51 protein-coding genes, 1 other RNA gene and 1 pseudogene (1 of these 53 cut by a window edge) are annotated in these 48922 nt (G+C 58.5%); 26 read left to right on the forward strand and 27 right to left on the reverse strand.

Features of this window, described 5'->3' with window-relative positions; translation table 11 throughout:
* Positions 1–94 carry the final stretch of a gamma-glutamylcyclotransferase gene (locus tag B3I26_RS22355; protein ID WP_296260876.1) on the forward strand. Its footprint begins 581 nt before the window's first position, so only the last 94 of its 675 coding nucleotides appear in the window; its start codon lies off the left edge, out of view; its stop codon occupies positions 92–94.
* Between the two features lie 214 nt (positions 95–308).
* Here B3I26_RS22355 and glpT read toward each other — a convergent pair whose 3' ends face one another.
* Positions 309–1646, reverse strand: a complete 1338-nt coding sequence (glpT, locus tag B3I26_RS22360; RefSeq protein ID WP_296260877.1) for a glycerol-3-phosphate transporter — start codon at positions 1644–1646, stop codon at positions 309–311.
* A gap of 326 nt (positions 1647–1972) precedes the next feature.
* Here glpT and B3I26_RS22365 point away from each other — a divergent pair, with 326 nt between their 5' ends.
* The 3 genes from B3I26_RS22365 to B3I26_RS22375 all read left to right on the forward strand — a co-directional run bounded on the left by B3I26_RS22365 (position 1973) and on the right by B3I26_RS22375 (position 3835).
* Entirely contained in the window at positions 1973–2401 is a 429-nt protein-coding gene (locus B3I26_RS22365) for an energy transducer TonB (protein WP_296260879.1), read from the forward strand.
* Positions 2402–2472: 71 nt separating this feature from the next.
* Positions 2473–3231, forward strand: a complete 759-nt coding sequence (locus tag B3I26_RS22370; RefSeq protein WP_296260882.1) for an energy transducer TonB — start codon at positions 2473–2475, stop codon at positions 3229–3231.
* Between the two features lie 67 nt (positions 3232–3298).
* Complete coding sequence (locus B3I26_RS22375) at positions 3299–3835, forward strand: CbrC family protein (RefSeq protein WP_296260883.1); 537 nt, start codon at positions 3299–3301, stop codon at positions 3833–3835.
* A 96-nt stretch (positions 3836–3931) separates the two neighbouring features.
* On the opposite strand, the gene B3I26_RS22380 is transcribed toward B3I26_RS22375, so the two are convergent.
* The 5 genes from B3I26_RS22380 to B3I26_RS22400 all read right to left on the reverse strand — a co-directional run bounded on the left by B3I26_RS22380 (position 3932) and on the right by B3I26_RS22400 (position 8178).
* Positions 3932–4735: a hypothetical protein gene (locus B3I26_RS22380; protein ID WP_296260885.1), complete on the reverse strand. Its 804-nt coding sequence runs from the start codon at positions 4733–4735 to the stop codon at positions 3932–3934.
* A gap of 45 nt (positions 4736–4780) precedes the next feature.
* Positions 4781–5044, reverse strand: a complete 264-nt coding sequence (locus tag B3I26_RS22385; protein ID WP_296260887.1) for a bacteriocin immunity protein — start codon at positions 5042–5044, stop codon at positions 4781–4783.
* Complete coding sequence (locus B3I26_RS22390) at positions 5041–5970, reverse strand: S-type pyocin domain-containing protein (protein ID WP_296260888.1); 930 nt, start codon at positions 5968–5970, stop codon at positions 5041–5043. Before B3I26_RS22390 ends, B3I26_RS22385 begins: the two co-directional genes overlap by 4 nt.
* The gene (locus B3I26_RS22395; protein ID WP_296260889.1) at positions 5943–7034 is read right to left on the reverse strand and encodes a hypothetical protein; all 1092 of its coding nucleotides are present in this window, start codon (positions 7032–7034) and stop codon (positions 5943–5945) included. Before B3I26_RS22395 ends, B3I26_RS22390 begins: the two co-directional genes overlap by 28 nt.
* A 166-nt stretch (positions 7035–7200) precedes the next feature.
* On the reverse strand, positions 7201–8178 hold the full coding sequence (locus B3I26_RS22400) for an NADPH:quinone oxidoreductase family protein (protein ID WP_296260890.1): 978 nt from the start codon (positions 8176–8178) through the stop codon (positions 7201–7203).
* Positions 8179–8311: 133 nt separating this feature from the next.
* Here B3I26_RS22400 and B3I26_RS22405 point away from each other — a divergent pair, with 133 nt between their 5' ends.
* On the forward strand, positions 8312–8722 hold the full coding sequence (locus B3I26_RS22405; protein ID WP_296260891.1) for a flagellar basal body-associated protein FliL: 411 nt from the start codon (positions 8312–8314) through the stop codon (positions 8720–8722).
* A 117-nt stretch (positions 8723–8839) separates the two neighbouring features.
* Here the strand turns inward: B3I26_RS22405 and B3I26_RS22410 are convergent, their stop codons facing one another.
* Entirely contained in the window at positions 8840–9289 is a 450-nt protein-coding gene (locus B3I26_RS22410) for an EVE domain-containing protein (protein ID WP_296260892.1), read from the reverse strand.
* A gap of 193 nt (positions 9290–9482) precedes the next feature.
* Here B3I26_RS22410 and B3I26_RS22415 point away from each other — a divergent pair, with 193 nt between their 5' ends.
* Positions 9483–9632 carry a hypothetical protein gene (locus tag B3I26_RS22415; RefSeq protein WP_296260893.1) on the forward strand — a complete coding sequence of 50 codons (150 nt, stop codon included), beginning with the start codon at positions 9483–9485 and terminating at the stop codon, positions 9630–9632.
* A 64-nt stretch (positions 9633–9696) separates the two neighbouring features.
* Here B3I26_RS22415 and B3I26_RS22420 read toward each other — a convergent pair whose 3' ends face one another.
* The 4 genes from B3I26_RS22420 to B3I26_RS22435 all read right to left on the reverse strand — a co-directional run bounded on the left by B3I26_RS22420 (position 9697) and on the right by B3I26_RS22435 (position 11155).
* Positions 9697–10323 carry a 5-formyltetrahydrofolate cyclo-ligase gene (locus B3I26_RS22420; protein WP_296260894.1) on the reverse strand — a complete coding sequence of 209 codons (627 nt, stop codon included), beginning with the start codon at positions 10321–10323 and terminating at the stop codon, positions 9697–9699.
* Positions 10324–10421: 98 nt separating this feature from the next.
* Positions 10422–10600: non-coding RNA, 6S RNA (gene ssrS / locus B3I26_RS22425), on the reverse strand.
* Between the two features lie 31 nt (positions 10601–10631).
* The gene (locus B3I26_RS22430; RefSeq protein ID WP_296260895.1) at positions 10632–10949 is read right to left on the reverse strand and encodes a cell division protein ZapA; all 318 of its coding nucleotides are present in this window, start codon (positions 10947–10949) and stop codon (positions 10632–10634) included.
* The gene (locus B3I26_RS22435) at positions 10946–11155 is read right to left on the reverse strand and encodes a TIGR02449 family protein (protein ID WP_296260963.1); all 210 of its coding nucleotides are present in this window, start codon (positions 11153–11155) and stop codon (positions 10946–10948) included. Before B3I26_RS22435 ends, B3I26_RS22430 begins: the two co-directional genes overlap by 4 nt.
* A 151-nt stretch (positions 11156–11306) precedes the next feature.
* On the opposite strand from B3I26_RS22435, the gene B3I26_RS22440 reads away from it, so the two are divergent.
* The 8 genes from B3I26_RS22440 to gcvH all read left to right on the forward strand — a co-directional run bounded on the left by B3I26_RS22440 (position 11307) and on the right by gcvH (position 20413).
* Positions 11307–11858: a YecA family protein gene (locus B3I26_RS22440; protein ID WP_296260897.1), complete on the forward strand. Its 552-nt coding sequence runs from the start codon at positions 11307–11309 to the stop codon at positions 11856–11858.
* An 80-nt stretch (positions 11859–11938) separates the two neighbouring features.
* On the forward strand, positions 11939–13273 hold the full coding sequence (gene pepP / locus B3I26_RS22445; protein WP_296260965.1) for a Xaa-Pro aminopeptidase: 1335 nt from the start codon (positions 11939–11941) through the stop codon (positions 13271–13273).
* A complete protein-coding gene (gene ubiH / locus B3I26_RS22450) occupies positions 13270–14457 on the forward strand; it encodes a 2-octaprenyl-6-methoxyphenyl hydroxylase (RefSeq protein ID WP_296260899.1) in 1188 nt (395 codons plus the stop codon). The genes pepP and ubiH overlap by 4 nt, the downstream gene beginning before the upstream one ends.
* Positions 14458–14506: 49 nt before the next feature.
* Positions 14507–15727 (forward strand): 2-octaprenyl-3-methyl-6-methoxy-1,4-benzoquinol hydroxylase, encoded by a 1221-nt coding sequence (locus B3I26_RS22455; RefSeq protein WP_296260902.1) that lies wholly within the window; start codon positions 14507–14509, stop codon positions 15725–15727.
* A 236-nt stretch (positions 15728–15963) separates the two neighbouring features.
* A complete protein-coding gene (locus B3I26_RS22460) occupies positions 15964–16965 on the forward strand; it encodes an extracellular solute-binding protein (protein ID WP_296260903.1) in 1002 nt (333 codons plus the stop codon).
* A gap of 141 nt (positions 16966–17106) precedes the next feature.
* On the forward strand, positions 17107–18723 hold the full coding sequence (locus tag B3I26_RS22465) for an ABC transporter permease (RefSeq protein ID WP_296260905.1): 1617 nt from the start codon (positions 17107–17109) through the stop codon (positions 18721–18723).
* A gap of 155 nt (positions 18724–18878) precedes the next feature.
* Entirely contained in the window at positions 18879–19961 is a 1083-nt protein-coding gene (gcvT, locus tag B3I26_RS22470) for a glycine cleavage system aminomethyltransferase GcvT (protein WP_296260906.1), read from the forward strand.
* 68 nt (positions 19962–20029) lie between these two features.
* On the forward strand, positions 20030–20413 hold the full coding sequence (gcvH, locus tag B3I26_RS22475) for a glycine cleavage system protein GcvH (protein WP_296260907.1): 384 nt from the start codon (positions 20030–20032) through the stop codon (positions 20411–20413).
* Between the two features lie 107 nt (positions 20414–20520).
* Here the strand turns inward: gcvH and B3I26_RS22480 are convergent, their stop codons facing one another.
* The 4 genes from B3I26_RS22480 to B3I26_RS22495 all read right to left on the reverse strand — a co-directional run bounded on the left by B3I26_RS22480 (position 20521) and on the right by B3I26_RS22495 (position 23451).
* Complete coding sequence (locus B3I26_RS22480) at positions 20521–20838, reverse strand: DUF2388 domain-containing protein (protein WP_296260908.1); 318 nt, start codon at positions 20836–20838, stop codon at positions 20521–20523.
* 148 nt (positions 20839–20986) lie between these two features.
* Entirely contained in the window at positions 20987–21436 is a 450-nt protein-coding gene (locus tag B3I26_RS22485; protein ID WP_296260909.1) for an NfeD family protein, read from the reverse strand.
* A gap of 3 nt (positions 21437–21439) precedes the next feature.
* The gene (locus tag B3I26_RS22490; RefSeq protein WP_296260910.1) at positions 21440–22393 is read right to left on the reverse strand and encodes an SPFH domain-containing protein; all 954 of its coding nucleotides are present in this window, start codon (positions 22391–22393) and stop codon (positions 21440–21442) included.
* A 149-nt stretch (positions 22394–22542) separates the two neighbouring features.
* Positions 22543–23451, reverse strand: coding sequence for a LysR family transcriptional regulator (locus tag B3I26_RS22495; protein ID WP_296260911.1), 909 nt, complete (start codon positions 23449–23451; stop codon positions 22543–22545).
* 159 nt (positions 23452–23610) lie between these two features.
* Here B3I26_RS22495 and B3I26_RS22500 point away from each other — a divergent pair, with 159 nt between their 5' ends.
* Positions 23611–24381, forward strand: coding sequence for a glucose 1-dehydrogenase (locus B3I26_RS22500; RefSeq protein ID WP_296260912.1), 771 nt, complete (start codon positions 23611–23613; stop codon positions 24379–24381).
* Between the two features lie 13 nt (positions 24382–24394).
* A complete protein-coding gene (locus tag B3I26_RS22505; RefSeq protein WP_296260913.1) occupies positions 24395–25441 on the forward strand; it encodes an L-idonate 5-dehydrogenase in 1047 nt (348 codons plus the stop codon).
* Between the two features lie 109 nt (positions 25442–25550).
* Here the strand turns inward: B3I26_RS22505 and B3I26_RS22510 are convergent, their stop codons facing one another.
* Complete coding sequence (locus B3I26_RS22510; RefSeq protein WP_296260915.1) at positions 25551–27335, reverse strand: GspE/PulE family protein; 1785 nt, start codon at positions 27333–27335, stop codon at positions 25551–25553.
* A 111-nt stretch (positions 27336–27446) separates the two neighbouring features.
* Positions 27447–27794 (reverse strand): hypothetical protein, encoded by a 348-nt coding sequence (locus B3I26_RS22515; protein ID WP_296260967.1) that lies wholly within the window; start codon positions 27792–27794, stop codon positions 27447–27449.
* Positions 27795–27956: 162 nt separating this feature from the next.
* Here B3I26_RS22515 and B3I26_RS22520 point away from each other — a divergent pair, with 162 nt between their 5' ends.
* A complete protein-coding gene (locus B3I26_RS22520; protein ID WP_296260916.1) occupies positions 27957–28427 on the forward strand; it encodes an Lrp/AsnC family transcriptional regulator in 471 nt (156 codons plus the stop codon).
* A 145-nt stretch (positions 28428–28572) separates the two neighbouring features.
* On the opposite strand, the gene B3I26_RS22525 is transcribed toward B3I26_RS22520, so the two are convergent.
* A complete protein-coding gene (locus B3I26_RS22525) occupies positions 28573–29940 on the reverse strand; it encodes a CYTH domain-containing protein (RefSeq protein ID WP_296260917.1) in 1368 nt (455 codons plus the stop codon).
* 159 nt (positions 29941–30099) lie between these two features.
* Here B3I26_RS22525 and argE point away from each other — a divergent pair, with 159 nt between their 5' ends.
* Both argE and argA read left to right on the forward strand, forming a co-directional pair.
* A complete protein-coding gene (argE, locus tag B3I26_RS22530; RefSeq protein ID WP_296260918.1) occupies positions 30100–31248 on the forward strand; it encodes an acetylornithine deacetylase in 1149 nt (382 codons plus the stop codon).
* Between the two features lie 123 nt (positions 31249–31371).
* On the forward strand, positions 31372–32670 hold the full coding sequence (argA, locus tag B3I26_RS22535) for an amino-acid N-acetyltransferase (RefSeq protein ID WP_296260919.1): 1299 nt from the start codon (positions 31372–31374) through the stop codon (positions 32668–32670).
* Between the two features lie 166 nt (positions 32671–32836).
* Here argA and gshA read toward each other — a convergent pair whose 3' ends face one another.
* The 3 genes from gshA to B3I26_RS22550 all read right to left on the reverse strand — a co-directional run bounded on the left by gshA (position 32837) and on the right by B3I26_RS22550 (position 37345).
* Entirely contained in the window at positions 32837–34423 is a 1587-nt protein-coding gene (gene gshA, locus B3I26_RS22540) for a glutamate--cysteine ligase (protein WP_296260920.1), read from the reverse strand.
* Positions 34424–34634: 211 nt separating this feature from the next.
* Complete coding sequence (locus tag B3I26_RS22545) at positions 34635–35021, reverse strand: PaaI family thioesterase (RefSeq protein ID WP_296260922.1); 387 nt, start codon at positions 35019–35021, stop codon at positions 34635–34637.
* On the reverse strand, positions 35021–37345 hold the full coding sequence (locus B3I26_RS22550; protein ID WP_296260924.1) for a Tex family protein: 2325 nt from the start codon (positions 37343–37345) through the stop codon (positions 35021–35023). Before B3I26_RS22550 ends, B3I26_RS22545 begins: the two co-directional genes overlap by 1 nt.
* A gap of 281 nt (positions 37346–37626) precedes the next feature.
* Between B3I26_RS22550 and ompR the strand changes: the two genes are divergently transcribed.
* Both ompR and B3I26_RS22560 read left to right on the forward strand, forming a co-directional pair.
* On the forward strand, positions 37627–38367 hold the full coding sequence (gene ompR / locus B3I26_RS22555; RefSeq protein ID WP_296260926.1) for a two-component system response regulator OmpR: 741 nt from the start codon (positions 37627–37629) through the stop codon (positions 38365–38367).
* A 168-nt stretch (positions 38368–38535) separates the two neighbouring features.
* Positions 38536–39849, forward strand: coding sequence for an ATP-binding protein (locus B3I26_RS22560; protein WP_296260927.1), 1314 nt, complete (start codon positions 38536–38538; stop codon positions 39847–39849).
* Between the two features lie 182 nt (positions 39850–40031).
* On the opposite strand, the gene rimK is transcribed toward B3I26_RS22560, so the two are convergent.
* The 3 genes from rimK to B3I26_RS22575 are packed head-to-tail and all read right to left on the reverse strand — an operon-like array spanning position 40032 to position 42205.
* Positions 40032–40937: a 30S ribosomal protein S6--L-glutamate ligase gene (gene rimK, locus B3I26_RS22565; protein WP_093465889.1), complete on the reverse strand. Its 906-nt coding sequence runs from the start codon at positions 40935–40937 to the stop codon at positions 40032–40034.
* Positions 40934–41416, reverse strand: coding sequence for an ATP-dependent zinc protease (locus B3I26_RS22570; protein ID WP_296260969.1), 483 nt, complete (start codon positions 41414–41416; stop codon positions 40934–40936). Before B3I26_RS22570 ends, rimK begins: the two co-directional genes overlap by 4 nt.
* A 15-nt stretch (positions 41417–41431) precedes the next feature.
* A complete protein-coding gene (locus tag B3I26_RS22575; RefSeq protein WP_296260928.1) occupies positions 41432–42205 on the reverse strand; it encodes an EAL domain-containing protein in 774 nt (257 codons plus the stop codon).
* 118 nt (positions 42206–42323) lie between these two features.
* Here B3I26_RS22575 and B3I26_RS22580 point away from each other — a divergent pair, with 118 nt between their 5' ends.
* On the forward strand, positions 42324–42725 hold the full coding sequence (locus B3I26_RS22580; RefSeq protein WP_296260929.1) for an RNA-binding S4 domain-containing protein: 402 nt from the start codon (positions 42324–42326) through the stop codon (positions 42723–42725).
* 91 nt (positions 42726–42816) lie between these two features.
* Here the strand turns inward: B3I26_RS22580 and B3I26_RS22585 are convergent, their stop codons facing one another.
* Positions 42817–43626, reverse strand: a complete 810-nt coding sequence (locus B3I26_RS22585; RefSeq protein ID WP_296260930.1) for a phosphatase PAP2 family protein — start codon at positions 43624–43626, stop codon at positions 42817–42819.
* Between the two features lie 96 nt (positions 43627–43722).
* Here B3I26_RS22585 and hslO point away from each other — a divergent pair, with 96 nt between their 5' ends.
* Entirely contained in the window at positions 43723–44625 is a 903-nt protein-coding gene (gene hslO, locus B3I26_RS22590) for an Hsp33 family molecular chaperone HslO (protein ID WP_296260931.1), read from the forward strand.
* Positions 44626–44817: 192 nt separating this feature from the next.
* Complete coding sequence (locus tag B3I26_RS22595) at positions 44818–46359, forward strand: phosphoenolpyruvate carboxykinase (protein WP_296260933.1); 1542 nt, start codon at positions 44818–44820, stop codon at positions 46357–46359.
* Positions 46360–46414: 55 nt separating this feature from the next.
* Here the strand turns inward: B3I26_RS22595 and B3I26_RS22600 are convergent, their stop codons facing one another.
* Positions 46415–47104, reverse strand: coding sequence for a hypothetical protein (locus B3I26_RS22600; protein WP_296260934.1), 690 nt, complete (start codon positions 47102–47104; stop codon positions 46415–46417).
* Positions 47105–47287: 183 nt separating this feature from the next.
* Here B3I26_RS22600 and B3I26_RS28975 point away from each other — a divergent pair.
* A pseudogene (locus B3I26_RS28975) lies at positions 47288–47478 on the forward strand (hypothetical protein); the annotation flags it as partial.
* Between the two features lie 142 nt (positions 47479–47620).
* Positions 47621–48049, forward strand: a complete 429-nt coding sequence (locus B3I26_RS22605) for an acyl-CoA thioesterase (RefSeq protein WP_296260936.1) — start codon at positions 47621–47623, stop codon at positions 48047–48049.
* A 60-nt stretch (positions 48050–48109) separates the two neighbouring features.
* Here the strand turns inward: B3I26_RS22605 and B3I26_RS22610 are convergent, their stop codons facing one another.
* On the reverse strand, positions 48110–48580 hold the full coding sequence (locus B3I26_RS22610) for a glycine zipper domain-containing protein (RefSeq protein ID WP_296260937.1): 471 nt from the start codon (positions 48578–48580) through the stop codon (positions 48110–48112).
* Between the last annotated feature and the right edge of the window lie 342 nt (positions 48581–48922).

Raw genomic sequence — 48922 nt, forward strand, 5'->3', positions numbered from 1 at the left:
ACAGACAATTCATGCACTGCGTAACCATGCAATGCCGGATGTAAGTCTGGAGGAGCGGTTCAAGCGCTGTAAGCCAATCTTATTGGCGGTTTGACGCCACCATGAGACCGTAGCACCGGAGAGTGTCGATCACAGGTTTTGATGACGAGACTCTTGTAGAAGACGCCGGAGGTTACGGCGGCAGCGAAAGCGGTGGGTCAAGCGCACTGATTCACCTGAATCACCGTTTCGCCAATAAGTCGGCCCCTACAGACATCGGAGTCTAGTCCTGCAGGAGCCGGCATGTTGCGCTCGCGCGCTGCTAGGTGCTACCGAGACTGACTCGCCACGCGCGTATGCCGCAGCGTCGGCGCCAGGAACACGATCGACAGCACGCACGCTGCGACCAGAATCACAAAGCCGCCATCCCAGCCGAAATGATCGACGGTGTAGCCCATCAGCGCGCTCGCTGCGACCGAGCCACCCAGATAGCCGAACAGCCCCGTGAAACCCGCAGCCGTACCCGCTGCCTTCTTGGGCGCCAGCTCAAGCGCTTGCAAACCGACCAGCATCACCGGGCCATAAATCAGGAAGCCAATTGAGATCAGCGCGATCATGTCGATCGTCGGGTTACCCGGTGGATTGAGCCAGTACACCAGCGTCGCCACGGTCACCAGCAGCATGAACACAATGCCGGTCAGACCACGGTTGCCGCGGAAAATCTTGTCCGACATCCAGCCGCACAGCAACGTGCCTGGAATGCCTGCCCACTCATAGAAGAAATAGGCCCACGACGTGGTATCAACATTGAAGTGCTTGGCTTCCTTCAAATAGGTCGGTGCCCAATCCAGCACGCCATAACGCAGCAGGTAAACGAAGACGTTCGCCAGCGCGATGTACCAGAGCATCTTGTTGCGCAGCACATATTTGACGAAGATTTCCTTAGCGCTGAATTCTTCTTCATGGCTCGCATCGTAGCCTTCCGGATAATCGTTCTTGTACTCCTCCACCGGCGGCAGCCCCACCGATTGCGGGGTATCGCGCATGGTGATGAACGCAAACAGGGCGACGAACAGCGCGACCGCCGCAGGCACGTAAAACGCGGCGTGCCAGTCGTTGGTCCAGCCCAGGCCCAACAGGAACAGCGGGCCTATCAGGCCACCGCCGACGTTATGCGCCACGTTCCACACCGACACCACGCCGCCACGCTCCTTCTGCGACCACCAATGCACCATCGTCCGCCCGCTCGGCGGCCAACCCATGCCCTGAGCCCAGCCGTTGATGAACAGCAGGATAAACATGATGGTCACGCTCGACGTCGCCCAAGGCGCGAAACCGAACACGAACATCGTCGCGGCCGAGACCAACAGACCGAACGGTAGGAAATAACGTGGATTGGAGCGATCCGACACCAGCCCCATCAGAAATTTCGAGAGACCGTACGCAATGGCAATCGCCGAAATCGCCACGCCCAACTCACCCCGTGTATAGCCCTGATCAATCAGGTACGGCATGGCCAGCGAGAAGTTCTTGCGCAGCAGGTAGTAGCCGGCATAACCGAAGAAAATACCGGCGAAAATCTGCCAGCGCAGGCGGCGGTAAGTGCTATCGACACGCTCGGCAGGCAACGGTGCCTGATGCGCGGCAGGTTTGAAAAAGGCAAACATCGAGACACTCCAGATTTTTATATTGTTATGCGAATCCGAATATTACATTTTCGTTACAGAAAATAGGAAGGGTTCTCGTCGCTCAAAATGCCAGATTCAGGCGATTTTGCGTGTTGGATTACGAACATGGCGTGAATGTGTATTTGCTAGTTGCTCGATTCAGAAGCGTCCTATATGAGAGTAAGAATTGATCACGTTACCGCTGCGTGATCCAGGCCATACCATCGCCGCCATCGATACGTCGGCTTAGGGGGTTCAGGTTGGAAATCTTCGCGTTCATCTGGTCGCTGCTTTTTCCTTCCCAAATGCAGCCTGAAGGTTGGCCGGTGCCTGTCACTTCGCCTGCTCCTGCTTACCCCGGACACCTACTGCGTGCTGAGTACCCGGGCAAGGTGCGCGTTTACCTTACAGTTGACAGCTACGGCGCCATTCTCGGCATCCGGCCTGTGGAACGCTCTCATCCCGACCTTGCGCGGTCTGTCAGGCAGGTCAATGAGCGATGGCGATTCAAGCCTTGGGAGCCCTCCGAGACGCAGCCCCCGAAAACCGAAGTGATGCTGCTTGTGCGGTTTGGCAGCCAGGGCCGCGAGGCGTTTTCCCCTGACATCGCCGTGGGGCTGGAGAACGCCCCCTGTGCCTATCTCAATCAGGAAGTGGCCTTCAGTCGGCAGGATTATCCGAAAGCGCCCCTCAGGGACGTCGATCTGTTCGCTTACACCTTCGAATCTCTGAACAGCCATTTTGTGAGGGTTTAGGTACCGACTCCTGCCACTCGCAAAGACTTGTTTCGGCAAATGAATGACGCGATCCCAGCAGTTGTTGCGCAATGCCAGATTTATCCACAGCAGTGATTTGCCGAGTTTCTGCCCAGGGATGTTCGAAGCGCGCTGAGCTGGACCCAAGTCAGCCCGCCTTAAAGGACTGCTCAAGAAATGAACGGAGTGATTTGGTGAAGACGTTTTTATTAAGCCTTCTATTGCTGTTGATAGGCCCTTCAGAGGCTGTATCGAACGAACTGGACTACGAGCTGCAATCAGCCCCTCGCTATCCGCGCTCGCTGTATGAAAACGGGGTCTCGGGCGTGGCAATCATTGAGTTCAGTGCCCACAGCGATGGCCCAATCACTAACGTCAAAGTCGTCGACAGCTCGCACCTTAAATTCGCCCAGTCAGCCGTGCGAGCGGTTACGCACTGGCGTGTGAAACCCTGGCAGCTGGCGCCGGGCATGCCTGATGTCGGGGGAGTTAGGCAAGAACTCTATTTCACTCACACCGAAGAAGGAAATGAACCCCATCGCTGGATTCGCCAGCGGGTGCGATGGGTTTCCTGTTCAATGTTCAACAACGCGCTGGCCGACTTCCAGGCTCATTCACCTGATCGGGTGTGGGTCGACATGCATTACTTCGCCTACACCTTCAAGGTGCTGGCGAGATCGGCGACCCGGCTGAAGATGACTGACGAGCAAAGAGAGGAGACGGGGCATGCGTTGGTCGCCGCTGTCCCGGAGATTGTCGCGGCGTGCAGGGCGCAGCCGGATAGGCGTTATCGGGATGTGCTGTCGGAAAGGCTTCGAGGGATGCTCTGATCTGGCGATCAGGGGGTTGAAGTACTGAGATTTGCGAACGTATTTATTGAGATGGGTGAAGAAGTTCATGCAAGACAGTTTTCCGATATTCCGCTATCACCGTGATCCAATTTTAACAGGCGCCATTCAGGCAAGTGACGAGGTCTGCGACTGCTGTAAGCGCGCCAGGGGATACGTTTATCGAGGTGGTGTTTATGCTGAACATGACGACGAGATTCTTCTATGTCCATGGTGCATCGCAGATGGTAATGCCGCCGCAAAATTTCATGGTTCGTTTAATCAGGTGGATTCATTGATCGAACATGGCGTGCCTGCGTCAGTGGTGAGGGAGTTGAGTGAGCGAACGCCAGGTTACAGCTCTTGGCAAGAAGTGGTATGGCTGCATCACTGCTCCGACGCATGCGAGTTTCATGGCGATGCGACTGCTGAGGACGTTCGGAATGCGAGTGCTGATACGTTCGAAGCATTTATGAAGGGCCAGGAAGAATACCGAGCGCATTGGATTTCGGTATTTCGTGACTATGAGCCGAATGAGGATCTTGTCTTCTACCGCTATGTCTGCAGGCATTGCCAAGCGGTCCGACTAATGTACGAGTACAGCTGACGCTTTGCCTGGAACCGCCAACAGCAATAACCGATTACGTATGGAAGGCAGATCGTTGATCTGCCTTTTTGGAATGGATTTCCTGCCAGCGTAGCGTTAGCGGGCCGTCGTGGCAGATGTCTCGGTTGTGTTCAAATACGGAGCGATCGTCGAGGCGTAGAGAGTTACTGCCGAATCGATGCTTTGTTTGAGAACCAATGTCGCACGGTCGATTTCTCCCGTCGCTGCGGGGCCGGGAATGAACACAACTTTACGTGCTGGCCCGGTTTCCGAGAGAGTGTCACTCAGCGAGTGTTCGGTGCTGAGTGCCGTTTCAAGCGGTCGAGGCGTCACTACAGGAGCCAACTCCAGCGCGAGTCGCGCTGCCTGGATTGCAGCTGCTTGTGCCTTTTGTTCCGCCAAGGCTTGCGCCGCTGCATAAGCCTGTTGCTCGGCAAGCTGACGGGCTGCTAACTGCGCTGCCTCTTCGGCTTGACGTTGTGCCAGTTGGCGAGCAGCTTCTTCTGCTTGGCGTTGGGCCTGCTGGTGCGCGGCCTCTATCGCGAGCTGATGCGCCTCTTGCTCAAGTCTGGTTTGAACGGAGACAAGGTTTCTTATAAATACCTGCAAATGGTTGACTATCTCGTGGGTGACCCAACGTGGAAATGGTTGGTGAGTCGGTCCGCTGACAAAGCTAAGATCACTGCCCTGTAGCATGTCGAGAATCAGGCTGGCCATCTCACCGTGCGGCGCAAGAGGTTCATACCGAGAGCGCTTCTGGACGATTAGATTTTGAGCAACCGCCCGGTGATGGGCAACCAGCTGGAGAGGCCCCATCCCGGCGGTATGTCCAACTTGGGCAATCAATTCGGAGCGAATAGCATTGGGTAGTTGATTGAGCTGATGAATGACTTCGAGCATGAGTGAGACTTCCTTGTTTATGAGCGTAAGCAGGATGCGTTCAGGTTAATTATCTTCAGGCTTGAACCCAGATTTGCCGTTTGCTGCACGCCATTCTTTGATTGTTTTGACGATACCTTCTGGTGAATTGTCTGAAGAAGGTTTCGGGTAATAAATAAGATCTGACCCATCAGGATGCTCGCTCAGCCTCTCGAATTCTAAAATCGCTCTGGTATGTTGCCGCTCAGTCATATGCTCGGCGGAGCAAATTTCTTTCACCAGTTCCAGAAAACTTTCCTCTGTCATTTGTTGGATAACTGAGTCATTCATTGGTTATCTCCCATTTGACGTAGATCTTTGTGGGTATTGTCATGATTTGCTGGCGTGCTGAACACCATATTATCTATTCCGTAGACCGCACCTCCTTTGGAGATCGGGGCTTTGTGATGAATTTCATACCTAATACGATTACCTTTGCGCTCCTTTTTTGGAACGATCGGAGATTTGCCGCTCTGGATAAGGGCAATGTTTTTTTCATTCATATGTTGAGTAATCTCCGGAAGCTTTGACATTTCTCTCCAGACCGCTTTTCTCAAGCTTTGGAATTGAGAATAATTTTTACCTCGAAGCGCATCTGCCACCGCCGACGGTATCGGCGAACCTAGGCCCTTAGACGCAGCGTTTTCCCAGTTTGAGTCGATAGGACCACCGAAACCACTCACTACCCCAGGCAAATATCTGGGGCTTTTGAACATTACATAAACTGGATCAAGCCCCGATTCATCCGGGAATACCAGCACGTAATCTTCAACTTCCTCAATGTCGTAAGTTGGATAATTCCCCAGAGTTTCCAACGCAGGCGTTAACGGGGTTCCGGAAAATTGATTTACGCCCGGATTTTCGCTCGGAAGAGAGGTAGAGCTATTCCCTGGCGTGACGCTTGGCGTCCAGATCAGAGTCGGTTTCGTATCGCCGTCACGAGTGAACTCATACCCGCTCGTGCCGGGGTTATATACAAACGACCGAACAGGAACTTTCGCTCCTACAGAAACGCCATCAGTTAAGGCCCAAGCAGTGGTTAGCGCTCCCTCCTTTTCCTCAACGCTCATGCGATGCGTGACGTCGATGGTCCCATTGCGGCTCGCGATAAAACCGAGATCTACATTCTTCGCCACGCCCAGCCCAGATGCCGCTGTCGCGAGGATCGAAGGCCCCATCTCGCCGTCAGCTACCTCAGTCGGATACAGCAAAGCCAAATGAGGCAACGCTCGACCCAATAACTTGGAGGCTTGCTGGGTGAATAGCTTTTCTGCGAGAGCTTTCGCTTTTTGCCCAATAGAAGGCAGTTCGTGACCAGGTGCAGTAGGTCCGGCAACGACCGACCAAAACGATTGGCTTCAGCTAGATGCTTGAGTGCCGCGCGCTCAGACTCACGGTCTAACGAGTTGGACTGCTCTGCATATCGATTTGTGAGCGTGTCTGACAAGTGACCAAGATGTTCCGAGGCACGGATGTGCAGATTTGCCTCAAGGGCATCTTTGTAGGCCTGTGTCCAGGCTCGATGTACTTGATGCGCTTGTTCTGCGTTTACACTCCGCGACCCCAAGATCGCTTTATATTGTTCGCCAGTGATCTCTAGTGGATCTTGATTTGCAAAGGCGTACGCTGTTTGACGTTTTTGATTTGAAAGGTCTGAGCGTTGGGAAATCAGGTAATTGATATGAGCTTTTTCATGAATAATCGCGTCTAGCAGCGGCTTGCCCGATAACCCATTCAAGTCTGTCGCAAATTGTGCGTCCGTCGCCAATGCCGTAGGTAGCGTTGCCACCGCATCAATATGTTTCTGATCCAGTTCTGCCTTCGTTGCGGTCTGTGAATGAGAAAGCGTTTCTAATGCATGCTGGTGAGCCGCGATCATACGCTCCCGTTCTGCTTTGGCTTGAGCTTGAGCTTGAGCTTCAACTGCAGCGGCCTGGGCCCGCGCATGCGCCTCCGCTTGGACGCGTGCGTTTGCTTCGGCTTGAAGTTGCGCTTGAGCTCTTGCTTGGGCTTCCGCTGCCGCCTGAGCTTCCGCTCGCGCTTGTGCCTCCTCCTCACGTCGACGCCTTTCAGCTTCCTCTCTGCGTCGGCGCCGCTTTTTGCTGGATTTGCTACTAGTGGTATTGGTAAATCCACTGCCAAAAAAGCCATTGTTACTTGGGCGGTGAGGGCTGCCGTGGGTGATGTTAACGGTGCCCGTAGTACTGTCGGGGTAGTAATTAATTTGTCGTCTGTTACGTGTGGCCAGACAGTTTCTCCTTGTTAGCTGTATGGCATTCAATCAATAGGAGTTTTGTGCAAACACCAGATATATAAATATTATTTTTTTTATGGTTGCTGTGCTATACGCGGGTACTGAATGAGTAAGGGGAATAGCGGGGAATCACATGTGTGCGATAAAAAAGCCCGCCATTGCGACGGGCGTCATGTAAAATAATGGAGTTAAATTATTTAATGCCCACCACCACTTTCCCAACCGCCTTCCTCTGTTCCAGCGATTCAATCGCTTCACCCGCCTGTTCCAGCGGATAAACCTTCGACACCAGTGGCTTCAACTTCCCTTCGGCAAACCATGTAAACAGCTGCTGAAAGTTCGCCGCATTGTCCTGCGGCTGACGCTGTGCAAACGACCCCCAGAAAACGCCAATCACCGATGCGCCTTTCAATAGCGCAAGGTTTACCGGCAGTTCGGGAATACGGCCGCTGGCGAAGCCGACGACGAGGAGGCGGCCGTTCCAGCCAATAGAGCGAATGGCCTGGTCGAAGAGATCACCGCCGACGGGGTCGTAGATGACGTCGACGCCGATGCCGTTGGTCAGGCGTTTGATTTCGTCCTTGAGGTGCGTTTCGCTGTAGTTGATGAGCTCGTCGGCGCCGGCGTTCCTGGCAACTTCCAGCTTATCGGCGCTGCTGGCAGCGGCGATGACGCGGGCGCCCATTGCTTTGCCGATTTCAACGGCTGCCAGGCCAACGCCGCCGGAGGCGCCAAGCACCAGCAGCGTTTCGCCGGGCTGCAGGTTGGCGCGTTGTTTGAGGGCGTGCATGGACGTGCCATAAGTCATGCTGAAAGCGGCCGCGGTGGTGAAGTCCATCGCCTCGGGAATTGGCAGCACGTTGTAGCCGGCGACGGCGACTTGCTCGGCGAAGCTGCCCCAGCCGGTGAGGGCGATCACCCGGTCGCCTACTTTAAGATGGCTGACTTTCTCGCCCACTGCCGCGACGACGCCTGAGGCTTCGCCGCCTGGAGAAAACGGGAAGGGCGGTTTGAACTGGTATTTGCCTTCGATGATGAGGGTGTCGGGAAAATTAACCCCTGCGGCGTGCACGTTCAGCAGTATTTCGTTTTTCTTCGGTTCTGGCGCGGGGATGTCTTCCAGCACCAGGTTTTCGGCGGGGCCGAAGGCTTTGCAGAGCACGGCTTTCATCGGACTATTCCTTTTCCTGTGATGGCCGATAAGTGTAGGTAGAGAGGGTGTGGGGTCAATAAGCATGCCCCGCACTGATAGGTATGCATTAGCTGAAGTAAGCTGTGCCGTGAAGCGGATTGAGGAGTGGATTGTGAAAGCGTGGATTGTGATGTTGTTGGCGTTGTCGATGCCTGTCGTGGCAATGGCCGAGGAGGGCGGCGAGAAGGAGGACCCGAATCAGGTGTCCTATGTGGCGCTGACGCCGCCGTTCGTGGGTAATTATGCGCTGGATGGCGGCCCCAAGCTGCATGTCTACAAGGCGGATGTGGCCTTGCGTGTCACCGGTGCCGAAGCGCAGAAGCTGGTCAAGGCGAACGAGCCGCTGATCCGTAATCAGTTGGTGGCGCTGTTCACCCAGCAGACGATCGACAGCATGGGCAATGTCGACGCCAAGGAGAAGCTGCGCCAGGAAGCGTTGAAACAAACCCAGCAAGTGTTGAATCAGGAGACTGGCAAGCCTGTGGTTGAGGATTTACTGTTCAACAACTTTATTGCGCAGTGATTCTGCGCTGACTTGTGCGGCGGTGGCACACCTTTCGTCGCACGGTTTACCGGTGTTGGCAGTCTTGATGGCGCCACTGCAGCCGCAAAGCCGTACTGCTACAGATAAGCGTTGGATTCAACGCAATCTCAGCACTGCTGCCCATTGCTCGGCCGTTACCGGCATGACGGAAAGACGGCTGCCTTTTTGTACCAGTGGCAGTTGCTCCAGCGCGGCTTGTTGCTTCAGATAGCCCAAGCTTAGGACTTTGGCGAATGTTTCGACGAAAGCCACGTCGATGGCACTCCAGGGGTTCTTTTCCGTGCTCGCTTTGGCGTCGAAGTAGGGGTTCTTTTTGTCCACTGCGGTGGGATCGGGGTACGCGGCTTCGATGATTTTGCCGATGCCTGCGATGCCGGGCTCCGGGCAACTGGAGTGGTAGAAAAAGAATTGGTCACCTACGGCCATTGCACGCAGGAAATTGCGCGCCTGGTAGTTGCGAACGCCGTCCCAGCGAGCTTGGCCAAGTGTCTGCAGGTCGGTGATGGACAGCTCATCGGGTTCGGATTTCATTAGCCAATAGGCCATGTGCAGGGCTCCTGAAGGCGCTTTGGACAAGTTGTCCTACGCTTTTATGACAAACCGACAGTCGGTTGACGCCAGCATTTGCGTGTTGGTTCGCGTTATCGCAGAATGCGCGGATTTTAAGGGGTACACCGTTACGCGGCCTACAGAAACAAGCCGCGGACGTCAGCTTTTTGTTTGCCAAAAGGGGTAATCAATGCAACGCAAGCCGGATTTATTATGGATTTTGGTTATTTTGTTCGGCTTGGGCATTGTCACCACCGGGTACGCACAAAGTCTGTGGGCCGCCAAGCCGGATGCACCGGTTGAGATTACCCAGCAACAGCCCCAACAAGGGCGTCGTTGATTGTGTCGTGCCGGTGGTAGCGATTCGACCACCGGCACGCGAGACTGCTGCACAAATCCTCTGGCTACGCCATGTACCAACGCTTATCCGACACCGTTCCCTGCAACGGCACATCCCAACTGGCCACGGCCAGCTTTGCGACCTTCTGACATTCGTGAGCCAACCCCAGTAAAACCGGTTTCTGCCAGGCTTTGCGACGTGCTCGATACGCAAGGCTGCGGTCGTAGAAGCCACCGCCCATGCCCAAGCGACCGCCCTGGTCGTCGAATCCCACCAACGGCATCAGAATCAGGTCCAGCGCCCAAATCTTGCGCTGTTGCCTGGGGTTGATGTGAGGCTCCTGAATACGAAAACGATTGGGCTTAAATGTGTCCCGTGGCCGTACCCGCTGAAACACCATCTTTGTCCTCGGCCATGCGCTCAGCACTGGCAAATAGGTGGCTTTTCCTCGGCGCTGCGCTTCGCACAGCAGCAGGCGCGGATCGATTTCACCGTCCATCGGAAGGTACAGAGAAACATGCCGGGCGCGACGAAACAGGGGATTTTGCGCCAGCTGTCGGTACAGACCCTGTGCCGCCCGTCGCTGTTCTGCGCGACTGAGCGAGCGACGAGCCTTGCGCAGCAGACGGCGTAACTGAGGGCGAGAGGGCGAAGAAGGATCGTTCAGGGAAGCAGCGCCAGAAGAAGTCATGCAGGCGGTCCATGAGGTTTGGAATGTGATCGTGCGATCAGGTGTGATTCACGATCCCCATCGCCAGACAGGACGCCTGGCAATGGGTTGAAGATTCGAGACTCCCCGACGAACCGCTGTCGGTGTAGCCCTTGAACCCGAAAGTTCAAGGTGGAGATTGCAGGAGGTTTTAAGGCTTTCCGTCGAGCGGACATGCACACCAACCCCAACGTGCAACCCCCGTGGTTGTGCGTATCGGCTCAGGGACATGACCGACTGGCAAGCACTCCAGGGAGCGGAGCCCAGTATACCGAAACATGTTCGAACAATCAGCCTTGTGCTTTAGGCTCATCCATGGCAAGGGCCAGGTCGACGCGGTCGAGAAGATCGCGCACCTGCTCGCGCGTTGACCCGTTGCCCGGGGCTTCAGGCAATTCCTGTTTATGCAAAAGATCATGGGTAATGTTCAGCGCTGCCATCACCGCGATTCGATCGGCGCCGATGACTTTGCCGCTGCTGCGGATCTCGCGCATCTTGCCGTCCAGGTAACGCGCGGCACTGACCAGATTGGTGCGTTCCTCCTGCGGACAGATGATGGAATACTCTTTGTCGAGGATTTGCACGGTGATGCTGTTGCCATTACTCATGAGTCTTGCTCCAGGGCCTTGAGGCGCGAAATCATGGACTCGACCTTTTGCCGGGCGATTTCGTTTTTTTCAATGAGGTGAGCGCGTTCCTCGCGCCAGGTTTTTTCCTGAGCTAATAGGAGTCCATTTTGAGTTTTTAGTTGCTCGACACGATTGATCAATAACTCCAGTCGAGCCATCAGCGCTTGCAGATCGTTGTCTTCCATCGTTTCCCACTGACTTGTTTTCTGATGAGTGGTGCAGGTGCTGGCCTCAGGAACTGCCTCTGATATCGCCTGGATAGCTTGGGCGCGTCTGCCGGTGCTACGATACAAGGCCTTCATTCTAGACATTGCGCCGCTTGGCGCCTAGTTACCCATGCCCAATCAGAACTCCCCGTACAACGCATTCGCCACCCTGCTCAGCAGCAGCGGCCATCCTGTCTCACCTGCCGAACTGCAGGGCCTGTTGCTGGGCCGCAGTTGCGCAGGCGCGGGCTTCTCCGCCGATGACTGGATTGCCGATGCTCTCCTGCTGCTGGAAACAGAGCCCGAGGCCAACGTCCGTCAGGCCCTGATCGGCTTGCAGGAGATGGTGAAAAACGAACTCACCGGCGACGACATGACCGTCGTGTTGCTGTTGCCCAGTGACGATGAACCGCTGGTGGCCCGTACGGCCGCAATGGGTCAGTGGTGCCAGGGTTTCCTCAACGGGTTTGCTCGGGTCGGTGGCCAGTCGCTAAGCGAAGACGCCAGGGACGTGCTGCAGGACCTCGCCGCCATCGCGCAGATTCAAGACACCCTGGAAGAATCCGAAGACGGCGAGAGCGATTACATGGAAGTCATGGAATACCTGCGCGTCGCACCGCTGTTGCTGTTCACCGAGTTCAACAAGAAAGCGGCACCTGAAGCGAAACCGTCGTTGCACTGATCACCATCGTTGGCGTCCGGTCATCGCTGCCTGCGTGCGTTGATGACCGGCGCCGACCCGGAGGAGGACTGCACTTGCCCATGATCCATATCCCGAAAGCCGAATACGCCCGCCGTCGCAAAGCCTTGATGGAGCAGATGGAACCCAACAGCATCGCCATCCTGCCGGCAGCCGCTGTGGCCATTCGAAATCGTGATGTCGAGCATGTGTACCGTCAGGACAGCGATTTTCAGTACCTGAGCGGCTTTCCCGAGCCTGAGGCCGTGATCGTACTGATTCCTGGCCGTGAATATGGCGAGTACGTGCTGTTCTGCCGCGAGCGCAATGCAGAGCGCGAGCTTTGGGATGGCCTGCGCGCCGGGCAGGATGGTGCAATCCGTCATTTCGGCGCTGACGATGCGTTCCCTATCACCGATATCGACGACATCCTTCCGGGCCTGATCGAAGGCCGCGATCGGGTGTACTCGTCGATGGGCAGCAACCCCGAGTTCGACCGGCACGTCATGGACTGGATCAATGTGATTCGTTCCAAGGCGCATCTGGGCGCGCAGCCGCCCAAAGAGTTCGTTGCGCTGGATCATCTGCTGCATGACATGCGCCTGTATAAATCAGCGGCAGAAGTGAAGGTGATGCGCGAAGCAGCGCAGATTTCAGCGCGCGCTCACGTGCGGGCAATGCAGGCCAGTCGGGCCGGATTGTACGAATTCAGTCTGGAAGCGGAGCTTGATTATGAGTTCCGCAAGGGCGGGGCGAAGATGCCTGCCTACGGCTCTATCGTCGCCTCGGGACGCAACACGTGCATCCTTCATTATCAGCAAAACGACGCGCCGTTGAAGGACGGTGATCTGGTGTTGATCGATGCCGGTTGCGAGATCGACTGCTATGCCAGCGACATCACGCGTACGTTTCCGGTCAGCGGCACGTTCTCGACGGAGCAAAAGGCGATCTACGAGTTGGTGCTCAAGTCCCAGGAAGCGGCATTCGCTGCGATCAAGCCGGGCAATCACTGGAATCAGGCCCATGAGGCCACGGTGCAGGTGATCACAGCGGGTCTGGTGGAACTGGGCCTGTTGCAGGGCAATGTCGCTGAACTGATTGCCACCGAGGCTTACAAAGCTTTTTACATGCACCGTGCCGGACATTGGCTGGGCATGGATGTCCACGACGTCGGCGAGTACAAGGTTGGCGGAGAGTGGCGAGTGCTCGAGGTCGGCATGGTGCTGACCGTCGAGCCCGGGATTTATGTATCGCCGGACAATCAGAACGTCGCCAGGAAATGGCGCGGAATCGGTGTGCGAATCGAGGACGATGTCGTGGTGACCAAAAAAGGCTGTGAAATTCTTACGAGTGACGTGCCCAAATCCGTCGCCGAAATCGAGGGCCTGATGGCTGCCGCACGAACTCAAGCCGCATGAGCCGCTTCAATCTGGCAATCGTGGGCGGCGGGCTGGTCGGGGCGAGTCTGGCGTTGGCGTTGCAGGCCGGGGCTAAGGCGCGTGGCTGGAAGATCGTCCTGATCGAACCCTTTGCGCCAGGCGATACCTGGCAGCCGAGTTACGACGCGCGTTCCTCTGCACTTTCCTTTGGGGCGCGGCAGATCTACGAACGTCTGGGGCTGTGGGAGCAGATCAGTCGTCGTGCCGAGCCGATTCAGGAAATTCATGTATCAGACAAGGGCCGCTTCGGTGCCGTGCGGTTATCGGCGACACAGGAAGGCGTGCCGGCCTTGGGCTATGTGGCGGAGAACGCATGGCTTGGCCAATGCCTGTGGCAAGGATTGGATAAGGATGTGATCAACTGGCGCGTGCCAGCGCAAGTGAAGCAGATGCAGGCGCTGCCTGATGGATATCGCCTGACCTTGAACGACGAAACCCAGCTGGACTGCGATCTGGCGGTGCTCGCCGACGGTGGGCGCTCGAGTTTGCGCGAACAATTGGGCATTGGCGTGCGTACCACGCCGTACGATCAAAGTGCATTAATCGCCAACATTACCCCAAGTGATGCCCACGGCGGCCAAGCTTTCGAACGCTTCACCGAACACGGTCCGATGGCGCTGTTGCCGCTGCCGGAAAACCGTTGTGCGCTGGTGTGGACCCGCAAGGCTGACGAGGTCAACCGCCTGCAGGCATTGGATGAGCGCAGCTTTCTCAACGAATTGCAGGGTGTCTTCGGTTACCGCCTTGGCACCTTGAAACAGGTCGGTGCGCGACATGTCTACCCGTTGTCGCTGATCCAGGCTGAGGAGCAGGTGCGCTCGCATCTGGTTGTGCTGGGTAATGCGGCGCACAGCCTGCACCCGATTGCCGGCCAGGGTTTCAATCTCTCATTGCGTGATGCGGTGGCGTTGGCTGAAGCCTTGCTCGCCAGTGAAGCGTTGGCGGGGGATCTGGCGACCTTGCAGGTTTACCGCGATCGCCAGTATCTGGACCAGAAACTGACCGTGGGCTTTTCCGATCAGGTCACGCGCCTGTTTGGCAGCCAGCAACCGGTGATCGCTGCGGGCCGCAATCTCGGTTTGCTGGGCCTTGATCTGCTGCCAACGGCCAAGAGTTGGTTCGCCCGTCAGGCCATGGGGCTGGGAACGCGAGCAGATGTCTAACCCCTTCCTTCATCTGTGGCCGATGCCACACGCGAGAACGATTTAAAGCATGGAAACGCGCGCAGATCTGCTGATTGTCGGGGCTGGAATGGTCGGTAGCGCACTCGCGCTGGCGCTGCAAAACAGCGGGCTGGATATTCTTGTAGTCGACGGCAGCCCGCTAAGCGTCAAACCGTTCGATCGAACCGCAGCGTTCGAGCCACGTGTCAGTGCCCTCTCGACTGCCAGTCAGCGCATTCTCGAGCGCTTGAATGTGTGGGAAGGCATCGTTGCGCGACGCGTCTGCCCCTATGGCGACATGCATGTGTGGGATGGCAGCGGCACGGGCAAGGTGCATTTTTCTGCTTCCAGCGTGCATGCCGAGGTGCTAGGCCACATCGTCGAAAATCGCGTGGTTCAGGATGCCTTGATCGAGCGTTTGCACGACACGGATATTGGCCTGCTGGCCAATGCCCGGCTTGAGCAGATGCGCCATTCCGGCGATGACTGGCTGCTGACGCTGTCCGATGGCCGCACATTGCGCGCGCCATTGGTGGTCGCCGCTGACGGCGCCAATTCCACGGTTCGACGCATGACCGGCACGGCTACCCGCGAGTGGGATTACATGCACAACGCCATCGTTGCCAGCGTGCGCACGACCCAATCTCACGGCAAGACGGCGTGGCAGCGTTTTACCGACGTAGGTCCGCTGGCGTTTTTGCCTCTCCAGCGGGACGGGGAACATTGGTGTTCGATCGTCTGGTCGGTGACGCCTGCCGAGTCCGAGCGTCTGATGAAGCTGGAGGATGAGGCGTTTTGCCGCGAGCTTGAGAAAGCCTTCGAAGGGCGCCTGGGCCAGGTAATGTGCGCCGACCCTCGTGTGTGTGTGCCGCTGCGTCAGCGTCACGCCAAGCGCTATGTTGCCGACGGCCTGGCGCTGATCGGCGATGCGGCGCACACCATTCACCCGTTAGCGGGGCAGGGGGTGAACTTAGGCTTTCTGGACGCGGCGGTTTTGGCCGAAGTACTGCTTGGCGCAATCGAGCGCGGCGAGCGTCTCGCCGACCCGAGAGTCCTAAGCCGCTATGAACGGCGCCGCATGCCGCACAACCTGACATTGATGGCGGCAATGGAAGGCTTCGAACGCCTGTTCCAGGCCGATCCATTGCCACTGCGCTGGTTACGCAATACCGGATTGAAAATGGTCGATCAATCGGCCGAGGCCAAGGCACTGTTCGTGCGTCAGGCACTCGGGCTGACCGGCGATCTGCCGGCGTTGGCGCGGCGTTGATGACCTGTCGGCCGTTGGCAGCATAGGAACACCTGTAGCACACGGCTTGCCAGCAAGGCCTCTAAGACCTCCATCGCCAAACAAGCCCTGCTGCTACACGCTTATGCATCCATGCCTGGACTTCGTGTCCGGCCGCACTACTGCAACATCTGGTAACGGCTCAATCCAGGCTTCGGTTGAGATGCCAGATGCGATTCACTACCATTTCGCCTCTTTTTCCTAGACGAGATATCAGCATGCAGGCGAGCAAGCGTCTTCTGGCTGCCCTGACATTGACCCTGCTCGGCGGCACCGCCCAGGCCGCTGATGAAGTGGTGGTGTATTCCTCCCGGATCGACGAGCTGATCAAACCGGTGTTCGATGCCTACACCGCCCAGACCGGCGTCAAGGTAAAGTTCATCACCGACAAGGAAGCGCCGCTGATGCAGCGCATCAAGGCCGAAGGGCAGAACGCTACCGCTGACCTGCTGCTTACCGTTGACGCCGGCAACCTTTGGCAAGCGGAAAGGATGGGCATCCTTCAGCCGTTCATCTCGCCGGTGATCGACCAGAACATCCCTGCGCAATACCGCTCCTCGACCCACAGCTGGACCGGGCTGAGCCTGCGCGCGCGGACCGTCGCGTATTCGACCGACCGGGTCAAACCCGAAGAGCTGACGACCTACGAGGCATTGGCTGATAAACAGTGGGAAGGGCGCCTGTGTCTGCGCACGGCGAAGAAGGTCTACAACCAGTCACTGACCGCCACGCTGATCGAAACCCATGGTGCCGAGGCGTCGGAGAAGATCCTCAAAGGCTGGGTCAACAACCTGTCCACCGACGTGTTCTCCGATGACATCGCAGTGCTTGAAGCGATCAATGCCGGACAATGCGACGTGGGTATCGTCAACACCTATTACTACGGACGTTTACACAAGCAAAACCCTGCACTTGCCGTGCGCCTGTTCTGGCCGAACCAGTCGGATCGCGGCGTCCACGTGAATCTGTCGGGGATCGGCCTGACCCAATACGCGCCCCACGCTGAGGCTGCCAAGGCGCTGGTGGAGTGGATGACGGGGCCGCAAGCGCAGGCGATCTTCTCCGGCACCAATCAGGAATTTCCGGCCAACCCAAGCGTCGCGCCGTCCGAGGAAGTCGCCAGTTGGGGTGAGTTCAAGGCCGACACCCTTCCCGTTGAAGTTGCCGGACGCCGTCAAGCCGAGGCGATTCGCATGATGGATCGCGTCGGCTGGAATTAATTAGCAGAGACATCGGCGGCGATATGGCTTGCTGGCGGCGGCGTCTTCGAAATCGACGCCGCCAGCCCGCCGAACTGCTGCAGGGAATGAGCGCCGGCGCTGTCCTGATAAGGCAAACGACACCTGAGATCGAGTAACCCCTTGGCCCATCAAACCCAGCGCCGCTGGTATCCCCTGGTTTTCGCCATCGCCGCATTGGTGCTCTTGCCGCTGAGCGTCCTGCTGCTTTCCTGGCAGACTATCGACCATGAAATCTGGTCCCACCTCTGGGAAACGCAGATGCCTCGCCTGCTGGGTAACACCTTCACACTGGTGATTGGCGTGGGTGCCGGCGTGACGCTGCTAGGCGTGAGTCTGGCGTGGCTCACGGCGTTATGTGAGTTCCCCGGTCGGCGCTGGCTGGACTGGGCGCTGATGCTGCCATTCGCGATCCCGGCCTATGTGCTGGCATTCGTCTTCGTCGGCCTGCTCGATTTTGCGGGGCCCGTGCAAACGCTGATGCGCGAGTGGTTTGGTTCAGGCATCCGTTTTCCCCGCGTACGCTCGACGGGCGGAGTCATCATCGTTCTGGTGCTGGTGTTTTATCCCTACGTTTACCTGCTCGCACGCACGGCCTTTCTCGCGCAGGGCAAGGGCCTGATGGAAGCCGCTCGGATTCTCGGGCAGACGCCCTGGCAAGCGTTCTGGCGTGTCGCGTTACCGATGGCCAGGCCGGCAATTGGTGCGGGCGTCGCACTGGCCTTGATGGAAACCCTGGCCGACTTCGGCGCTGTCGCCGTTTTCAACTTCGATACCTTCACCATGGCGATCTACAAGACCTGGTATGGCTTTTTCAGTCTGTCGAGCGCGGCCCAATTGGCGAGCCTGCTGCTGTTGGCCGTGATGCTTGTGCTGTACGGCGAGCACCGTGCCAGGGGCGCCGCTTGCGCGAGCAACGAGCGTCCCCGGGCAAAGGCCCTCTACCACCTGCGGGGGTTCAAAGCGTTTGCGGCCAGTTGCTGGTGCGCGTTGGTATTTGCATCGGCATTCGTGGTCCCACTGCTGCAACTGATCGTCTGGGTTTGGCAGCGCGGGCGGTTCGATCTGGATGAGCGCTACACCGGGCTTATTCTGCACACTTTATATTTGGGCGGCATCGCGGCGTTGGCCACGGTCAGCGTGGCGATGATGCTGGTGTTTGCCCGTCGTCTGGTGCCTACTCGCGCCATCCGTTCGGGAGTCAGCCTGGCCAATATCGGCTATGCGCTGCCCGGTTCGGTGCTGGCGGTGTCGATCATGCTGGCGTTCAGTTACCTGGATCGTGAACTGGTGGTGCCGCTTTCCGGCTGGCTTGGCGGCGCAGGCAAACCACTATTGCTGGGGAGCCTTGCCGCGCTGGTGCTGGCTTATCTCATACGCTTCATCGCCGTGGCGTATGGACCGTTGGAGAACAGCCTGTCGCGAATTCGTCCGTCTTTGCCCGAAGCCGCCCGTAGCCTGGGTGTCAGCGGACCGCGTTTGTTTTTCAGGATTTATCTGCCATTGCTGATCCCCGGAACCCTGAGCGCGGCGTTGCTGGTGTTCGTCGATGTGCTAAAGGAGATGCCCGCCACCCTGCTGATGCGGCCATTTGGCTGGGATACGCTGGCTGTGCGCATCTTCGAAATGACCAGCGAAGGCGAGTGGGCGCGAGCTGCCCTACCGGCATTAACGCTGGTGATGGTCGGTTTACTACCGGTAATTGGCCTGATCAGACGCTCGGCTAGACCCATTGGCTAGGTGCGGGGTCACAACCTTGCGGCTACAATGCGCCGCAATCGACACGGTCCGTCAGACAATTCTGCAAATTACCAAAGGTTTCAGACCCCAAATGACGGGGGATTTGGGGTTGTTTTGATTGATCGCGTCTTCGCCACGCCCGGAAGGAGACACCCATGGGACAGCGCACGCCCCTCTTTGACCTGCACATCGCGCTCGGCGCGAAGCTGGTCGATTTTGGTGGTTGGGATATGCCGTTACACTACGGATCACAAGTGGAAGAACACCATCAGGTGCGCCGCGATTGTGGGATTTTCGACGTGTCGCACATGCATGTGCTCGACATTTCAGGCAACCAGGCCAAACCTTGGTTGCAATATCTGCTGGCGAACGATGTCGGCAGGCTGCAGCAAACCGGGCGTGCGCTGTACAGCGCGATGCTCGACACCCGCGGCGGGATTGTCGACGACATGATCGTCTATCTCACCGACGAGGGTTATCGACTGGTGGTCAACGCGTCCACCGGTGCCAAGGACCTGACTTGGATGAATGCCCATGTCGCTGACTTCGATGTGCAGGTGACCCACCGCGCCGAGCTGGCTATGCTAGCCATTCAAGGGCCCCACGCCCGACAGAAAATCGCCGAACTTGTTACCCAGCCCCGCGCCGAACTTATTCACACCCTGCGCCCCTTCGAAGGCCAGCAGGAAGGCGAATGGTTCATTGCACGAACCGGCTATACCGGGGAAGACGGGCTGGAAATCATCCTGCCGAGCGATCAGGCCTGTAGCTTTTTCAACGACATGGTAGGCGCAGGTATCTCGCCGATTGGTCTGGGTGCACGCGATACGCTGCGCCTGGAAGCGGGTATGAACCTGTTCGGACAGGAAATCGACGAGCAGGTCTCGCCGCTGGTCTCCAACATGGGCTGGACCATTGCATGGGCACCGCCAGAGCGCGACTTTATCGGTCGTGCTGCGCTGGAGGCCGAGCGCGCGCAAGGCCTTGCTTCCAAGCTCGTAGGGCTTGTCCTTGAAGAGCGCGGTGTTTTGCGTGCGCATCAGGTCGTCCGAATAGCGGAAGTTGGCGAAGGAGAGATCACCAGTGGTAGTTTCTCTCCTACGCTGAGCAAGTCGATTGCGCTGGCACGCGTTCCTATGGCGACTGCCGACCGCGCTGAAGTTGAAATCCGCGGCAAGTGGTATCCGGTCCGAGTGGTCCAGCCGACGTTCGTTCGTCACGGCAAAGCCCTGATTTAACCCTTGTTATCAAAGACAATCCCTGGCGGGTTTTCCGCTGACCTGATGATGTAGAGAGGATAAAAATTATGAGCGCCATTCCCGCCGAGCTGCGTTTTGCCGAAAGTCACGAGTGGGCGAAACAAGAGGGTGATCTGATCGTTGTCGGTATTTCCAATCACGCGCAGGAAGCGCTGGGTGATGTGGTTTTCGTCGAGCTGCCGGAGATCGGCAAGGTGTTCGCGGCCGGTGATGCAGCGGGCGTGGTCGAGTCGGTAAAGGCCGCTTCTGACATCTACTCCCCGGTTTCCGGTGAAGTGGTCGAAGTCAACGAAGCGCTGAGCGGGGAACCCGAAGCACTGAACAATGCGCCTTACAGCGCGTGGATCTTCAAGATCAAGGCAAGTAACGCTGAGGGCGATCTGGCGAAGCTGCTGGATGCTGCAGGCTACAAAGCTGCGATTGGCGAGTGATAGGCTGACACGCCGCTTGTAGCGGCGCGCTTATCCGCGATGGCGATTGTCCTGTCACCCACGCGGTGTCAGGCCCAACGCCATTGCAGGTAAGCGCTTTTACAGTCTTACTGCTCGGCAACCAGGTTTTTTGCCAGAATCGCGTTGGCCAGATCCATATCCGAGGCATTCAAACCTGGGTTGTCCTGGCGAACCTGATTCATTGCCGCTTCCAGGTACGGGCCACGAATGGCGCCATTGCTGGCGACGAAGCTACCTGCATCATCCTGAGCGGCGACGATCAGCTTGTGATGGCGGAAGGTGAGATAGGTCGAGCCCGTGGTTGCACCGGACGAAAGCACGTCGTGCAGGAAGCCGTCAGCCATTGCTGAACCGACCGGCAGGGAAAGCAGGGCTAACGTGGCTACAGCAAGTTTTAGACGCATGGCGGGGTACTCCGACGTTGGTTGTTCTGAAACGATTTGATACGCCCGCTGTTGATGTAGTTCCGTATCCCTGTCAAACCCATGAGCATCGCTGCTGGCCCGCTGCACTGCTACAGCGTCCGCTACGCCTAAAAGCACTTACATAGGGCTAATCGACCGCCTCAACCCTCAAGATCGCTCCATCCTGCGCGATCACTCGCACCTGGTCGCCTGCGGGAGTATCGGGCCCAACGACCATCCACACCCCATCACCTACCTTGATCTTGCCACGACCGCTGACAATGGCGTCTTGCACGACAAACGTCTTGCCGATCAACTCCGAGCCGCGCATGTTAAGCCCCGGCTGGTCTGACTTGCGCAGCACGGCGCGCTGGCGTCGCCACCAATACAACGCCGTCAGCACCGACAGCACGGCAAATAGCAGAAACTGCAGTTCCCAGCTCATCGTCGGAAGGATATACGTGAGAATACCGACGCCCGCCGCCGCCACGCCGATCCACAGCAGATAACCGCCTGCGCCGAAAACTTCAAGGATCAACAGCACGGTACCGAGCCCCAGCCAGTCCCAGAACGATAGGTCTTGCAGGTAATGCCACATGGTTTAGATTCGCCTGCCGGTTTCGGATCTGCTCTTGTCGGCTGTCCCCTTGTCGAACGTCGCCTTGACGATCTCGCCGATGCCGCCGATGGCACCAATCATCTGGCTGGCTTCCAGTGGCATGAGGATGACCTTGCTGTTATTGGCCGCGGACAACTTGCCGAGCGCGTCGATATACTTTTGCGCGACGAAATAGTTGATGGCATGCACATCACCGGCAGCGATGGCTTCGGACACTACCTGCGTCGCGCGAGCCTCGGCTTCAGCCTGACGCTCACGAGCTTCGGATTCCAGAAACGCGGCTTGCCGCTCGCCTTCGGCTTCAAGAATCTGCGCTTGCTTCTTGCCTTCGGCCGTGAGAATGGCCGAGGCACGCAGGCCTTCGGCTTCAAGGATCTGGGCGCGTTTGATCCGCTCGGCTTTCATCTGTCCCGACATGGCGGCCATCAGGTCGGCGGGCGGGCTGATGTCCTTGATCTCGATGCGCGTGATCTTGATGCCCCAAGGCGCCGTAGCCTCATCGACGATGCGCAGCAGGCGTTCGTTGATGCCATCGCGTTGGCTGAGCATGGCGTCCAGCTCCATGGAGCCGAGCACCGTGCGGATGTTGGTCTGCAGCAGATTGCGAATCGCGTGCTGCAGGTTGTTCACCTCATACGCCGCCTGGGCGCAGTTAACTACCTGATAGAAGCAGACCGCATCGATCTGCACAGTAGCGTTATCGGAGGTGATGACTTCCTGGGGCGGGATATCCAGCACCGTTTCCATCATGTTGATCTTGTGCCCAATGCGGTCTACCACGGGGACGATGATGTTCAGCCCTGGCTTGAGGGTGTTGGTGTAGCGCCCGAAGCGTTCAACTGTCCATTGATAACCCTGAGGCACGACCTTGAAGCCCATGAACACGATGGCGATAGCCAACGCGACGAACAATAAAACCACACTGCCGATCTGCATAACCTGTCCCTGTTGTTAGCGATTAATGAGCACGTAAGTCGGGAAGAGTACGGTCACGCAATCCCTTCTGCGAATATTTCTTGTATCGAAAGCATGCCGCGCACCCGCGCCTGCGTCGGTCGGTGTGTCACCGCTGGCAAGCTGTGCTGCTACACGGCATCGATATTGGCTGGGTCATCGTTAAAGAATAGCTCGCGCATGAGATTGAAGACGGTGGTCTTCACTGCCGTATCCAGCGAGGTCCAGGCCAGACCCGTGAGGGCGCGATAATCACCCAGATATAACGGGCGCGACACTACGTCTGGCGGCAGCGCGCGGCCCGCGTGGTCAGGCAGCAGGCCGATGCCCAGACCCGCCGAAACCAACGCCAGCATGGTGGTGAACTCGCCCAGCTCATCGGCCACTTCAAGCTTGCCACCCTGATCGGCAATAGCCCTTAGCAAGCCGTCATGAAACCCCGCAGCGTAACGTCGGGCAAGCATCAGCACGGGCAGATGCGCCAAGGCCTTCACCTCGATGAATGTTTGCACGGTCAAGGGGTGATCAACGGGCAGCGCGACAATGATCGATTCTTGCAGCACGACCTGCGTCTGAACCCCGGAGTGGGGCGCTGGCAGCCGCATCAGGCCAAAGTCCAGTTGGCCGCTTTTAAGGGCATGCACCTGATCCGGCCCCGGCATGTCCTTGAGCACTAGCGCGATACCGGGATAGCGTTGGTGCGCCTGTCGAATCAAAGACGGCAGCACATCCGGCAGCACCGATGACACAAACCCCAGTCGTATCCGGCCGCTTTCACCGCGGCCCAATCCACGCGCGACATCAGCCGAGTGCTGAGCTTGATGCAACGTCGCCCGAGCTTCATCGAGAAACAACCGACCCACTTCTGTGAGCGTTACTGAGTGACGATTGCGATCAAGCAGGCGAACCCCCAGCCACGCTTCGAGCGCCTTGATCTGCATGCTAAGGGCGGGCTGCACGATAGCAAGGCGCTGCGCCGCGCGGCCAAAGTGCAACTCTTCAGCCAACGTTACAAAAGCCCTCAAGTGTTTGAGCTCCATCTACGCTCCGCTGGTTATCAGATTTTGTGATCAGCACATCAGCAATCACCATTGGACTCGTGCCATGTCAGCGATGAGCATTGGTTATACGAGTGACGAGCCTTCGAGCCGTTCATCACCAAGAATGATGCAGCACAGAACGAGCACGAGGAATACCACATGGCTGTCCTGGAAAGCTTCCGTCTCGACGGAAGAATCGCGCTGATTACGGGCTCAAGCGCTGGTATCGGCTTGGCTATCGCACGTGGGCTGGCCGAGGCGGGCGCCCGGGTCATACTTAACGGACGCAACGTCGACACGTTGCAGTTGGCGGCTGCGGCGTTGGTCGGGGAGGGGCATGACGTCCATACCCAAGCCTTTGACGTGACAGACAGCACGGCGGTGAGCGGGGCGGTCCAGGACATCGAAAACCGCGTCGGCCCGCTGGACATTCTGGTCAACAATGCGGGGATTCAGCGCCGCGGACCGCTGGCCGAGTTCACTGAGGCGAACTGGCACGAGCTGATGCGCACCAATCTGGACAGCGCATTCTTCGTCGGTCAGGCCGTAGCACGTTGCATGATCCCTCGAGGTCGTGGACGCATCATCAATATTTGTTCGGTACAGAGCGAATTGGGCCGACCCAACATTGCCCCCTACGCCGCAAGCAAGGGCGCGCTCAAGATGCTGACCAAAGGCATGGCGATCGACTGGGGACCGCATGGCCTGAACGTTAACGGCATCGGGCCGGGCTACTTCAAGACCGAGCTGAATGCGGCGTTGGTCGCCAATCCTGAATTCAGCGACTGGCTGGTGCATCGCACACCGAGTCGTCGCTGGGGTGAAGTCTCTGAGCTGGCCGGGGCCGCTGTGTTCCTGGCGTCCGATGCCGCAAGTTTCGTTAACGGCCACATCCTTTACGTCGACGGCGCCATCACGGCATCTTTGTAATTCGGAGGACCTCATGCAAGCCATTGTCTGCCATGCCGCGAAAGACCTGCGTGTAGAAGCCCTGGAGCAGGCGCCAGGGTTGGCGCGCGACCAGTTGCGCGTGCGGGTTGCCCGCGGCGGGATCTGCGGTTCGGATCTGCATTACTACCAGCACGGAGGTTTCGGTGCTGTGCGCCTAAAAGAGCCGATGGTACTCGGTCACGAAATCTCGGCGGTGATCGACGAGGTGGGCGATCCACAAGGCGGTTTCAGCGTCGGCCAGCGTATTTCGGTTTCTCCCTCCCGGCCATGCAGCGATTGCAGATACTGCCAGGAGGGCCTGCCCAATCATTGCCTGAACATGCGCTTCTACGGCAGCGCGATGCCGTTTCCGCACATTCAGGGCGCCTTCCGCGAAACCCTGGTGATCGACAGCCGCCAGGCGCATTTATTGGCATCCGGCACGACGTTGGCTGAAGGGGCGCTGGCTGAGCCGCTCTCGGTGGGCTTGCATGCGATTCAGCGCGCCGGTGGGGTGTTCGGCAAGCGCGTGCTGGTCACCGGATGCGGCCCGATTGGCAATCTGCTGATCGGCAGCCTGCGGGCAGCGGGAGCGTTGCAGATCGTTGCGGCGGACTTAAGCGACAGCGCCTTGGCGTGTGCGCGCCGCATGGGTGCCAGCCAAACGCATAATCTCAAGGACGAACCTGAAGCACTGGCCCGCTACACCGCTGACAAAGGCCACTTCGATGTGATGTTCGAAGCGTCCGGCAGCGCTCAGGCACTGCGCGACGGGCTGAGCTGCGTTCGGCCTCGGGCCGTGGTGGTGACGGTGGGGCTGGGCGGCGATGTCTCGATTCCGTTGAACGTGGTGGTCGGCAAGGAAATCGATTTGCGCGGCACCTTCCGCTTTCATCCTGAATTCGCCCAGGCGGTGGATCTGCTCAATCGCAAGGCCATCGACGTGACGCCGGTGATTTCCCACACCCTCCCGTTCAATGAAGCAGTGCAGGCGTTTGAGTTAGCGGGGGACAAGCAGCAGGCAATGAAAGTAGTGTTGGACTTTGGGGTTCGCGAGTAGCCATTCCGGCGATCATCGCAACCTGTGGCGGCACGGCTTGCTGGTGGCAGCGATTTCAAGAAAGCCACCGCCGCTCAGCCGTGCTGTCACAGCACTTATATTGGCTGATCTAACGCTGCTCACTCTGTGGCGTCACCCGCAGCACTTCCTCGATGGTCGTTAAACCTGCCGCGACTTTCTGCGCGCCGGACAGGCGCAGGCTGCGCATGCCATCCTTGAAGCCCTGGCGCCGTAATGCCGTGAGATCCAGGTCCGCAGCGATCAGGGTTTTCACCGCATCGGACATCAGCATGATTTCGTAGACGCCCGCCCGCCCGCGATAACCGGTGTCGCGGCACTCTGCGCAACCCACTGCCCGCTGCGCACCGCTGGGCACAGGCGCCTGCCAAGGTCGGGTCAGGGTTTGCCAGTCGACTTCGTCGATCTCCACCGCAGCTTTGCAATGCGGGCACAACGTACGCACCAGGCGCTGAGCCATCACGCCCAGAATCGTCGCCTTAAGCAGGTAATGCGGTACGCCCAGCTCCAGCAGTCGGCTGATCGCGCTGGGTGCGTCGTTGGTGTGCAGCGTTGAAAGTACGAGGTGACCGGTGAGGGCCGCCTGAATCGCCATCTCGGCGGTCTCCAGATCACGGATCTCGCCGATCATGATGATGTCAGGGTCTTGCCGCATCAGGGCGCGAACACCGCTGGCGAAGGTCAGGTCGATGTTGTGCTGAACCTGCATCTGGTTGAACGCAGGCTCGACCATTTCGATGGGGTCCTCGATGGTGCACAGGTTTACCTCCGGCGTCGCCAGCTTCTTCAGCGTGGTGTACAGCGTGGTGGTCTTGCCGGAACCGGTCGGTCCGGTCACCAAAATGATGCCGTTGGGTTGGCGAGTCATCCCTTCCCAGCGCCGCAAGTCATCACCCGAGAAACCCAGTTGGTCGAAATCCTTGAGCAGCACCTCGGGGTCGAATATCCGCATTACCATCTTTTCGCCGAATGCTGTAGGCAAGGTCGACAGACGCAATTCGACTTCTCCGCCATCAGGTGTCTTGGTTTTGACCCGGCCATCCTGCGGCTTGCGCTTCTCGGCCACGTTCATTCGGCCCAGACTTTTCAGGCGGCTGGTCACCGCCATCGTCACCTGCGGCGGGAACTGGTAGACGTTGTGCAGCACGCCGTCGATGCGAAAACGCACGGTGCCGGCTTCTCGGCGAGGCTCGATGTGAATATCGCTGGCCCGCTGCTGGTAGGCGTACTGGAACAGCCAGTCGACGATATTGACGATGTGCGCGTCGTTCGCATCGGGCTCCTGATCGCTGGCGCCGAGCTTGAGCAACTGTTCGAAGTTGCCCAGGTTGCTCACTTTCTGATCGGACGCACTGGCGCCACTGACCGATTTGGCCAGCCGATAGAACTCGACGGCCAGTTTCTGCACATCGACCGGATTGGCAACGACACGCTTGATCGGCATTTTCAGCACGTGCATCAAGTCCGCTTCCCATGCCTTCACGTAAGGCTGGGCGCTGGCGATGGTCACACATTCGCGATCTGCGGCGACGGCGAGGATCTTGTGGCGCTGCGCGAAGGCATAGGACATCAAGGGCGTGACGGCGGCTACGTTGATTTTCAACGGGTCAATGCGCATGTAGGGCTGGCCCGCCTGTTCGGCGAGCCACGCGGTGAGGCTTTCAAGGTCAAGCTTCTTGCCCGCCCGCTTCAGGTTGGCAAACTGTTGGGCAGCGATGAACTCCAGCGGGTGGGTCTGCTGGTTCTGTGCACTTCTACGCAAGGTCAGTGCGTACTCGGCATTGTCTTGATCGAGGTATCCCTGCGCGACCAGATCGCGCAGCACTTCATTCAGATCTAGCCAGCGGTCCTGGGAAGAGGGGGCGAGGACGGACATGCGGGCTCCTTTGGACGAGACGGCTTACTTCGTAGATGAGCAAGACTAGTCCCAAGCGTGCCAGTTGTTGCGTCCTGCAGGTAGTGAAGCGTTGCCAATATTTTCGGCAGCTCAACCGACAGCGAGTGAGACGGGCTCGGATAGGACGTGCAAATCGCCGATCGGTTCCAGAGTGACTGTACAGACATTGACCAGATTGCGCATTTTTTCACCAATGACCTGTGCCCGGTGCCAGGTCAAGCCATCTACTTCAATCTCAATCATCAACATGCCCTCTTGTTGCAGAACGCTGACCTGCTGCGGGACCAGGTACTGCATGGCGAACAGATTCAGCACCTTGCAGATCAGATCCGGCTCGGCCTCGGCGAGGATCTGATAACGCGAGCGGCAGTGAGCATTGCCAGCAGACCAGGCATCGTGGCGTAGCGGGGCAGCGTTGACGGCTTCGAGGTGCGGCATCCTGAACTCTCCTGTTTTCACCCCGCTGCGCAATGGCGCATCGACGGCTGTTTGATTGAAGAAAGTCTTACATGCCGAAAAAGAAATTTCTGGTCCATCTTTAACTGGATTACGCTTGTTGAGACTTGTTAATGCGCGGCGGAAAGTTTTAGGGAATTGATTATGCAAATCGAGATGGACACGTATGATCGCAAGATCCTGGCGCTGCTGCAGGAGGACGCCTCGTTGTCCAGCGCACAAATCGCGGAACAGGTCGGACTGTCTCAGTCGCCGTGCTGGCGCAGGATTCAGCGATTGAAGGATGAGGGTGTGATACGAAGGCAGGTGACGTTGCTGGATCGCAAGAAAATAGGGCTGAATACCCAGATATTTGCCGAGGTCAAACTCAATGCCCACGGCCGCTCGAACTTCACCGAATTCACTGAGGCGATTCGCGGGTTTCCAGAGGTGTTGGAGTGTTATGTACTGATGGGGTCGGTGGACTTTCTGCTGCGTATCGTAACGCCGGATATTGAAGCGTATGAGCGGTTTTTCTTCGAGAAACTATCGCTGGTGCCGGGCATTCAGGAGGTGAACTCAACCGTGGCGCTTTCTGAAATCAAGTCGACGACGAGTTTGCCGATCGGTCGTTAATCGGCATTCACGTGTAGGCGCATGCTTTGGGTGAGGCTAGTATCGAGCAAATCGCACCTGCTCACCCGTAGCGGTCCGGCTTGCCGGCGGATGCGTCTGGCGCTACCGCTGGCAAGCCGTACTGCTGCAGGTCTGGCGCTGACGATCAGACCTTCAACAACGTCTTCCACGCCCTGCTTTGCAGCACAGTGATGGCCTGTTGCACGCGGGCGTCAAGGATTTCGTCGCTGATGTCCAGGTGCGCCAGCTGCTCTAGCTTGTTCAGCTCGCCATACAAGCGATCCAGTTCCGGCAACTCCAACGTCTGGCGCGCATGGTGCAGCCATACTTGGATACGCTCGATGCGCGGCAGTTGCTCAGCCAGATCTTCCGGCTGCTGCTGATAGCGCGCCAGATTCAACGCTGTCGCCTCATCTCCCAGCAAGCGCGGCATCCAGCTGCTGAGCATCGCGTGGCCCTGGCGATTGCCACGGTTGTTGCGCTCGACGGTCCAGCTTTGCGTCATCAACCAGCGCGAAGTGGTCAGCGAGAACAGGCCCCAGCGCGGATCTTCAAGCTCTTCGATGAATTGCTCATGGGCCGCGGCGCGCACGTCGGCATCTTCCTGGCCAGCCTGAACCAGCGTGCGCCAATCTTCCAGCAGGGCGTCCAGTGCAGCGCGCAGGTCATGAGTGGTGGCACGTGGTGCGGCCTGGCCCAGGCTACCGGTCAGCGCGCGTAACTCGGCAAGCACGTCGACCCAGTCCTGCAACAGGCTCCAGTGCCCGTTGAAGCGGTATTGCTCTGCCAGGCGCTGACTGCTGCCCAACAAGTACCAGGCAAGTGCGCGGTAGGCGTCGTCCACGGAGGTCTCGGCATGCAGTTGCGGTGCAGGCAGTTTGATCGAGTAGCTATTGGCATCGAACAGGCGATAGCCCCGTTCTGCCTTGCTGATGTCACACGGCATAAGCGCCAGGTTCTCGGCCAGCTCGGCGGCCAGTTCCAGCAATGCGCCAGGCTCTCCCTCACGCAGTTCCAGTTCCAGCTCGCAGATTTCTTCCTGCTGTTTGCCTGCGATGACCTTGCCCAGATCCAGCGCAGCCTCGATCACCACCTTGGACTTGCCACGGCCCCAGGCAATTTCTGCCTTCTCGCGCACGAAATCAGTGGTGAACACCGGCTTGATGGTTTTCTTGTCCAGATCCGCCAGTTGCTCGGGCCAGCACTCGCCGTCGAGCTTCTTCACGTCCAGTTTGGCCTTGGGCAAGTCCCAATTGTATTCGTTGCGCTCGGACAGACCGGCAACGCTTTGGCCGCGGGTCTTGAGGGTCTGGATGATTGCGTCGCCATCACGGCGCAGGCGCAACGCAACCTTGGCGTGGGCAAGTTCGCGTTCAGGGGTGTCGAAGTATTGATTGAACAGCTCCAGACGCTCCCAGCCACTTTTGTTGCGTTTCTTCAGCAACGGATGGTCGCGCAGGGCAATGAGGGTTTCGCGGCTGACGCGGAGTTTGATTTCGGTTTCTTTCTGCATGGCCGGAGAATCCAAGCGCTCTATTGCGGGTAACAGGAGACGCAACCGGAATCGACACAGCTGCATGGGTCGTGCAGTGTACAGGACATCAACCGTGACCGTTTATTACTGCTGTCTAATCAACCTATGATCAAAGGTCAGCCTCAAAAGGAGCCGCCTATGCCGTTGCCCTCCATGAAAGACCAGTTCGCGGCCCTGATTGCCGCGCCTTCGGTGAGTTGTACGCAGCCCGCACTGGACCAATCCAACCGCGCCGTCATCGACCTGTTGGCCACCTGGCTCGGCGATCTGGGGTTTGCCTGCGACATCCGGCAGGTCAGTCCCGGCAAGTTTAACCTGCTGGCGACCTACGGCTCTGGCCCCGGGGGCCTTGTGCTTTCCGGACACAGCGACACCGTTCCCTACGACGATGCGCTTTGGAACACCGATCCGCTGAAGCTGACGGAAGTCGACGGCAGCTGGGTGGGGCTGGGCAGTTGCGACATGAAGGGTTTTTTCGCGCTGGCCATCGAAGCGCTGCAACCCTTGCTGGACAAACCGTTCAAGCAGCCGCTGATCATTCTGGCGACCTGCGATGAAGAAAGCTCGATGGCCGGCGCCAAGGCGCTTGCGGCGGCAGGGGGCGTTTTGGGACGTGCGGCTGTGATCGGCGAACCGACGGGCCTGAAGCCGATTCGCCTGCACAAGGGTGTGATGATGGAGCGCATCGAGATTCTGGGGCGCAGTGGCCACTCGTCGGACCCGAGCCTGGGCCGCAGCGCCCTGGAAGCGATGTACGACGCGATCGGCGCGCTCAAGGGCCTGCGTCAGCAATGGCAAACGCAGTTCTGCAACCCGCAGTTCAGCGTCCCTCAGCCGACCCTAAACTTCGGCTGCATTCACGGAGGCGATAACCCCAACCGCATCTGCGGCCAGTGCTCGTTGGAGTTCGATCTGCGCCCGTTGCCCGGCATGGACCCGGAAATGCTGCGCGCGGCGATCCGGCAGAAGCTGCAACCCTTGGCTGAACAGCACCAGGTAAAGATTAATTATGCGCCGTTGTTTTCGGAGGTCGCGCCGTTCGAGCAAAGCCCCGATGCGGAACTGGTGCGGGTTGCCGAGCGTCTGACCGGTCACACGGCTGAAGCAGTGGCGTTCGGCACCGAAGCGCCTTATCTTCAGCGCCTTGGTTGCGAGACGATCGTGCTAGGACCCGGAGACATTGCGTGTGCGCACCAGCCTGGCGAATATCTGGAAATGTCACGTTTGCAGCCAACCGTGCGTCTACTGCGTCAGTTGATCGAACATTACTGCCTGACTCCGGCGTGAGTCAGGCCCAAGAATCCGTCAAAAGGAGAGTACGCGTGCTGCGATGCCTGTTCCGACGATAAAGCTCATGCCGCTGTGAGTGTTTTTACCCTTCGTCCCTCTTTATTACAGGCTCATTTGGATATGCCCGATTACGTCAATTGGCTCCGCCACGCGTCCCCCTACATCAATGCCCACCGGGATTGCACCTTCGTCGTCATGCTTCCGGGCGACGGCATCGACCACCCTAATTTCGGCAACATCGTGCACGACCTCGTCCTGCTGCACAGTCTGGGCGTGCGTTTGGTGCTGGTTCATGGTTCGCGTCCACAGATCGAAAGCCGCCTGGAAGCCCGTGGCCTGACGCCGCATTTTCATCGCGATATGCGCGTCACCGACTTTGCGACACTTGAGTGCGTGATCGACGCGGTGGGGGCGTTGCGTGTCGCCATCGAGGCTCGCTTGTCGATGGACATGGCCGCTTCGCCGATGCAGGGCTCGCGCCTGCGGGTAACCAGCGGCAATTTCGTGACGGCGCGGCCAATTGGCGTGCTTGAGGGCGTTGACTACCAACACACTGGCGAAGTGCGCCGGATCGACCGCAAGGGTATCAATCGTCTGCTCGACGAGCGCTCGATCGTGCTGCTGTCACCGCTGGGCTACTCGCCGACCGGTGAGATTTTCAACCTCGCCTGCGAGGACGTCGCGACCCGTGCCGCCATTGATCTGGGCGCCGAAAAGCTGCTGTTGTTCGGTGCTGAGTCCGGCCTGATGGACGAGCAAGGCCGCCTGGTACGCGAACTGCGTCCGCAGCAGGTTCCGGCGCATCTCCAGCGTCTGGGCAGCAACTATCAGGCGGAACTGCTGGACGCAGCCGCTCAGGCCTGTCGCGGCGGAGTGGCGCGCAGCCATATCGTCAGCTACGCCGAAGATGGGGCGCTGCTGTCCGAGCTGTTCACGCGAGCGGGGGGCGGTACGCTGGTGGCACAGGAGCAGTTCGAACTGGTGCGTGAAGCATCGATTGGCGATGTGGGCGGTTTGATCGATCTGATCACGCCGCTGGAAGAACAGGGCATTCTGGTGCGCCGTTCCCGCGAGGTGCTGGAGCGCGAGATTGACCAGTTCAGCGTGGTCGAGCGCGAAGGGTTGATCATCGCCTGCGCAGCGTTGTATCCGATTGCCGAATCCGAGGCGGGGGAGCTGGCCTGTCTGGCGGTTAATCCCGAATACCGCCACGGTGGGCGCGGTGATGAGCTGCTCGAACGCATCGAAGAACGGGCGCGGGCTCAGGGTTTGAAGACTTTGTTCGTTCTCACCACCCGCACGGCACACTGGTTCCGCGAGCGTGGGTTCGAGCCCAGCAGCGTCGATCGCCTGCCCAGCGCGCGGGCATCACTGTACAACTACCAGCGTAACTCCAAGATTTTCGAGAAGGCGATCTAATACAGTCAGCGACACAGCGGCAGGTCATCCACCTATAGCCATCCTAATTGCTGGCGCCAGCGGATTCGCTGACCTCACCGCCAGCACAGCGTACTGCTCCGGAGAAACGGTCTTTCAGAACCAAAAACGGCGCGCCAGGGGCACGCCGTTTTTGCTCACGCTTGAATCAGTTACTGATCGCCAGAATGCTCGCCTGGTACGCCCCGACGAAGATATCGAAGTCCACTGGCTCCTCGGTCCGTTCCAGCTCCGATTGCTCGGTGAGCGATTCGCGGACGCGAGTTTCGAAGTCAGTCTGGTCCTCGGCACTTAGCGGGCGGCCGCGGAAGTATTCAGCATGCGCCTGTGACTGACGCAGTGAGAACGCCGTGAAGCCTTCCTTGTGCTCGGTCATGCTCGCCAGTACCTGCGCCGAAGGCGTCAGCGACGCGTCTGCCACTTTGGCGCGTTGCGTTGCCAGGGATTGAGCGTGCTCGTCGATGCCTTGACTCTTGTCCAGCAGCGCCACGATCGGTTCGATTTTGTCCAGCAGTTCGTTGGCCCAGACTTTCAGGTCAATGGTCGACGTGTTTCGGCTAAGTTGCAGTCCCGGACGGCGACCCTCCTTGACCACGGTCAGGAAGTTGCCGCTGGCGTTGCCGCATTCGCAGTCAGCCAGCTGCGGGCTGTCCTGCAGCGCGCAGAACAGGATGAAGGCGTCAATGAAGCGCGACTGCTGAAGGTCGATGCCAACGGGCAGGAACGGGTTAATGTCCAGGCAGCGCACCTCGACGTACTGCACACCGCGGGCTACCAGCGCCTGAATCGGACGTTCGCCGGAATAGGTCACACGCTTGGGCCGGATCGTCGAGTAATACTCGTTTTCGATCTGCAACACGTTGGTGTTGAGCTGAATCCACTCGCCGTCCTTGTGCGTGCCGATCTCGACATAAGGCGCGTAGGGCGTTGCCACCGCTTTGCGCAGGCTGTCGGTGTAGGTCAGCAAGTCGTTGTAGCAGGGCGTCAGATCAGCCTGGGCGTTGCTCTGGTAACCCAAATCGCTCATGCGCAGACTGGTAGCGTAAGGCAGGTACAGCGTGTCGGCGTCAAACTGCTCCAACTGATGCGAGCGTCCGCGCAGGAACCCCGCATCCAGCGCCGGAGAGGCGCCGAACAGGTACATCAACAGCCAGCTATAGCGACGGAAATTGCGGATCAGACCGATGTAGCTCTCGGACTGGAAATCGCGATCGGTGCCCTCGAAGTCCACGGTCTGCTTAAGCACCGACCAGATGTCTTCGGGTAGCGAGAAGTTGTAATGAATCCCTGCAATGCACTGCATGGTTTTGCCGTAGCGCAGCGCCAGGCCCTGGCGATATACGTACTTGAGCTTGCCGATATTCGAGGTGCCGTAATAGGCGATCGGGATGTCTTCTTCGGCCGGCAGCGGACACGGCATCGAAGGGCTCCAGATGTACTCGCTGCCCAGTTTGCTGTACGCGAAGCGATGGATCTTGTCCAAGCTGTCCAGCGTGTCGGCAGGGTTGGTCAACGCCGGGGTGATGAACTCCAGCAGTGACTCGGAATAATCGGTGGTGATCTGCTCATTGGTCAGCGCAGAACCCAGGGATTCGGGGTGAGGTGTCTGGGCCAGCCGGCCTTCGCCTGTAACGCGCAGGCACTCGCGCTCGATGCCGTGCAAGCACTTCTCCAGCAGGGAGAGGTGAGAGTGCTCGCCGAGCAGAGCCAGGCGGCGATTGAGAAGTTCGCTCAAGTTGGATTCCTTCACGCGTCAGTCGGCCCTATATGGGGGCGATATGGCGGTCTACAAGGGTGAAGAAAGGAACTGGCGTTTTCGCCTCGTTTTCGGTTCGAACGCCGATGCCCGTCGCGGATCGCCCCAACAGGGGTGTCATGTAGGGGCCGCCAGAAAATTTCGACACTGAAATATAGTGCCGAAATTAACTCATATCGCCATCGGACAGCTAGACGATCGCGAACGTGCCTTGTGCTTTGGCGATGAGCTTATCGGCCTGATGCACGGCGGCTTCGACCACCAGCGTACGACGGCCGGCATGCAGCACCGTTGCGACGCAGGTGACTTCGCCATCCTGCACGCCGCGCATGTAGTTGATTTTGCACTCCACCGTCACGCTTTGCTTGTCGAAGCCGTGGGCGCTGGAACAGGCCAGCCCCATGGCAATATCCACAAGGCTGAACAGGGCACCGCCGTGCATCACATTACCGCGGTTGCGCAGATGCGGCTCCAGTGGCAGGGCCACTTCGGCGACGCCTTCTTCGCTCAACCGCACGATGCGGCAACCCAGGGTTTTGAAGTAAGCACTTTGCTTGAGGTCGTCCGGGATATCCATCAGCGTTTCTTCAGTTGCTTGGCGTTGGCGAACAGGGAAGCCATGGCGTTATTGGCCGGCGCGGCTGTCGCGGTTTCTTTGCGTGGCGAGCTGTTTTGCTGCTGGCGCGGGGCCGAGCCAGGACGGGCACCGCGCGCGCCGTCGATCTTTTCGCCCGGCGTGTCGCTCATGCGCATCGACAGGCCAACGCGTTTGCGCGGGATGTCGACTTCCATGACCTTGACCTTGACCACGTCTCCGGCCTTCACCGCTTCTCTTGGGTCCTTGATGAATTTCTCCGAGAGTGCAGAGATATGCACCAAACCGTCCTGATGTACGCCGATATCGACGAAAGCGCCGAAGTTGGTCACGTTGGTCACCACGCCCTCGAGGATCATGCCCAGTTGCAGGTCCTTGAGGTCTTCGACACCGTCCTGGAACTCGGCGGTCTTGAATTCGGGACGTGGATCGCGGCCCGGTTTCTCGAGCTCTTGAAGGATGTCGGTTACAGTCGGCAGGCCAAACGTCTCATCGGTGAATTTCTTCGGGTCAAGGCGCTTGAGGAAGCTGGCATCGCCGATCAGCGAGCGGATATCACGGTCGGTCTCAGCGGCGATCCGCTTCACCAGCGGATAGGCCTCCGGGTGCACGGCGGAGGCGTCCAACGGGTTGTCGCCGTTCATTACGCGAAGGAAGCCTGCGGCCTGTTCGAAGGTTTTTTCGCCAAGACGCGCGACTTTTTTCAGTGAGGCACGGGTCTTGAACGCTCCGTTCTCGTCGCGGTGGCTGACGATGTTTTGCGCAAGCGTGGTATTCAGACCCGAAATACGCGCCAGCAAAGCGACCGAAGCGGTATTCACATCTACCCCCACGGCGTTCACGCAGTCCTCGACAACGGCATCCAGGCCGCGTGCCAGCTTGAGCTGCGACACGTCGTGCTGGTACTGGCCGACGCCGATGGACTTCGGATCGATCTTTACCAACTCTGCCAATGGGTCCTGCAAGCGGCGGGCGATGGACACCGCGCCACGAATCGATACGTCCAGATCCGGGAATTCCCTGGCAGCCAGTTCCGACGCCGAATAAACGGAGGCTCCGGCTTCGGAAACCATCACCTTGGTCATTTTAAGACCTGGATATTTTTTGATCAGTTCGGCTGCCAGCTTGTCGGTTTCGCGGCTGGCAGTACCGTTGCCGATGGCGATCAGGTCCACCGAATGCTTTGCGCACAGCGCGGCCAGCACGGCGATGGTTTGGTCCCATTGGTTCTTCGGCACGTGCGGATAGACCGTAGCGTAATCGAGCAGTTTGCCGGTCGCATCGACCACGGCCACCTTGCAGCCGGTGCGCAGGCCCGGGTCCAGACCCAATGTAGCGCGCGGGCCCGCCGGCGCTGCCAGCAACAGGTCGTGCAGGTTGTGTGCGAAAACATTGATCGCTTCGGTCTCCGCGCCATCGCGCAGTTCGCCCAGCAGGTCGGTTTCAAGATGAGAGTAAAGCTTGACCTTCCAGGTCCAGCGCACCACTTCGGCCAGCCACTTGTCCGCCGCCCGATTCTGATTTTGCAGGCCGAAACGCTCGCTGATCATCATCTCGCACGGGTGCAACGTGCCGGGCAGTTCTTCACCGACTTTCAGTGCAGAGCTAAGAATGCCCTCGTTACGCCCGCGGAATATCGCCAGGGCGCGGTGCGAAGGCATGCTTTTCAGCGGCTCGTCGTGTTCGAAATAGTCGCGGAACTTGGCGCCCTCTTCTTCCTTGCCGGCCACCACGCGTGCGCTGATCACCGCTTCTTGCTTGAGGAAGTTGCGCAGTTTTTCCAGCAGGGTCGCGTCTTCGGCGAAGCGCTCCATCAGGATGTACTTGGCACCTTCGAGCACCGTCTTGATATCGCCGTAACCCTTTTCGGCATCCACGAAGCGCGCAGCTTCAGCTTCAGGCGCAAGGCCGGGGTTGTTGAACAGCGCGTCCGCCAGCTCGCCAAGACCCGCTTCCAGAGCGATCTGGCCCTTGGTGCGGCGTTTCTGTTTATAGGGCAGGTACAAGTCTTCGAGGCGAGTCTTGGTGTCTGCGAGCTTGATATCGCGTGCCAGGTCCGGGGTCAGCTTGCCTTGCTCTTCGATGCTGGCGAGGATGCTGATGCGGCGCTCATCAAGCTCGCGCAGGTAGCGCAGGCGCTCTTCCAGATGACGCAGTTGTGTGTCATCCAGGCTGCCAGTCACTTCTTTACGGTAGCGAGCGATGAACGGCACGGTTGAGCCTTCATCCAGTAGCGCGACGGCCGCTTCGACCTGTTGCGGGCGGACACCGAGTTCCTCGGCGATGCGGCTGTTGATGCTGTCCATAAAACCACCTGGCAAATGTATGTGCAAAAAATCCGGCTGTTGGCGAACCGCCTGGAGCGCGTGGTGCCTGATCTTGAGGGCGGCGCATTATACCCAGTGAACCCGGATTAGGGGATCGCCCCGTCAGATGCTGCAAACCGGCGCGCAGGCTGCAGCTGAGGACACTCGCAATCGCTGACGCAGAGCATCAGTGTCGGCTCAGGAAAAATCTGCTAACAATGCACACGGTGCACATCACAGCAGCTACGCCATAATGCGCGCCGAGATCAAAGGAGCATCCAATGAGCAGCACTGCACAAATGGCTGAAGGCGAAAAAATCCTCATCGTTGATGATGATCCGGGCCTGAGCAGCCTGTTAGAACGCTTTTTCACCAGCAAGGGTTATCGCGCCCGTGCCGTGGCCAATGTGGAGCAGATGGACCGACTGCTGGCTCGCGAAGTCTTTCACCTGGTGGTACTGGATTATATGCTGCCGGGCGAAGACGGCCTTTCTGCCTGCCGTCGGCTGCGCGCCGCGAACAATCAGGTGCCTATCATCATGCTCACCGCCAAGGGCGATGAGCTGAGCCGCATCAAAGGGCTGGAACTGGGCGCCGACGATTACCTGGCCAAACCCTTCAACCCTGATGAGTTGATGGCTCGTGTGAGGGCCGTCCTGCGTCGTCAGTCCGCGCCTGTACCCGGCGCCCCCGCCAGCGAAGACGAAACCGTCACTTTCGGTGAATACGAACTGTCCCTGGGCACGCGTGAGCTTAAAAAGGGCGATGAGATTCACATGCTCACCACCGGCGAGTTCGCGGTACTCAAGGCGCTGGTGATGCACGCACGCGAGCCGCTGACCCGCGACAAGCTGATGAACCTCGCCCGCGGCCGTGAATGGGATGCTCTGGAGCGCTCCATCGACGTGCAGATTTCGCGCTTGCGTCGGTTGATCGAAGTTGACGCTGCCAAGCCGCGCTACATCCAGACGGTCTGGGGTGTGGGTTATGTATTCGTACCCGATGGTGCCAACAAGCAGTAAACAAGTCGACAGGTTGCCTGCCGGGCGCGTTGCACGCCCGCTTACGCTGACCAGTCACCCAGGGCTTCCTGAAAATGGAGGGCGTCGGGGTGACTGGTTTTGCTGTCTCTTGCCTTCCGCGAAATCTTGCGAGCCTGGCTCGCTCCTGCAAAGTGTGTAGCTGCTGTTATGAAGACACCGCTCTGGTTCCCGCAAAGTTTTTTCTCCCGCACCCTGTGGCTGGTGCTCATCGTCGTGCTGTTTTCCAAGGCATTGACCCTGGTTTACCTGCTGATGAACGAAGACGTGCTGGTCGACCGCCAGTACAGCCACGGTGTCGCGTTGACGTTGCGGGCGTATTGGGCGGCGGATGAGAGCGACAGGCAAACCATCGCCGATGCAGCGGGTCTTATCCGCGTGGTGGGAGGGGGAGTTCCGGAAGGTGAGCAGCATTGGCCCTATTCGGAAATTTATCAGCGGCAGATGCAGGCCGAACTCGGCGCCGATACCGAGGTTCGACTGCGCGTCCATGCGCCGCCTGCCTTATGGGTGCGTGCGCCAAGCCTGGGTGACGGCTGGCTGAAGGTTCCGCTGTATCCGCATCCTTTGCGCGGTCAGAAAATCTGGAGCGTGCTCGGCTGGTTCCTGGCGATTGGCTTGCTGTCCACTGCATCGGCCTGGATCTTCGTCAGCCAGCTCAATCGCCCGCTCAAACGTCTGGTCTTCGCTGCTCGCCAATTGGGGCAGGGGCGCAGCGTGCGTTTGCCCGTCAGCGATACACCCAGCGAGATGACCGAGGTTTACCGCGCCTTCAACCAGATGGCCGAAGACGTCGAACAGGCGGGGCAGGAGCGCGAGTTAATGCTTGCCGGAGTCTCCCATGACCTGCGCACACCGTTGACGCGATTACGCCTGTCACTGGAATTGATGCCCGCCAACAACGAATTCATGGAAGGTATGGTGCGCGATATCGAGGACATGGATGCCATTCTCGACCAGTTTCTGGCATTCATTCGCGATGGGCGGGACGAGGAGGTCGAGGAAGTCGATCTGGTCGAACTGGTTCACGAGGTGGTGGCGCCCTACAACAGCCCCACCGAACAGGTGCGCCTGTGCCTGGAATCGATTCCGCCGTTTGCGCTGCGACGTGTCTCGATGAAACGCCTGCTCAACAATTTGATCGGCAACGCGATGCACCATGCAGGGGATGGCGTCGAGGTCGCCTCTTACGTCTCCGGCGACAGCGGCGCCCCTTATGTGGTGCTTAGCGTATTGGACCGGGGCATGGGTATCGACCCTTCTGAACTGCAAGGCATCTTCAATCCCTTCATCCGCGGCGACCGCGCCCGCAGTGGCAAAGGTACCGGACTTGGCCTTGCCATCGTTAAACGCATTGCCGCCATGCACGGCGGCAACGTGGAATTGCGTAACCGCTCGGGCGGCGGGCTGGAAGCGCGCGTTCGGCTGCCATTGGGTTTGATGTTGCCCAGGGACGCGGATTGATCCTGGCACCGCGTTCGATACCCGGATCGGCAGGGAAATGACAGCCGGTTGGAAATATCCAGAACCCTATAGCAGTCCGGCTTGCCAGCGGTAGCGACCTTTACGAGGTTACCGTTGCAAGCCGGACTGCTACAGGTTATTCACTGCTCAGGTGATGGCGCATCCGTGCAGGCCAGGGCGAATCAGCCCTTACCCTTGGTCCGCGTCATGTGTGGCCCGCCGTTTTTCTCGATGTACTGGATGATCATTCCCGCCACGTCCTTGCCTGTGGTGGCTTCGATGCCTTCCAGGCCCGGCGATGAGTTCACCTCCATGACCAGAGGCCCGTGGTTGGAGCGCAGAATGTCTACCCCTGCGACGCTCAAGCCCATGACTTTGGCTGCACGAATGGCGGTCATGCGTTCTTCCGGGGTGATTTTGATCAGGCTGGCGGTACCGCCCCTGTGCAGATTGGAGCGGAATTCACCGGGTTTTGCCTGACGCATCATTGAGGCGATGACCTTGTCGCCCACCACAAAGCAGCGAATATCGGCGCCGCCTGCTTCCTTGATGTATTCCTGCACCATGATGTCCTGCTTGAGGCCCATGAAGGCTTCGATCACCGATTCCGCCGCGGTCGCGGTTTCGCACAGCACCACGCCGATGCCTTGGGTGCCTTCCAGCACCTTGATGACCAGCGGAGCGCCGTTGACCATCTGGATCAGATCGGGAATGTCATCGGGGGAGTGGGCGAAGCCGGTGACCGGCAGGCCGATTCCGCGCCGCGACAACAACTGCAGTGAACGCAGTTTGTCCCGCGAACGCGCGATGGCAACGGATTCGTTGAGCGGGAACACGCCCATCATTTCGAACTGACGCAACACGGCGCAGCCATAGAACGTCACGGAAGCGCCGATACGCGGGATCACCGCGTCGAAGCCTTCCAGCGGTTTTCCTCGATAGTGAATCTGCGGCTTATGACTGGCGATGTTCATATAGGCGCGCAGGGTATCGATCACTACGACCTCATGGCCACGCTGAATGCCAGCTTCGACCAGACGACGAGTTGAATACAGACGCGGGTTTCGCGAAAGCACAGCGATCTTCATGCAACACCTGTGGCAGAGGAATTTGAAGCCGGATAGACCGGCTTGTCCTGAACGTAAGTAATGCCCGGGTTGACCACCAGTTGGCCATCAATCAAGGCTTTGGAACCCAATAGCAATCGGTAACGCATGGCCTTGCGACAAGCGAGGGTGAATTCCACCGGCCAGACCCGATCGCCCAGTGCGAGCGAGGTGCGAATCACATAGCGCACTTGCGCTTGGCCATTGGAGCTTTTGATGGTCTTCATCGCGACCAGCAGTGCCTCGCATCGACGGTGCCGCAGCTGCACGACCGTGCCCAGATGCGCGTTGAAACGCACCCATTTTTCACCGTCACGCTCAAAAGGTTCGATTTCGGTGGCATGCAGGCTCGAGGTGCTAGCGCCGGTATCGATCTTCGCGCGCAAGCCTGCAACCCCCAAATTGGGAAGCGCTACCCATTCGCGAAGGCCGATGACTGTCAGATGGTCGAATGTTTTCAAAGCCATACCGTACGTTTACGCGTTCTGCCAGACGCCAGGATCGACCTGCGCCAATGACTTGAATGCAGGCTTGGCGAACCAGTAACCCTGCATCAGAAATATTCCGCAGTCAGCGAGGAAGTCGCGTTCCTCGGCGTGCTCGATGCCCTCGGCAATCACGGTAACGCCCAACTCCGTACACATTGTGACAATCCCGCGAACGAGGACCTGGCGAGCCCGATCACGATGCACGTCTCGCACCAGCGCCATGTCCAGCTTGATCAGGTCCGGCTGAAAATCCGCGAGTAGGGTCAGTCCTGAATACCCCGCTCCAAAATCGTCGATTGCGGTCTTGAAACCAAACTGGCGATATTCACGCAGGATATTCGTCAGATGCTGATTGTTATCCAGATGTTCGCTCTCAACGGTCTCGAAAATCAGCCGCTCCAGCGGGAAGTGGTGCGCGCGCGCGGCTTCAAGGGTACTGCGTATGCACAGTTCCGGGCGGTAGACCGCATTGGGCAGGAAATTGATCGACAAGTGTTCGGCCATATTCAGACCGGCAGCCGTTGAAATCGCCCGGGTTCGGCACAATTGATCGAAACGGTAACGGGTCTGGTCGTTCACCCGGCTCAGTACCGATTGTGCGCCTTCGCCGTTTTCCCCCCGAACCAGCGCTTCATGGGCGAATACAGCGCGCGTGCGCAGGTCGACGATGGGCTGGAAGGCAAAATCGAAATTGAAATCCAGCTCGGGGCTGTCTTTGCAGCCCTTGCATCCGCCAGTCAATGAAGTTGGAAAGTCTGTCACGAGGTACTCCAGAGTGCGCGTTATCTGTCTTGGCGGGGAGTGTAAACGAGGGTTGGCATATCTGCGTCCCCGGTATCTCGTAGTACAGTTCTGACTCTCACCCGATTAAGGAATTCAGATGGCACAAAAGTCAGACGAAGATGACAAGGTTCGCTTGGATAAATGGTTGTGGGCAGCGCGATTTTTCAAGACCCGCGCGCTGGCAAAAGCGGCGATCGAAAGCGGCAAGGTGCATTGCCGGGGTGAGCGTTGTAAACCGGGCAAGGAACCGCGTATTGGCGACGAATTTCAGATTCGCGCGGGCTTCGATGAGCGCACTGTGGTGGTCCAGGCGTTGTCCAGCGTACGGCGCGGCGCTCCTGAGGCACAGTTGCTCTATAGCGAAACCCCGGAAAGCCTGGCCAAGCGCGAGCAGGCCGCCCAAATGCGCAAGGCGGGGAGCCTGGGTGTAACAACGGACGGCAAGCCGACCAAAAAACAGCGCCGTCAATTGTTTCATTTTCACTCGGGGGACGATTGAGTCCGCGCAGATTTTCCCTGTAGCGGTCCGGCGGCCTCGGTTTCAAGGATTTCCATCCGCGGCAAGCCGTACTGCTACAGAAAAAGAGGAATCAGGGGCGTGCGCCCGGCTTGATGATGCTCAGGCAGTTGAGCAGCGGCACTTTGGCGAACAGATTGAAAATCGGCGCAGTCACCCGCAGCAGCACACGCGTGACCACTGCCACAAACGGCGTGTAGCAACTCCAGGCCAGTGCAAGCAGGGCGATCATCACACCGCCAATGTAATCATCCTGGCCCCAGTGAGCGCCTGCCACCAGGCGCGGCATCATGAACAGCAATGCCAACGCCCAGATGATCACGCGCTGGCCGGTGGTCCGGCTGAAAACAGTCATGAACATTGCCCAAATCAGCAAGACCGATGCGTGGTCACCGGGAAAGCTCTGGCTTGACCGATCCTTGAGCTGCCACTTGTCTTCCAGCGTCGGGAAAATCTCGCTGAGCTTGATGGCGTCAGGTATCACCATCGAGGCGCTGTCATGTTGCAGCGAGGTGTGATCGATGATCTTGGAGAATACGGTACGGATGACCAGCAGCAGGATCAGCGTCAGCACGAAGCCGATCAGGGCCGCGCGGGTTTGTACCGCCTTGAACACCCAGTCACCCTTGATCAACAGGACCAGCAGGATCAGCCCGACGACGACATCGAAGGGGCGCATACTGGCAACTGTCCAGATCCACAGCCACGCTTTGTTCTGTTCCAGGGGCCGGTTCAGGAGGTGGAACAACCACTCATCGAAGTGTGTAAAGGCGGCGTGGCCCGCAGGCCAGATCCACACCAACAGCAACGCGAGCGCTATCAGATTACACAGCAGGAATTTTTTGACGTTCCACTTGGGTTGGAACAATGCGGGATAGTCCATAAGATGCCCCCATCGGCATGGCAGTGCACCTATTGGTGCTAAACCGCGCTTTATAAGCGCTTGTCATCACTTTGTCATTACCTCAGATACTTTCCTATGCATGATTTTCCGGATATCGATTACACCCAGCGTTTCATCTTCGACGAGAGCGACGTCAGGGGTGAGCTTGTAGCACTTGAACGCAGTTACGCCGAGGTGCTGGCCAAGCACCCATACCCTGAGCCGGTTGCGCAACTGCTGGGCGAAATGCTCGCCGCCGCAGCGCTTCTGGTGGGCACGTTAAAGTTCGACGGCCTGCTGGTCCTGCAGGCGCGCTCCCTGGGGCCGGTCTCGTTGCTCATGGTCGAATGCTCCAGCGAGCGGGAACTGCGCGGCATCGCGCGCTATGACGAGAGCCTCATCACGCCGAGCGCCACGTTGCAGGAATTGATGCCCGATGGCGACCTGACCATGACCATCGACCCGCGTCAGGGCAAACGCTATCAGGGCATTGTCGGGTTGGACGGCGTTGACCTCTCGGCGTGCCTGTCGAGCTACTTTGTCATGTCCGAGCAATTGCCTACACGCTTCTGGATCAAGGCTGACGGCAAGCGCGCTCGCGGCCTGCTGCTGCAACAGTTGCCTCCCGCACGTCTGTCCGATGCAGAAGAGCGCGAAGCCAGCTGGCAGCACGTCAATACGCTGGTCAATACCCTGACCGCCGAAGAACTGCTGAGCCTGAACAACGAAACCGTGCTGCACCGTCTGTTCCACGAAGACCCTGTGCGCATGTTCGATATTCAGCCCTTGGTATTCCGTTGCAGCTGCTCGCGCGAGCGTTCTGCCAACGCGTTGATCAGCCTTGGTCTGGAAGATGCCCAGCAATTGGTGATCGAACACAACGGCACCGTTGAGATCGATTGCCAGTTCTGCAATCAGCGCTACCTTTTCGACGCCGCCGACGTAGTGCAGCTCTTTGCAGGCGGTGGGATCGACACCCCTTCCGACACCCGCCACTGATGTAGTGCGCGGGCCTGGCTGAATGATTCCTGCCCGGCCCGCCTGGCTCTTCATTATGTAGTTCTGACAGTTGGCCCCTACCTTTTTTGGGCTTTTCTGGCATAATCCGGCCCACTTTTCAGCTGTAGTAGTTTGGGTTTTTCTACTACAAAACGTTTGGAGCACTCGGCCAGCGGGCCGACGGGGAATCTCATGACGCAAGCCAACAATGCCGTTTACACCGATCTCAGTGTCGACGAACTGGTTAAAGAAGCCCTCAAACGCGAAGAAGGCGTACTGTCCGACACCGGCGCACTCGTCGTCGAAACCGGCCACCGTACGGGTCGTTCGCCGGCAGATCGTTTCATCGTTGATGAGCCGAGCACCACGGCTGCAATCGCCTGGGGCCCGATCAACCGCAAATTCCCTGCCGACAAATTCGACGCCCTGTGGGCCCGCGTCGAGGCGTTCAATAACGCTCAGGAACACTTCGTTTCCCACGTCCACGTAGGCTCTGCTGAAGATCACTACCTGGCTGTGAAGATGACCACCCAGACTGCCTGGCAAAATCTGTTCGGCCGCTGTCTGTTCATCAACCCGGCCCAGTACAACCCGGCCGGCCGCGATGAATGGCAGGTCCTGAACGTTGCCAACTTCGTCTGCGAACCTGAGCGTGATGGCACCAACTCCGACGGCTGCGTCATCATCAACTTCGCACAGAAGAAAGTGCTGATCGCGGGTATGCGTTACGCCGGCGAGATGAAGAAGGCCATGTTCTCGGTACAGAACTTCCTGCTGCCAGCTGCTGACGTGCTGCCGATGCACTGCGCTGCCAACATCGGTGAAGCGGGCGATGTGACCCTGTTCTTCGGTCTGTCCGGCACCGGCAAGACCACACTGTCGGCAGACGAAAGCCGCTATCTGATCGGTGACGACGAGCACGGCTGGGGCAAAGGCGTAGTGTTCAATATTGAAGGCGGTTGCTATGCCAAGTGCATCGACTTGTCCGAGAAGAACGAGCCTGTCATCTGGAAGGCCATCAAGCACGGCGCCGTACTGGAAAACGTGGTTCTGGATTCGGCTAGCCATGCCGACTACGCCGACAGCAGCCTGACCCAGAACAGCCGCGCAGCCTATCCGCTGGAGCACGTTGAAAAGCGTTCGGAAAAGAACTTCGGTGGCGAGCCGAACGCGGTGATCTTCCTGACTTGCGACTTGACTGGCGTCCTGCCGCCGGTGTCGATACTCAGTGAGGAACAAGCGGCCTATCACTTCCTGTCGGGCTACACCGCGCTGGTTGGCTCCACTGAAATGGGGTCGGGCAGCGGCATCAAATCGACCTTTTCCACCTGCTTCGGCGCACCGTTCTTCCCGCGTCCTGCTGGCGAATACGCAGAGTTGCTGATCAAGCGCATTCGCGGTTTCGGTTCCAAGGTGTATCTGGTCAACACCGGCTGGACCGGCGGCGGCTACGGCGTTGGCAAGCGCTTCAACATCCCGACCACCCGAGGCGTCATCGCTGCCATCCAGAGTGGCGCTTTGATCGGTGCAGAAACCGAGCACCTCGACACTATCAACCTGGACGTGCCCAAGTCGGTCCCGGGCGTCGACACCGCACTGCTCAACCCACGCAATACATGGGCTGACAAAGCAGCGTACGACGAAGCTGCAAAAGCACTGGCCGGCCTGTTCACCGAGAACTTCAAGAAGTTCGAAGTGAGCGATGCAATCAAGGCAGCGGGTCCGACGTTGTAATCGGATTTGCTGAACAAAAAAACCGCTCCCCGGAGCGGTTTTTTTATTCCTGCTATTAGCCTGCCTTGTTCATCGCCGGAAAGTCCTGGGTGATGTCAAAGCGACCCTTGGCCACTACGCTCTTGGCATCGCACAGCTTTGCGTCGAACCCCGGATGGCGTTCTCCGTGTTCCGCGGCGTATTTGGCCGCTTCTCTGGTGCAGTCGTCGGAGGGCTGTTCAGGGGAAAGGGCGGCGTTGAACTGGAAGGTACCGACAAGCCGGTATCGGTCCAGCAGTTTGTTGGTGGACTCCAGTTTTTCGATTTTGCTGAAGTCGAGTTTAACGTCGCTGTTGGCGCCGTTCTTGTCAGTGTCGAAATATTGGTAGTAAGAGCCGGTGTCATACGAGGCGCTGTTCTCGTCGTGGGCGACCTCCACGCGACCGCCCTGGAACATAATGGCCTGCTTCTGTTGATCTGGATTGTCGAATGAAAAGCCGAGAATAGGGCCGATGCTGACCTCGTTGCGATCGCCCTCGGCCTCTTGGTCGGCGCTGAGCGTCAGCCAGTTCGACCCCGGCATTTTGCCGGGAAGAAAGCCCACGCCGACCGCATCGCCCTTGGCTTCATAGTGCAGGTTCAGCGCTCCGCTCACATCCACTGTCATGGATTTCATCAGGCCACTAGAGTCTGCAGAGGCGCTGTCGGGTTTTTCAGGATTCTTGTCGCCGCAACCGGCGAGGGTGGCGATCAGTGCGGTGAGCAATAGCGGGACGCAGCGGATAGGAGTCATGGTGGTTTCCTGAAGTGATCGGCGTGGAGCCTCTGCTTGGCGGAAGGTATGACCGCAAAGATCCGGATTTGTCAGGGTAGGTGCAAGGAAACCAGATCATCGTTGCAATGTCCGTACACTGCAGAGCAGTGCAGTTCACCCGGCCAAAGCATTGATGACTTTCACAGGATCATCGGCAAGTACCTGCAAGGGCGAGGACATGACCCCAGTGTCGTATGCCTGACCCGGGTTCTCTGCGGGATCAGCGTGCCCTTGTTCACCAGGCTCAAGGCCCGGACCATGGCGGATTTGCTGCATTGGAGGGTTGCCCCTACGCGGCGGTGCGCGATTGGCTACAGCGCGTGTGAAGACTTGAACTCATCTGGCTGCACGAGCTTGCTCGTGGCGGCGACTATGAGATTACTGCCGGCAAGCCGTGCTGCAGGACATTACAGACACGTACACACAACCCATTGGTCAGGTCAGGATCATTTCCATTAAGGATCAACAATGAGCGAAACCCCGCAACGTGCTGATTACCGGCATTTCCAACCCATCACTACGCGTTGGCACGACAACGATATTTATGGTCATGTGAATAACGTCACCTACTACAGCTTTTTCGACAGTGCCGTGAACACTTATCTGATCGAGCAGGGCGGGCTTGATATTCATGACGGGGAGGTGGTGGGGTTTGTGGTCAGTTCGTCCTGCGATTACTTCGCATCGATCGCTTACCCGGACCTGATCGAGATTGGGATGCGCATCGGCAAACTGGGCAATAGCTCTGTGCAATACGAGCTGGCGGTGTTCAGGGCGGGGGAAACGGAGGCCTGTGCGGCGGGACGTTTCGTGCATGTATTCGTCGATCGAACGTCAAACCAGCCAGTGCCGATTCCAGCACAACTGCGTCAGGCGATGGAGCGATTGCTTGTTTGAGATGACAAACGGCCGCTTGGGCGGCGGCCGGTCCGTCGAGGTGATGCGATGCGCCGACGATCAGCGATGGCGCCAATTGCGTTGACGGCCATGATCGTAATGACGATTGTCGCGGCCGTGGTGGTAATCACGACGATCGCCACGGTACGCACGGCGGTTGTCATCACGGCGGCTTTCTTCGCCCATGTAGTTACCCAGCGCGCCACCGGCACCGCCGCCCGCCGCTGCGCCGATCAGGCTGCCGGTGCTTCCGCCGACACTGCGACCAATCACGTTACCGCCCGCTGCGCCAAGACCGCCGCCGATCGCGGCTTCAGTACGGTTACGACGGTTGGCACCCACTGCGCCACCGGCCGCGCCGCCCAGGCCGGCGCCGACGGCAGAACCGGTGCTGCCACCGATTTGCTGGCCGACAACCGAACCCAGTACTCCACCCAATGCGCCGCCCACACCAGCCGTCACGTTATCGCCTGCAGAGGCAAAACCGGCGGCCAGGGAGAGGGTCAACAACAGAATCGAGGAATACTTCATGTATGGATGCTCGTAGGGATGACGCCGCGATCCTGCAAGGATGAAGAAAATGTCACAATCTAAATCCGACGAATAACACGACAGGTATACAAAAGACTAAGTTGTTGTTTTGGCTGGGGAACTTAAGGCTCTGTTGGCGAGTCACAGATTACTTCACACAGGCTTGAATCATACGATTCAGGCCTTTTTTGTGTGCGGCATTTACGCCTATACCCGGAGGCCCCGTTCCTACGGCCTTCGGCCAGAATCAAAAGCCTGCGTTTGCATACTTGGCGCTTGCCCTGGGGCGCCAATCCTATGGTCTTCGGCCAGAATCCAACACCCAGTCTGCGCAATTCCGCT

Source organism: Pseudomonas sp. UBA5706 (assembly GCF_002419965.1).
Taxonomy (GTDB): Bacteria; Pseudomonadota; Gammaproteobacteria; order Pseudomonadales; family Pseudomonadaceae; genus Aquipseudomonas.

Excerpts from the sequence above, each read along its gene's own strand:
- gcvH (WP_296260907.1), top strand. The coding sequence starts at position 20,030 with ATGAGCGCCATTCCCGCCGAGCTGCGTTTTGCCGAAAGTCACGAGTGG.
- B3I26_RS22410 (WP_296260892.1), bottom strand. The coding sequence starts at position 9,289 with ATGGCCTATTGGCTAATGAAATCCGAACCCGATGAGCTGTCCATCACC.
- B3I26_RS22420 (WP_296260894.1), bottom strand. The coding sequence starts at position 10,323 with ATGACTTCTTCTGGCGCTGCTTCCCTGAACGATCCTTCTTCGCCCTCT.
- B3I26_RS22610 (WP_296260937.1), bottom strand. The coding sequence starts at position 48,580 with ATGAAGTATTCCTCGATTCTGTTGTTGACCCTCTCCCTGGCCGCCGGT.
- ompR (WP_296260926.1), top strand. The coding sequence starts at position 37,627 with ATGAGCAGCACTGCACAAATGGCTGAAGGCGAAAAAATCCTCATCGTT.
- B3I26_RS22480 (WP_296260908.1), bottom strand. The coding sequence starts at position 20,838 with ATGCGTCTAAAACTTGCTGTAGCCACGTTAGCCCTGCTTTCCCTGCCG.
- B3I26_RS22585 (WP_296260930.1), bottom strand. The coding sequence starts at position 43,626 with ATGGACTATCCCGCATTGTTCCAACCCAAGTGGAACGTCAAAAAATTC.
- B3I26_RS22380 (WP_296260885.1), bottom strand. The coding sequence starts at position 4,735 with ATGCTCGAAGTCATTCATCAGCTCAATCAACTACCCAATGCTATTCGC.
- B3I26_RS22485 (WP_296260909.1), bottom strand. The coding sequence starts at position 21,436 with ATGTGGCATTACCTGCAAGACCTATCGTTCTGGGACTGGCTGGGGCTC.
- glpT (WP_296260877.1), bottom strand. The coding sequence starts at position 1,646 with ATGTTTGCCTTTTTCAAACCTGCCGCGCATCAGGCACCGTTGCCTGCC.
- hslO (WP_296260931.1), top strand. The coding sequence starts at position 43,723 with ATGCATGATTTTCCGGATATCGATTACACCCAGCGTTTCATCTTCGAC.
- rimK (WP_093465889.1), bottom strand. The coding sequence starts at position 40,937 with ATGAAGATCGCTGTGCTTTCGCGAAACCCGCGTCTGTATTCAACTCGT.
- B3I26_RS22430 (WP_296260895.1), bottom strand. The coding sequence starts at position 10,949 with ATGAGTAATGGCAACAGCATCACCGTGCAAATCCTCGACAAAGAGTAT.
- B3I26_RS22510 (WP_296260915.1), bottom strand. The coding sequence starts at position 27,335 with ATGTCCGTCCTCGCCCCCTCTTCCCAGGACCGCTGGCTAGATCTGAAT.
- B3I26_RS22385 (WP_296260887.1), bottom strand. The coding sequence starts at position 5,044 with ATGAATGACTCAGTTATCCAACAAATGACAGAGGAAAGTTTTCTGGAA.
- B3I26_RS22545 (WP_296260922.1), bottom strand. The coding sequence starts at position 35,021 with ATGGATATCCCGGACGACCTCAAGCAAAGTGCTTACTTCAAAACCCTG.
- B3I26_RS22375 (WP_296260883.1), top strand. The coding sequence starts at position 3,299 with ATGCAAGACAGTTTTCCGATATTCCGCTATCACCGTGATCCAATTTTA.
- B3I26_RS22370 (WP_296260882.1), top strand. The coding sequence starts at position 2,473 with ATGCCAGATTTATCCACAGCAGTGATTTGCCGAGTTTCTGCCCAGGGA.
- argE (WP_296260918.1), top strand. The coding sequence starts at position 30,100 with ATGCCGTTGCCCTCCATGAAAGACCAGTTCGCGGCCCTGATTGCCGCG.
- B3I26_RS22435 (WP_296260963.1), bottom strand. The coding sequence starts at position 11,155 with ATGGAAGACAACGATCTGCAAGCGCTGATGGCTCGACTGGAGTTATTG.
- pepP (WP_296260965.1), top strand. The coding sequence starts at position 11,939 with ATGATCCATATCCCGAAAGCCGAATACGCCCGCCGTCGCAAAGCCTTG.
- B3I26_RS22605 (WP_296260936.1), top strand. The coding sequence starts at position 47,621 with ATGAGCGAAACCCCGCAACGTGCTGATTACCGGCATTTCCAACCCATC.
- B3I26_RS22490 (WP_296260910.1), bottom strand. The coding sequence starts at position 22,393 with ATGCAGATCGGCAGTGTGGTTTTATTGTTCGTCGCGTTGGCTATCGCC.
- B3I26_RS22455 (WP_296260902.1), top strand. The coding sequence starts at position 14,507 with ATGGAAACGCGCGCAGATCTGCTGATTGTCGGGGCTGGAATGGTCGGT.
- B3I26_RS22500 (WP_296260912.1), top strand. The coding sequence starts at position 23,611 with ATGGCTGTCCTGGAAAGCTTCCGTCTCGACGGAAGAATCGCGCTGATT.
- B3I26_RS22580 (WP_296260929.1), top strand. The coding sequence starts at position 42,324 with ATGGCACAAAAGTCAGACGAAGATGACAAGGTTCGCTTGGATAAATGG.
- B3I26_RS22440 (WP_296260897.1), top strand. The coding sequence starts at position 11,307 with ATGCCCAATCAGAACTCCCCGTACAACGCATTCGCCACCCTGCTCAGC.
- argA (WP_296260919.1), top strand. The coding sequence starts at position 31,372 with ATGCCCGATTACGTCAATTGGCTCCGCCACGCGTCCCCCTACATCAAT.
- B3I26_RS22515 (WP_296260967.1), bottom strand. The coding sequence starts at position 27,794 with ATGCCGCACCTCGAAGCCGTCAACGCTGCCCCGCTACGCCACGATGCC.
- B3I26_RS22560 (WP_296260927.1), top strand. The coding sequence starts at position 38,536 with ATGAAGACACCGCTCTGGTTCCCGCAAAGTTTTTTCTCCCGCACCCTG.
- gcvT (WP_296260906.1), top strand. The coding sequence starts at position 18,879 with ATGGGACAGCGCACGCCCCTCTTTGACCTGCACATCGCGCTCGGCGCG.
- B3I26_RS22520 (WP_296260916.1), top strand. The coding sequence starts at position 27,957 with ATGCAAATCGAGATGGACACGTATGATCGCAAGATCCTGGCGCTGCTG.
- ubiH (WP_296260899.1), top strand. The coding sequence starts at position 13,270 with ATGAGCCGCTTCAATCTGGCAATCGTGGGCGGCGGGCTGGTCGGGGCG.
- B3I26_RS22595 (WP_296260933.1), top strand. The coding sequence starts at position 44,818 with ATGACGCAAGCCAACAATGCCGTTTACACCGATCTCAGTGTCGACGAA.
- B3I26_RS22525 (WP_296260917.1), bottom strand. The coding sequence starts at position 29,940 with ATGCAGAAAGAAACCGAAATCAAACTCCGCGTCAGCCGCGAAACCCTC.
- B3I26_RS22550 (WP_296260924.1), bottom strand. The coding sequence starts at position 37,345 with ATGGACAGCATCAACAGCCGCATCGCCGAGGAACTCGGTGTCCGCCCG.
- B3I26_RS22495 (WP_296260911.1), bottom strand. The coding sequence starts at position 23,451 with ATGGAGCTCAAACACTTGAGGGCTTTTGTAACGTTGGCTGAAGAGTTG.
- B3I26_RS22415 (WP_296260893.1), top strand. The coding sequence starts at position 9,483 with ATGCAACGCAAGCCGGATTTATTATGGATTTTGGTTATTTTGTTCGGC.
- B3I26_RS22460 (WP_296260903.1), top strand. The coding sequence starts at position 15,964 with ATGCAGGCGAGCAAGCGTCTTCTGGCTGCCCTGACATTGACCCTGCTC.
- B3I26_RS22505 (WP_296260913.1), top strand. The coding sequence starts at position 24,395 with ATGCAAGCCATTGTCTGCCATGCCGCGAAAGACCTGCGTGTAGAAGCC.
- B3I26_RS22400 (WP_296260890.1), bottom strand. The coding sequence starts at position 8,178 with ATGAAAGCCGTGCTCTGCAAAGCCTTCGGCCCCGCCGAAAACCTGGTG.